Below are 56,005 nucleotides of genomic sequence, written 5' to 3' on the forward strand. Positions count from 1 at the left end.
CAGCGACCTTGAATGGCCTTCCTTGCACTCGGTATCAACCACAAGACTGCGTCAGTAGACGTCCGCGAGCGCGTGGCTTTTACTCCTGAACAGCTGGTGGAGGCCTTGCAGCAGCTCTGCCGACTGACCGACAGCCGCGAAGCCGCGATCCTCTCCACCTGCAATCGCAGTGAGCTTTATATAGAACAGGATCAGCTTTCTGCCGATATCGTGCTGCGCTGGCTGGCCGACTATCACCATTTAAGCCTCGATGAGCTGCGCGCGAGTGCTTATGTGCATGAAGATGATGCGGCAGTTCGTCACATGATGCGCGTCGCCTCCGGGCTCGACTCGCTGGTGCTGGGCGAGCCGCAGATTCTCGGTCAGATGAAATCGGCCTACGCCGTGGCCCGCGAGGCCGGCACCATCGGCCCGTTGTTGGGGCGACTGTTTCAGGCGACCTTCAATGCCGCCAAACAGGTGCGCACTGACACCGCTATCGGTGAAAACCCGGTATCAGTGGCGTTTGCTGCCGTCAGCCTGGCCAAACAGATTTTCAGTGATTTGCAACGCAGCCAGGCTCTGCTGATCGGCGCCGGCGAGACCATTACGTTGGTCGCCCGCCATTTGCACGAGCTGGGGGTCAAGCGCATCGTCGTCGCCAACCGCACGCTGGAACGCGCCAGTCTGCTGGCCGAACAGTTCGGCGCTCACGCGGTGCTGCTCTCGGATATACCGGCAGAACTGGTGCGCAGCGATATCGTCATCAGTTCGACCGCCAGTCAGTTGCCGATTCTCGGCAAGGGCGCGGTCGAGAGTGCGCTGAAGCTGCGCAAGCACAAGCCGATCTTCATGGTCGACATCGCCGTTCCCAGGGATATCGAGCCGGAAGTCGGCGAGTTGGACGACGTTTACCTTTATAGCGTCGACGATCTCCACGAAGTGGTCGCCGAAAACCTCAAAAGTCGACAGGGTGCAGCGCAGGCCGCTGAAGAAATGGTCTCGGTCGGCGCCGACGATTTCATGGTGCGCCTGCGTGAGCTGGCGGCGGTCGATGTGCTCAAGGCCTATCGTCAACAGAGCGAACGCCTGCGGGACGAGGAGCTGCAAAAAGCCCTGCGCCTGCTGGCCAACGGCGGCAACGCCGAGGACGTGCTCGGGCAACTGGCCCGTGGCCTGACCAATAAACTGTTGCATGCGCCCAGCGTGCAATTGAAAAAGCTTTCTGCCGAAGGCCGCCTCGATGCGCTGGCCATGGCCCAGGAACTCTTTGCCCTTGAGGGCTCACCGGATAGCTTTTCGGATAAAAAACCGCAATGAAAGCGTCACTGCTCAACAAGCTGGATGTCCTCCAGGACCGTTTCGAGGAACTGACCGCGCTGCTCGGCGACGGTGAAGTCATTGCCGATCAGACCAGGTTCCGTGCTTATTCCAAGGAATACGCCGAACTCGAACCGGTCGTGCACGCCTATAAAAAGCTGCTCGGCGTACAAAGCGATCTTGAAGGCGCCCAGGCGCTGCTCAAGGACAACGACCCGGACATGCGTGAAATGGCCGTGGAAGAAGTTCGCGAAGCCAAGGAGTTGCTGATCACTCTGGAAGACGATCTGCAGCGCATGTTGCTGCCCAAGGATCCGAATGACGGGCGCAACGTCTATCTCGAAATCCGTGCCGGCACCGGTGGCGACGAGGCGGCGATTTTTTCCGGCGACCTGTTCCGCATGTACTCGCGTTACGCCGAACGTCGTGGCTGGCGTGTGGAGATTCTTTCGGCAAACGAAGGCGAACACGGTGGCTATAAAGAAGTCATCGCGCGCATTGAAGGCGACAACGTTTACGGCAAGCTGAAATTCGAATCAGGCGCGCACCGCGTACAACGCGTACCCGCCACCGAATCCCAGGGCCGCATCCACACGTCGGCCTGCACCGTGGCGGTGTTGCCCGAGCCGGACGAGCGCGAAGCCATCGAGATCAACCCAGCGGATTTGCGCGTCGACACTTACCGCTCTTCCGGGGCCGGTGGCCAGCACGTCAACACCACCGACTCGGCGATCCGCATCACGCACATACCGACCGGCACCGTGGTTGAGTGTCAGGAAGAACGTTCCCAGCACAAGAACCGTGCCCGGGCGATGGCGTGGCTGGCGGCTAAACTCAACGATCAGCAAACCGCAGCGGCGGCCAACGCGATCGCCAGCGAGCGTAAATTGCTGGTCGGCTCGGGCGACCGTTCCGAACGCATTCGCACCTACAACTATGCCCAGGGCCGGGTCACCGACCATCGCGTCAACCTGACCCTGTACTCGCTGGATGAAATCCTCGCCGGTGGCGTTGAAGCGGTGATCGAGCCGTTGTTGGCCGAATACCAGGCTGACCAACTCGCCGCGATAGGTGAATAAATGACCATCATTGCCAGCCTGTTGCGCGCCGCCGAACTGCCGGACTCGCCCACCGCGCGTCTGGACGCCGAATTGCTCCTTGCCGCCGCATTGGGCAAGTCGCGCAGTTTTCTGCATACGTGGCCCGAGCGCATCGTGCCGAGTGAAGCGGCGCTGACCTTTGCCGAGTACCTGCAACGCCGCCGTGGCGGTGAGCCGGTGGCCTACATTCTCGGTCAGCAGGGTTTCTGGAAACTCGATCTGGAAGTCGCACCGCACACACTGATCCCGCGCCCGGACACGGAACTGTTGGTGGAAGCAGCGCTGGAATTGCTCCCCGCGACCCCGGCGAAAGTGCTCGACCTTGGCACCGGTAGCGGTGCGATTGCGTTGGCCTTGGCCAGCGAACGTCCGGCGTGGAAAGTCACGGCGGTGGATCGCGTGCTTGAAGCCGTGGCATTGGCCGAACGCAATCGCCAGCGACTGCATCTGAACAACGCCACGGTGCTGAGCAGCCATTGGTTCAGCGCGCTTGAAGGTCAGCGTTTCCAGTTGATCATCAGCAATCCGCCGTACATTGCCGCCACCGACCCGCATCTGGTCGAGGGCGATGTGCGCTTCGAACCGGCCAGCGCGCTGGTTGCTGGTGAGGACGGGCTCGACGATCTGCGCTTGATCGTCGATCAGGCCCCGGCTCATCTGGAGGCCGCTGGCTGGCTGATGCTCGAGCACGGCTATGATCAAGCCGAAGCCGTACGCGATCTGCTGCTGACGCGCGGTTTCGAAGAAGTCCACAGCCGCACCGATCTGGGCGGTCATCAACGCATCAGTCTGGGGCGCCTGCCGTGCTGAATGATCAGGAATTGCTGCGCTACAGCCGGCAGATTCTGCTGCAACACATCGACATCGACGGGCAGCTGAAGCTCAAGGCCAGTCGTGTACTGATCGTTGGCCTCGGCGGACTCGGTGCGCCGGTTGCGCTGTACCTCGCAGCGGCGGGTGTCGGTGAGTTGCACTTGGCGGATTTCGACACGGTCGATCTGACCAACCTGCAACGCCAGATCATTCACGACACCGACAGCGTCGGCATGAGCAAGGTCGACTCGGCGCTCAAGCGTTTGACGGCGATCAATCCAGAAATCCAACTGATCGCCCACCGTCAGGCACTGGACGAGGATTCCCTTGCTGCTGCCGTGGCTGCGGTGGATCTGGTGCTCGACTGTTCCGATAATTTCTCCACCCGCGAAGCCGTCAACGCTGCGTGCGTAGCTGCGTGCAAACCGTTGGTCAGCGGCGCGGCGATTCGACTCGAAGGGCAGTTGTCGGTGTTCGACCCGCGTCGAGCCGAGAGCCCTTGCTACCACTGTTTATACGGGCACGGCAGCGAAGCCGAACTGACCTGCAGCGAAGCGGGTGTGGTCGGGCCGCTGGTCGGTCTGGTCGGCAGCCTTCAGGCACTGGAGGCCTTGAAGGTGCTGGTCGGTTTCGGCGAACCGCTGGTGGGCCGTTTGCTGTTGATCGATGCCCTCGGCTCGCGTTTCCGTGAGTTGCGCGTCAAGCGTGATCCAGGTTGCAGCATCTGTGGCTCGCGCCATGCGTGAAGCGCCGATCGGCGTGTTCGACTCCGGTGTCGGCGGCCTGTCGGTGCTGGCGGAAATCCAGCGTTTGCTGCCCAATGAAACATTGCTCTATGTCGCCGATTGCGGGCACATTCCCTACGGCGAGAAAACTCCGGAATTCATTCGCCAGCGCTGCAGCGTGATGGCCGGTTTTTTCCGTGAGCAGGGTGCCAAGGCGTTGGTGCTGGCCTGCAATACGGCCACGGTTGCCGGGGTCGCCGATTTACGACGGGATTTCCCCGACTGGCCGATTGTCGGCATGGAGCCTGCGGTCAAACCAGCGGCGGCCGCGACCCGCAGCGGTGTGGTCGGCGTGCTCGCCACCACCGGCACGTTGCAGAGCGCCAAATTCGCCGCACTGCTTGATCGTTTTGCCACTGACGTGCGTGTGATTACTCAGCCATGTCCCGGTCTGGTCGAGCTGATTGAGAGCGGCGATCTGCACAGCGCGCAGTTGCGTCAGTTGCTGCAAGGTTATGTCGAGCCACTGTTGGCCAGCGGCTGTGACACGATCATTCTGGGCTGCACCCACTATCCCTTTCTCAAGCCGATGCTCAAATCGATGATCCCTGCGGACATCAGTCTGATCGATACCGGTGCTGCTGTAGCGCGGCAACTTCAGCGGCTTTTGGCGGAGCGCGATTTGCTCGCTGCCGGCCCGAACCAGCCGGTCAGATTCTGGACCAGCGCCGATCCTGAGTACTTTAAAAACATCCTGCCACTGCTCGGACAAAACGCTGGCGAAGTGCAAAACTTCGACTTGTAAAAAAATTGTGAAATAACTAAAAAATCAGCTGAACTTCTAAGCAGGCGCCAGCTTCTATAGCGAAGAGTTATCGAGAAAACCAAACGATCGTTCCGGAAAAGGAAGTTTCAACGTGAAGCGACTATTCTGCTTGGCCGCGATTGCGGCCGCACTGATGGGGCAAAGTATTACTGCGCAGGCGGCAGGTGTGGAGTTCGCGGTGGGGGCCACCAGCGACTCGACCATGACGTACCGCCTGGGCATGAATTTCGACTGGGACAAGAGCTGGCTGCAAAGTGACGTCGGTCGCCTGACCGGTTACTGGAGCGGGGCTTACACTTACTGGGAAGGTGACAAGACTTCCAGTAACAACAGCCTGTCGTTCTCGCCGGTATTTGTTTACGAGTTCGCCGGTCAGTCGGTCAAACCGTATGTGGAGGCGGGGATTGGCGTCGCGGCGTTCTCCAATACCAAATACGAATCCAACAATCTCGGCGGCTCTTTCCAGTTTGAAGACCGCTTCGGTTTTGGTCTGCGTTTCAATGGCGGGCATGAAGTCGGAATTCGTGCGACGCACTATTCCAACGCCGGCCTGGCCAGTGACAACGACGGGGTAGAAAGTTACTCGCTGCATTACACAATGCCGTTGTAACGGATACACGCCTCACCCCTGTGGGAGCGAGCTTGCTCGCGAAAGCTATTTCATATTCAACGATGATGTTGAATGAAAGACCGCCTTCGCGAGCAAGCTCGCTCCCACAGTTGTTTTCAGTGAACTCAAAAATCAGCGGTAGGCGGTCGTGATGCCTTTGCGCTCTTCAATGCACTCGGGCGCGCCCATCTCGAACTCGCGGCAAATCAGCGGCCGTCTCTCATAGATCGTGCACATCATGCTGTCGCGATCCAGCGCCGCGCACCAGCCGTCGTCCAGACGCAGCATCACTTCGCCGCCCCATTCATCGGTATCGATAAAACGATCAGGCACGCCGGTGTCGGTGATCAGCATCACTTCAAGCTGACAGCAGCACGCCGCGCAAGTGGAGCAGGTGACCGCCGGTTCAGTGATTTGATGGTGGGGAATGGTCTTCATGGCCGGCAGTGTAAGGCAGTGGTCGACATGCGTGTGAAAGGTCTGACGGACGCTCAGTGGCTTAATCGCCGGGCCATCACATGCAACAGCGGAAACAGCAGCGCCCAGAGCAGGCCGATGCCGATCAGGGTGGGCAACTCGCCGTAGGGGAATTGCACGCCTGCCAGCCGCCCGCCGGCGTAGTACGACAATGCGCCGCCGACGGCACCCAGGGAACTCGCCAGCCACCACGGCCGGGCGCTCCATGCCAGGCAGTGGCGCAAAGTGGTCGCGAGCAGCGCCCACAACAGCATCAGCCACAGTGGAATCAGCGGCGACAAATCCTGAAATTCGAACACGCCCAAAGCGCGCAAAACGCTGTCCACCGCCGTGCCGACAATCACCACGCTCAACATCAAACGGCCTTCAGCCGCCCAACTGCTGATCCAGCGCAGATGGATGACCAGCACCGCCAGCGCCACCAGCAGCCACAAACTGTTGCCGCCGAGTACGCAGATCAGCCAGCCGATCTGGAACAACACCGCATTGGCCACACGCTCAAGCATCGAAGCGCCCGAGCAGCGGCGCAGTCATTGCAGCCGGTTTGGCCAGCAGCAATTGCGCGGTGCCGATGGTGCGTTCGAGGAATCCACCTTCGCAGTAACACAGGTAAAACTCCCACAGACGCAGGAAATAATCGTCGTAACCCAACTCGCTCAAACGGCCATGGGCGTGGCGGAAGTTCTCGTGCCACAGGCGTAGGGTTTTTGCATAATGCAGGCCGAAATCTTCCATGTGCAGCAGGTTCATGTCGGTGTCGCGGCTGACCACTTCGAGCATTTTCTGCACGCTGGGCAGGGCGCCGCCGGGGAAGATGTAACGCTGGATAAAGTCGACGCCGCGCTTGGCCTGTTCGTAGCGCTGTTCGCGGATGGTGATTGCCTGGATCAGCATCAGGCCGTTGCTCTTGAGCAAGTGCGCGCACTGTTTGAAGTAGGTCGGCAGGAAGCGGTGACCGACCGCCTCGATCATTTCGATCGACACCAGTTTGTCGTATTCGCCGGTGAGGTCGCGGTAGTCCTTGAGCAGCAGCGTGACCTGATCCTGCAAACCCAGTTGTTCGATGCGTTGCGCGGTAAACGCGTACTGCTCTTTCGAGAGGGTCGTGGTGGTGACGCGGCAACCGTAGTTCTGCGCCGCGTAGAGCGCCATGCTGCCCCAACCGGTGCCGATTTCCAGCAAATGGTCGCTGGGTTGGAGCGCGAGCTTCTGACAGATCCGCTCGAGTTTGTTCAGCTGCGCCTGTTCGAGGCTGTCTTCTGGCGTAAGGAACTGCGCCGCCGAATACATCATGGTCGGATCAAGAAACTGCTCGAACAGGTCGTTACCGAGGTCGTAGTGCGCGGCGATGTTTTTCTGCGAACCCTTGCGCGTATTGCGATTCAGCCAATGCAGGCCTTGCACCAACGGCCGGCCGAGGCGCGCCAGGCCGCCCTCCATGGCATCGAGCACGTCGAGATTGCTGACGAACACGCGCACCACCGCTGTCAGATCCGGCGAACTCCAATAGCCGTGGATAAACGCTTCGCCGGCACCAATCGAACCGTTGCCCGCGACCATGCCCCAGACGGCCGGATCCGTCACATGGATTTCCCCGAGCAACGCACTGCCGGGCGTACCGAACATCAGCCGTTCGCCATCCTCGACCACTAGCAGTTGCCCGTTTTTCAACTGAGCCAATTGGCGCAGCACGCCACGGCGCAGTAGCGATCCGGTCAAACTGTTGGCGCTGAACCGACTGATCGACAGACTAGAGGATTTCATGGCGGTGCTCCTTGGGAGGCACAGTGGCGGTTTGAAAGCTGCCGTCGGCAGTCTGATGAGCAAAGATCGGTGCGCGTTTGAGCAGCAGTCGCAGCGCTTGCCAGTAAATCGCCAAGGCGGTTTTCGCGGTCATCCACGGAAAGCGCCGCAAGTAACGGTGCAAGCTGTGGCGATCAAGATTTTCGCGTTGCAGATTGAGCGTGGCGTCGAACAGTTTGTGCTCGCCCTGCCAGTCGGCCATGTGCACGCCGAGGGTTTGCGCGGCGGGGCTGAAGCTCATGCGGTATTCGAGGTCGCGCGGCAAAAACGGCGAAACGTGAAAGGCCTTGGCCACGGCGAAGTGCTGGTGAAAGTCCCGCAGGTCGACGGGCGTGCGCGCTGGAAGCACATAGTGATAACGCTCGCGCCACGGCGTGTTGGTGACTTCGCAGACAATCGCCGCCAGTTGCCCGTCGGCTTCATGGCAATAAAAGAAACTCACCGGGTTGAACGACAGCCCCCAACTGCGTGCCTGGGTCAGCAGGCAGATCGAGCCTTGCGGTTCGTGGCCGATGGCGATGCCGACCTGCTGGCGTACGGCGTCGATCAGGCGTATGCCACGGCCGGTAAAGGTCTTCAGGTAGTCAGTCTCGCGAAATGAAAACGGCGCAAAACGGCTACGTCCGGCCAGCGGCGACAGTGCAAGCACCGCGTCCTGTTCGCTGAGATCGAGGTAGAGCAAACCGATCCGGTAGCGGAATTCATGGCGGCGCGGCGAGAAACGCCGATGGCCGATCCAGCCGCTGTAGAGGGCGCTGTTCATAAGGTTTCCCCGAATGCGGCGGCCACGCGCAAGGCGCTGACCACACCGTCTTCATGAAAACCGTTGGCCCAATAGGCGCCGCAATAATGCGTGTGTTGCGCGCCATCCAGTTCGCCCCAGCGATTCTGTGCCGCCACTGCCGCGAGGCTGAATTGCGGATGGGCGTAGGTGTAACGGGCAAGCACTTTGTCCGGGCTGATGCCGGCGCTCTGATTGAGGCTGACGCAGAACGTGGTGTCGCTCTGAATGCCCTGCAGAATGTTCATGTCGTAGGTGACGGCGGCGTGGGTATGGCCGGCGCCGCTGAGCCGATAATTCCAGCTCGCCCAGGCCAGTTTGCGTGTCGGCAGCAAACGCGTGTCGGTGTGCAACACCACTTCGTTGTCGGCGTAGGGCAGGGCACCGAGGATCGCGCGTTCGGCGTCGCTTGGCACCGCCAGCAGTTGCAACGCTTGATCGCTGTGGCAGGCGAACACCACCTGATCGAAGTGTTCGAGGCCTGCCGGGCTGTGGATAACTACGCCATGCACGTCACGATCAACCCGGGCTACCGGGCAATTGAGACGAATCCGCTCTTTGAACGCTGCCGTCAGCGGTGCGATATAGGCGCTCGAGCCGCCTTCGATAACTTGCCATTGAGGCCGATCACTGACCGACAACAAGCCGTGATTCTTGAAGAATCGCACAAAAAACTGCAGCGGAAAGTTGAGCATTTCTGCCATCGGCATCGACCAGATCGCCGAGCCCATCGGCACGATGTAATGCAGGATGAACCGTTCGCCGTAACCTCCGGCCTTGAGGTACTCGTCGAGGGTGGTGTCAGCAGCGATGCGCAGTTCGATGAGGTCGCGTTGGGCTTCTTTGTTGAAGCGCAGGATGTCGCGCAACATGCCCCAGAACCCCGGCGAAAACAGGTTGCTGCGCTGGGCGAAGAGGCTGTTGAGGTTGTTGCCGTTGTATTCCAGGCCGGTGTCCGGGTCGGTCACCGAGAAACTCATTTCCGTCGGTTTGAACGGCACGCCGAGCTGCCCGAGCAAGCGGATGAAGTTCGGGTAGGTCCAGTCGTTGAACACGATGAAACCGGTGTCCACCGAATATTGGCGGCCATCGACGGTCACCGGCACGGTGTGCGTGTGGCCACCGACCCAGTCGCCGGCCTCGAACACCGTGACTTCATGGCGGCGATTGAGCAGGTAGGCGCAGGTAAGCCCGGCGATGCCGCTGCCGACGATGGCGATTTTCATGTCGGATCCGTCAGCGGAGGTGACTTGCGCACCATGCGCTTGCCGATCGCCAGTTGGACGCGTGCCGGCAGTTTCGACAGTGGCCACAGCGCGGCCATGAACAGCGCCGGGAAGGCGATCTCCAGCGGCCGATCCTTGAGCTTGGCGAAGATGTGCCGTGCGGCTTTATCCACAGGCCAGCTCAAGGGCATGGGGAAGTCGTTTTTCGCGGTCAGCGGAGTTTCGACAAAACCGGGGCTGACCACGGTGACTTCAATGCCTTCGTCGGCCAGATCGATGCGCAACGATTCGAACAGGTAACGCAAACCGGCCTTCGAGGCGCCGTAGGCTTCGGCCCGTGGCAGTGGCAAGTAGGTCACCGAACTGGCCACGCCGATCAGGTGCGGCGCGATACCTTTGCGCAGCAGCGGCAGCGCGGCTTCGATGCAATAACTGCTGGCGAGCAGATTGGTGCGCACCACATGCTCGACGATCGAGGAGTCGAACTGTTTGGCATCGACGTATTCGCAAGTGCCGGCGTTGAGAATCACCGAGTCCAGCGAACCCCAGTCCACGGCGATCTGCTCACCGATTTCGCGAACCGTCTGGCTGTTGGTCAGGTCCCCCGGCACCACCAGTACCTGCCCCGGATAGCGTTGCGACAAGACCTTGAGCGGGGCGATCTGACGGGAACTGACCGCCAGGTGCGCACCGGTTTTCAGGATCTCTTCAGCCAGCGCGGCGCCGATGCCACTGCTGGCCCCGGTCAACCAATAACGCCGTGGAGGTGTACGACTCATCCCATTCTCCTTTTCAGCCAGGCAATGACCCGGCCCAATACTGGCAAGTGCTCATACAGCAGCGCCCCGGCATCAAAGTAATCCCGATGGCGATAAACCTTGTCGTGCCACAGCAGATGCGAGCAGCCGCTGACACGAATCACACGGCCACCCGCCAGGCGCGGATGGCGATAACTCATGACCCAACGCAGGTAGCCTTCGCAGTCGCCGATCTGGTCGAAACCATGAAAGTCGAAGCGCAGTTCGCTGACGTTGGCGTATAGCTCGCCGAAATAGTCGCGTAATTGCGCCAGTCCCTGAACCTCGTGCAGCGGGTCGGTGAAGTGAATGTCATCGCTGTACAGCTCGCCCAGGCTTTGCAGGTTGTCTTTGTTCAACGCTGAGAATTGCCGGGCGAAGCGGCGCAGGAATTCACTCATCGTCGCCTCCTGTAGACGTACGCGCAGGCAGGTTCTTGAAGGCTGCCAGTGCCCGTTGGCGTGAGTCGCTGAGGTTGACGATCGGCGACGGATAATCCACCGCACCGAACAAACCACCGAGGTTGGCCGGGTTGTGCAGTTCTTTTTTGTTGAGGTCGGCCAGTTCCGGCAACCAGTGCTTGATGAACAGGCCCTCGCTGTCGAATTTTTCCGACTGGCTCAGCGGATTGAAGATGCGGAAGTACGGCGCCGAATCGGTGCCCGTCGACGAACTCCACTGCCAGCCACCGTTGTTTGCTGCCAGATCGCCGTCGATCAGGTGACGCATGAAAAAGCGTTCGCCTTCGCGCCAGTCGATCAGCAGGTTTTTGGTCAGGAACATCGCCACGACCATGCGCAGGCGATTGTGCATCCAGCCGGTTTCGAGCAGTTGGCGCATCGCGGCGTCGATGATCGGCAGACCGGTACGCGCTTCTTGCCACGCGGCGAGATCGTCCGGCGCATCACGCCAGGCCAGCGCTTCGGTTTCCTGACGGAAGGCGCGGTGTCGCGAGACCCGTGGATAGCCGACCAGAATGTGCTTGTAGAACTCGCGCCACAGCAGCTCGTTGATCCAGGTGACCGCGCCGACCTTACCGCTCTCGAACTCGCCCTGATTGCTTTGCAGGGCGGCGTGCAGGCATTGCCGTGGCGAGATCACACCGGCGGCGAGATACGCCGAGAGCTGACTGGTGCCGGGCTTGGCCGGGAAGTCGCGTTCGCTTTGGTAGTAGTCGATTTGCGCGTCGGTGAAAGTGTCGAGACGGCGCCGGGCTTCCTGTTCGCCGGCCGGCCACAGATCGCGCAGGGTTTGGCTCGGTGTGGCGAAGCCTTTGACGGAGTCGGGAATCGGGTCGCTGTCTATCGCTAGTTTTGCCTGTTTGCCTGGGGCCTTGACCAGCGCCGGCATCGAGCGATGCAGGCGTTCGTAACAGACTTTGCGGAACTGGCTGAACACCTTGAAGTAACTCTCGGTCTTGGTCAGTACGCTGCCGGGTTTGAACAGCAACTGGTCGAGATAGCTGTGAAACGTGATGCCCTCGGCCTTCAGTGTCTCGGCCACCGCTGCATCACGACGGCTTTCATGGACGCCATACTCTTCATTGACGTGAACCGCCGCTATCTTCAGTTGCCGGCAGAGCTTGAGCAGTTCTGCCGGGGCTTGATCCCAATGGGTTGCAGTGCGAATCAGCAACGGGATATTCAGTTGGCCAAGGCTTGCGCTCAGCTCACGCAGGTTGCGCAACCAGAAGTCGACCTTGCACGCTGCATCGTCATGCTCAAGCCACTGCTGCGGGCTCAACAGGTACACGGCGACCGTCGGGCCGCGCGCTGCGGCAGCCGCGAGGGCAGTGTTGTCATGTTGGCGCAGGTCGCTGCGCAGCCAGATCAATTGCATGTCGGAACTCACGGCGTCCATTAAATCAGCCCACGCTTAACGAGTTCCTGGTGCGCAAGAAGCGCATCTTCCGCCAGGAACACATCAGCCATCTCGGAGATTTTTACGGACAACTCGGCGTGGTGGATGCATACCGTTGGTCCGACCAGCATTTTTGGGCAACTGACTCCGTTCAATAGTTTCGGCAACTGCGCAAGGTTCATGGCTTTGCTGGAATACAGCAGTACGCCACGGGCTTGCAGATGTTCGACCGCCAGCGCCAGTTCGGCGGCCGGCAGCGGCCAGTCAAACACTTGCACCGGACAATCGGCGCTGCTGATCAGCCACGCGCACAGCCACAGGTGAGGTTCCAGTGGCAGGTCGGAATGATTGATCAACAGCAGCGGGGCGCCATGCAACTGACGATTGTTATGGTAGATGCGTGTGCCGAATTTGCTGCGTAACCACGAATAAAAGAACACTCGTTCCATCTGCGCGCCGAACTGGCCCTGCCAACGCTGCTCCAGTTCCGCCAGCAGCGGCATCAGCAATTGCTCGCACAACGTGCGTGGCGGATAAAGCGCCATAGCCTGATTGACGCTGTCGTCGAGGCTGCGTTCGTTGAGTTGCGTGACGGCCGCCAGCAGTGTCTGGCGCAAGCGCTGCCAGTCGTTTTCCACCGTTTCGCTGAACGCCTGTGGCGTGTCGAGCAGCGGTTTGACCTGACTGACGGCAACACCACGGTTGAGCCAGGTGAGGATGGTCAGAATCTGTTGCACGTGTTCGGCCGAATACAGCCGGTGACCTTTGGGGGTGCGTTGCGGCACGACCAGCCCGTAGCGGCGTTCCCACGCACGCAGGGTGATCGCATTGACGCCGGTCTGCCGAGCGACTTCGCGAATCGGCAGCCAGCCCTCGTCGAGGGCTTTTTTAAAATCCGCGCCAAGGTCTTCCTGGGCGCTGGTATCCATTTTGTCGTTCATTAGATTGCGTTTCGCAGGCTGAGGTTTTCCGGGTGCGGTTGCAGGTAGACCTGTTGCGCGATGTACGAATCCGGATGGAGGCGAAAGTGATGCTTGAGCAGCGTCAACGGCACCACCAGCGGCACGATGCCTTGGCGGTACTGGCCGATGACGTGTTGCATTTCCTGTTTGTCTTCGGCGCTGATTACCTGTTTCAGATAACCGCTGATGTGCAGCAGCACGTTGCAGTGCGTGCCACGGGTGGCGCATTTCTTCAATGCCGCCATCAGTTCGCTGAAGTAGCGCGGGCCGAGTTCGGCGGGATCGGTGTGCGCCATGTTGCCGAGCAGTTTGCCCAGTGCTTTGTATTGCAGCGGGTTGTGCGCCATCAGCAAATATTTGTAGCGCGAATGGAATTCGGTGAGGGCGCGGCGGCTCAGGCCATTGGCGAGGACTTGTTGCCATTCGCTGTAGGCGAACACGCGGGTGATGAAGTTCTCGCGCAGCACCGGATCGTTGAGGCGCCCGGCTTCTTCCACGGGCAGATCCGGATGCCGTGCGCAGAACGCCTGGGCATAAATGCCGCGTCCGCCGCCATTCACCGGGGCACCGTTGGCGTGGTAGACCTTGACCCGTTCCAGGCCGCAGGACGGCGATTGCTGCATGAAGATGTAGCCGCAGATGTCATCGAGTTCGGCGGCCATTTTCTCGCCGTATTCGGCCAGTGGCTGGGTGACGTTGATCGCCCGGTTCACCGTGCCGACCGCTTGTGGATGCTCAGCGTCGCCGACGAGGCGGATGGGTTCGCGCGGGATGCCCAGGCCGATGGCCACTTCCGGGCATACGGGGACAAAATCGAAATGCTCGGTGAGGGTGCGGCTGCACAGGCGAGATTCCTTGTGTCCACCGTTGTAGCGCACCTCGGCGCCCAGCAGGCAGGCGCTGATGGCGATTTTTGGTTTGGCTGCGCAAGAGTCAGACATGGGCACCTCGAATCCATACCTGTACAGAGGTCGATCTCTGTACAACTTTGCTCAGCATAGATTCATGGGTGTACAAGTCAAATGATTTGTATAACTTTTTGGATTGAACGCCGTTCACTGTGGGAGCGAGCTTGCTCGCGAATACGCATTAACATTCAACAAATGCATTGATTGACACACCGCCTTCGCGAGCAAGCTCGCTCCCACAGGGGACGGTATTTACTTCCAGCCCTGCAGCCATTCGGCGTTGTTCTGTAGTGTCTGCCAATCGAGGCGCTCAGCACGCTTGGTCAACACCGCCTGCAACTCAACCGCCAGCACCGTGCCTTCCTCATCACGGAACAACTCGGTCACCAGAAAATGTTTTTCACGATTCTGCGGCTGTGCTGCTGTCCATTTCGACAGCAGCAATTTACGCGGATTGATGCGGTTCATTGCAGGTGTTCGTGCAAACGTCGCGCAGCTTCCTGGCCACTGAGCCAAGCGCCTTCGACGCGCCCGGACAGGCACCAGTCGCCGCAGGCGTAGAGGCCCAGATCGGCATCGGCCAGCGTCGCCCATTCGTGGCCTGTTGCGGGACGTGCGTAGAGCCAGCGGTGGGCGAGGCTGAAGGTTGGCGCGGGCATGGCGCTGTGCAGCAACTCGGCAAAGGCACCGTGCAGTTGCTCGATCACCGCTTCCTTGGACAAGTCGATGTGTTGCCGGCTCCACGCGCTGGTGGCATGCAGCACCCAGGTGTCGAGGGTGTTGTCGCGCCCCGGTTTACTGCGGTTGCGCGCCAGCCAGTCGAGCGGGCTGTCCTGCACGAAGCAACCTTCGATGGGCGTATCCAATGGTGTTTCGAAAGCGAGGGCGACGGCCCAGGTCGGGTCCATTTTCACCCCGGCGGCGGCCCCGGCAAGTTTCGGTGCGGCGGCCAGCAGGGCAGTCGCTTGCGGTGCTGGCGTGGCGATCACGACATGACTGAACGGCCCGTGCGTGAAACCTTCGGCGTCCTGCAAATGCCAATGTTCTTCACCGCGATAGACCTCGGTGATGCGGCAGGCAAAGTGCACTTCCAGGCCGTTGAGCAGGCCACGAGTGATGGCGCTCATGCGCGGCGTCCCGACCCAGCGGGTCTGCTCGTCCGGCGACAGATTCAGCTGCCCGCCCTGATAGGTGTAGAGCTGCGGCGTCCACTCGGCGACCCAGCCCAGGCTTTGCCAACGCTGCACTTCAGTGACGAAGCGGCGGTCGCGAGCAGTGAAATACTGCGCGCCCATGTCCAGCGAGCCAGCGTCGCTGCGCTTGCTCGACATGCGTCCGCCGCTGCCGCGACTTTTATCGAACAATTGCACGGTATGCCCTGTCTCTGTCAGAGCCTGGGCGGCGGAGAGCCCGGCGATGCCGGTGCCGATGATTGCGATAGGTACAGTCATAGGGGCCTCGTTTACCTTTCTGTACAGACTACGCCGTGGATGAAACCTGTACAATTTTGTTTTTTGGTATAACTTCTAGCGTTCTCGTTCTGACAGCTTGGCCTATGGTTAAACAATAGAGCCTGCCCGATAGAAAAGATCCCTGCTTATAAAAATAGACTAGTGATCCGGGTTAAACGCCACGCGAGGAAGATGTCATGCACATATTGCTGACCGGCGGTACTGGTTTGATAGGACGTCAGCTCTGCCGACACTGGTTGGGGCAGGGACATCGCTTGACGGTGTGGAGCCGCAAGCCGGAGACAGTCGCGAAGATTTGCGGTGCACAGGTGCGCGGCATCGCGCGCCTGGAAGATCTCGGCGAGGAACCTGTGGACGCGATCATCAATCTGGCCGGCGCGCCGATTGCCGATCGGCCATGGACCCATCGCCGCAAAGCGTTGCTGTGGAGCAGCCGTATCACGCTGACGGAGACGCTGTTGGCCTGGCTCGAAACCCGCGCGCAGAAACCGGCATTGCTGATTTCCGGATCGGCAATCGGCTGGTACGGCGATGGCGGTGAGCGCGAGTTGACCGAAGAATCGCCGCCGGTGATCGACGATTTCGCCAGCCAGTTGTGCATCGCCTGGGAGGAAACCGCACTGCGCGCCGAAGCGCAGGGCATCCGTGTGGTACTGGTGCGAACGGGTCTGGTGCTGTCGGCCGAGGGCGGCTTTTTGTCGCGGTTATTGCTGCCGTTCAAACTCGGGCTGGGCGGGCCTTTGGGCAATGGTCGGCAGTGGATGCCGTGGATTCATATCAACGATCAAATCGCCCTGATTGATTTTCTTCTGCACCGCGAGCAGGCCGCTGGTCCTTATAATGCCTGCGCGCCGCAACCGGTGCGCAATCGCGAATTTGCCAAAACGCTGGGCAGCGTGTTGCACCGCCCGGCGTTCATGCCGATGCCGACGCTGGCGCTGAAAGTCGGCCTCGGCGAAATGTCTTTGTTGTTGCTCGGCGGCCAGAAGGCTATGCCGGCACGCTTGCTGGAAGCGGGTTTCACTTTCCAGTTCACGGATTTACGCGCGGCCCTGGATGATCTCTCCAGCCGCCTCTGAAATAGGACGTTGCATGACCGATCACGCCTTGCTTCTGGTCAACCTGGGTTCCCCGGCCTCCACCTCGGTGGCCGATGTGCGCAGCTACCTCAATCAATTCCTGATGGACCCGTACGTGATCGACCTGCCATGGCCGGTGCGGCGTCTGTTGGTGTCGCTGATCCTGATCAAGCGCCCCGAGCAATCGGCCCACGCCTATGCCTCGATCTGGTGGCAGGAGGGTTCACCGCTGGTGGTGCTCAGCCGTCGCCTGCAACAGCAGATGACCGCGCAGTGGAGCCACGGCCCGGTCGAGTTGGCGATGCGCTACGGTGAGCCGTCGATTGAAACCTGTTTGCTGAAACTGGTCGCGGCGGGGCACAAGCGCATCACGCTGGCGCCGCTGTATCCACAGTTCGCCGACAGCACCACAACCACGGTGATCGAAGAAGCGAAACGGGTGATCCGGCAGAACAAGCTCGATGTGCAATTGTCGGTACTGCAACCCTTTTACGATCAGCCGGAATACCTCGATGCGTTGGTCGAAAGCGCCAGGCCGCATCTGCAACAGGATTACGATCACTTGCTGCTGAGCTTCCACGGTTTGCCTGAGCGGCACCTGACCAAACTCGATCCGACCGGCAATCATTGCTTCAAGAATGAAGACTGCTGCAAGAACGCTTCGCCTGCGGTATTGGCCACCTGTTATCGCGCGCAATGCCTGCGTACAGCGGCGTTGTTCGCGGAGCGCATGGGGTTGCCGGATGGCAAATGGTCGGTGTCGTTTCAGTCGCGGCTGGGCCGGGCCAAGTGGATCGAACCGTACACCGAAGCGCGCCTGGATGAGCTGGCGAAAAACGGCGTGAAGAAGATTCTGGTGATGTGCCCGGCGTTTGTCGCCGATTGCATCGAGACGCTGGAAGAGATTGGCGATCGCGGCAAGGAACAGTTCCGCGAAGCAGGGGGCGAGGAGTTGGTGCTGGTGCCGTGCCTGAATGACGACCGGCAATGGGCTAAGGCGTTGGCAACCCTCTGCGAACGAGCGCCGCTGGCCCTCTAAAAGCAAATCGCGAGCAGGCTCACTCCTACAGGTATTGCGTTGACCTTGTAGGAGTGAGCCTGCTCGCGATAGCTATCTGTCAGGCGATGAAGATCTAAATGTTCAGATCAGCGGCTCATCCGCCTTCTTGTTCTTCCAGCCGTCATTGCCCGGCAGAATCAGGTTCAGCGCAATCGCCACCACCGCGCACAGCGCGATGCCTTTGAGGCCAAAGTCGTCCGGACCTGTGCCGGTGCCGACCAGCACACCGCCAATCCCGAACACCAGCGTCACCGAGACGATCACCAGATTGCGCGCTTCGCCCAGATCGATCTTGTGACGGATCAGGGTGTTCATGCCCACCGCTGCGATCGAACCGAACAGCAAGCACAGAATCCCGCCCATCACCGGCACCGGAATGCTTTGCAGCAGCGCGCCGAATTTGCCGATGAACGCCAGGCTGATAGCGAAGATTGCCGCCCAGGTCATGATTTTCGGGTTGTAGTTCTTGGTCAGCATCACTGCGCCCGTCACTTCCGCGTAGGTGGTGTTTGGCGGACCACCGAACATGCCGGCAGCGGTGGTGGCAATGCCGTCACCGAGCAGGGTGCGATGCAGGCCTGGCTTCTTCAGATAGTCGCGACCGGTCACGCTGCCGACGGCAATCACGCCGCCGATGTGCTCAATGGCCGGGGCCAGCGCCACCGGAACGATGAACAGAATTGCCTGCCAGTTGAACTCCGGCGCGGTGAAGTGCGGGATCGCAAACCATGGCGCAGCGGCAATCTTCGCGGTATCGACCACACCGAAATAGAACGCCATAGCAAAACCGACCAGCACACCGGAGATGATCGGCACCAGGCGGAAGATGCCTTTGCCGAACACCGCCACGATCAACGTGGTCAGCAGCGCCGGCATCGAGATCAGCATCGCGGTCTGGTAATGGATCAGTTCAGAACCGTCACCAGCCTTGCCCATCGCCATGTTCGCGGCAATCGGCGCCATGGCCAGGCCGATGGAAATGATCACCGGGCCAATCACCACCGGTGGCAGCAGACGGTCGATGAAACCGGTGCCTTTGATCTTCACGGCAAGGCCGAGGAAGGTGTAGACGAAACCGGCCGCCATCACACCGCCCATGGTCGCGGCGAGGCCGAACTGGCCCTTGGCGAGAATGATCGGGGTGATGAAAGCGAAGCTCGACGCCAGAAACACCGGCACCTGACGCCCGGTGACGATCTGGAACAGAATCGTCCCCAGACCTGCGGTAAACAGTGCCACGTTCGGGTCCAGGCCCGTGATCAGCGGCATCAGCACCAGGGCGCCGAAAGCCACGAACAGCATCTGGGCGCCGGACAGCACCGTGCGCCAGAGCGGATCGTTGAACTCTTGCTGCATGCTCACGCGTCCTTCTGCTTGGTGCCGAAGATCTTGTCACCGGCGTCGCCAAGCCCTGGGATGATGTAACCGTGCTCGTTCAAGCGCTCATCGATGGACGCGGTGTAGATGGTCACGTCCGGGTGAGCCTTTTCTACGGCAGCAATGCCTTCCGGTGCGGCAACCAGCACCATCGCGCGGATGTCTTTGCAGCCGGCTTTCTTCAACAGATCAATGGTCGCAACCATGGAGCTGCCGGTGGCAAGCATCGGGTCGATGATCATCGCCAACCGTTCGTCGATTTCCGGAACCAGTTTTTCCAGATAGGTGTGCGCTTGCAGGGTTTCTTCGTTACGGGCAACGCCCACAGCGGAAACCTTGGCACCCGGGATCAGGCTCAGCACGCCTTCCAGCATGCCGATACCGGCGCGCAGGATCGGCACGACGGTGATCTTTTTGCCGGCGATTTTCTCGACCGACACGGTGCCGCACCAGCCTGCAATATCGTAGGACTCCAGCGGCAAATCTTTGGTAGCTTCATAGGTCAACAGGGCGCCGACTTCCTGAGCGAGCTCACGGAAATTCTTGGTGCTGATGTCAGCGCGGCGCATCAGGCCGAGTTTATGGCGGATCAGCGGATGGCGGATCTCGAGGATGGGCATGGAAAAACTCCGGCGGCGGGCAAAAAAACCGGCCTAGATTAATCTATCCGAGGGTGATGTCCTATAGGACATTCTGTACGTTAGTCCACAAATGCTTGATTCGACCTCGCGGGATGCGTACCTTTGCCCGCTTTTCCGAAATCGAACCCCCTGGAGAGCGCCATGTCCGCTGATCTCGAGCATATCCGTCAAATCATGCGAGAGGCTGACTGCCTGTACACCGAATCTGAAGTCGAGGCGGCCATCGCCCGCGTCGGTGCACAAATCAACGAGCAACTGGCTGACAGCAACCCGGTGGTGTTCTGCGTGATGAATGGCGGCCTGATCTTCTCCGGCAAGCTGCTGACGCATCTGCAATTCCCGCTGGAAGCGTCCTACCTGCACGCGACCCGTTATCGCAACGAAACCAGCGGTGGCGACCTGTTCTGGAAAGCCAAGCCGGAAGTCTCGTTCATCGACCGCGACGTGCTGATCATCGACGACATCCTCGACGAAGGTCACACCCTCGGCGCGATCATCGACTTCTGCAAACACGCCGGCGCGCGCAAAGTGCACACCGCCGTACTGATCGACAAAGATCACGACCGCAAGGCGCGTCCTGACCTGAAAGCCGATTTCGTCGGCCTGCCGTGCATCGACCGTTACATCTTCGGTTACGGCATGGACTACAAAGGTTACTGGCGCAACGCCAACGGGATCTTTGCCGTTAAAGGCATGTAAACAAGATCAAAAGATCGCAGCCTTCGGCAGTTCCTACATGGGATTGATGTAAACCCGTAGGAGCTGCGGAACGCTGCGATCTTTTGCTTTTAATCCCATGCTAGAGTGCTCGGCCCCGCCCTCCGGAGCCCGTCATGAGCCTCTCGATCCGCAGCCTCGCCGCGCTTTTCCTGATCTTCAGCCTGCCTCTTTCCGCCGCGCCGATGCACAGCCAGTTTCTGCCGCCGGACGATCTGACCGTGCGCGATGCCGAGCCCGAGCAGCAGCAACTTCTGCAGGTCACCGATTACTCGGTGGTCGTCGGCGCACAACGCCAGTCCAATCAGCAGCCGATTCCGGTCACCTCGCCATTGATGATCCGCCTCAAGGGCAAGTCCCTGAGCAAGGGCGCGACGATCACCCAGGTGCTGGTCAATTTCGACGGCGAAAGCAAAAGCCTGAAAAAGCCGGTTTATGACGACAAGAGCAAAACCCTCACACTGTTTTATCCACAGGCCCAATACCGTGTGATTATCGATCTGCTGCGCAATGACACCGTGTATGTGCAATTCCTCAGTTACGCCAACGGTCATATCTGGGCCGATTTGCACACCGGGGCGGTGCGATCGCGTTGAGCCGGGCGGCCGGGCAGGGGTAAACTGCCCGCCCCGTGTCATGTCTGCGAGCTGGAGTCGGCAATGCGTAAAGATAAGAAACAAGTGATTGGTGACGAGATCGGCGATGAGCAGATCAAGCTGTTCCTCGATTTTGAACCGGTCGACGCCACGTCGCCGTCGCTGCACAAACTGATCAAGGCTTACCGTGGCCTGCGCATCGATGACTTCGAACGCTTCTTGGGCTTCTTCGTTGCGGCTGGCTACGACGTCGATGGCAAGGACGAACAGGGCAAGACCTTCGTTGAGCTGATCGCCGATCAGCGCAACGCCCCGGAATACATCGAGCTGATCGAAAAGTCCCGCACCTGAGACTTTTCCCAAGCATAAAAAAACGCCCCGCACTCACTGAGTACGGGGCGTTTTTTATGCGGCAAGATCAAGCGTAGCTTGGGGTCTCGCTGCTTTCTTCAACCAGTTCCAGCGCGATGTTGTTCTGCGTGTTGATCTTGCGATACAGCGCAGCATCGGTTTCCAGCACCTTTTCACGGGCCGGGAAGATTTCCGCCAGTTTGCCGGACCACTCGCCTTTGGCCTTGGCCGGAAAGCACTTCTCGATCAGTTCGAGCATGATCGAAACGGTCACCGACGCACCCGGCGAAGCGCCGAGCAGGGCGGCGAGGGAACCGTCCTTGGCCGCAACCAGTTCGGTACCGAACTGCAGGATGCCGCCCTTTTTCGGGTCTTTCTTGATGATCTGCACCCGTTGGCCGGCCACTTCCAGGCGCCAGTCTTCGGCTTTCGCCTCCGGGTAGAAACGGCGCAGGGAATCCAGACGCTGTTCCATCGATTGCATCACTTCGCTGACCAGGTACTTGGTCAGGTCCATGTTGTTTTTCGCCACGGCCAGCATCGGCCCGATGTTGCCGGCGCGAACCGACAGCGGCAGGTCCATGAAGGAACCGTGCTTGAGGAACTTGGTGGTGAAACCGGCGTATGGCCCGAACAGCAGGGATTTCTTGCCGTCGACCACGCGGGTGTCCAGGTGCGGCACCGACATCGGTGGCGAACCCACAGCGGCCTGGCTGTACACCTTGGCCTGGTGCTGTTTGACCACTTCCGGGTTGTCGCAGCGCAGCCACTGGCCGCTGATCGGGAAGCCGCCGAAGCCTTTGCTTTCCTCGATGCCTGAAGCCTGCAGCAACGGCAGGGCAGCGCCACCGGCACCGAGGAAGACGAACTTGGCGTCGACTTCACGGCTGCTGCCGCTGTTGACGTCCTTGATGCTGACGGTCCAGCCACTGCCGTTACGCTTGAGGCCGGTCACGCGCTTGCAGTATTTGACTTGAGCATCGGGAGCGCTGGTCAGGTGCTTGAGCAACTGATTGGTCAGGGCGCCAAAGTTGACGTCAGTGCCGTTCATCACGCGGGTCGCGGCGAGGACTTCGTCCGGCGAGCGGCCCGGCATCATCAGCGGCATCCACTCGGCCATCTTGGCCTTGTCTTCGGTGTACTCCATGTCGGCGAACGCGTGATGCTTGTGCAGCACGTCGAAGCGCGACTTGAGGAAGGACACGCCTGAGTCGCCCTGGACGAAACTCAGGTGCGGCACCGGGCTGATGAAGGATTTGCACGAGCCGAAGGTGCCTTTTTTGGTCAGGTACGACCAGAACTGCTTCGACACCTCGAACTGGGTGTTGATGTGCACGGCTTTCTTGATGTCGACGGTGCCATCGGCGGCTTGCGGCGTGTAGTTCAGCTCGCACAGGCCAGCGTGACCGGTACCGGCGTTGTTCCACGGGTTGGAACTCTCCGCAGCACCGGAATCCATCAGCTCGACGACTTCCAGCTTGATCGCGGGGTCGAGCTCTTTGAGCAGTACGGCAAGGGTGGCACTCATGATGCCGGCCCCAACCAGTACTACGTCGACTGCTTCGTTATGCGCCATTTAACGCGTCTCCAAAATCTGCAGCACCAAATTGTCGGCATGGCTGCCAGGCGTTCCGGGACAGGTCAGTGATGTCCGGGCTATCCGTGGTCAGGTTCGCCATGTCCGAATCTTCGCAATTTTTCGCAACTTCGACGGATGTATGCGGCTTGGCTTTCAAGAGCTCCATGAACTCATTTCAGCACGCAGCTGGCAATTCGACTTATGGTCGAGACATCCGTTTTTGTGCAACCAAATCCGTAGCGGACAGGCTTCAGGCTCCGATATTCGAGGTATACCCGGTCCTGTGTCGTTGGGCTGTTTCAGACGCTAATGGTGCATGTTCAGACGCAAAACTTTTCATTTGCTCGCCACACTCTTGTGAAGTTGTGAAAACCCGTTTTTTTCACGCTCTTTTGAAGACGTGAACCTCAAAAAAGGGCTGTCCAGGCCTGGCACCTTGCCCGCAAAGGCAAAACAACGCGGTGGCCGAGCGTCATGACAGCTCTGCAGATTCGCGAAAAGCGGGGTTTTTGCCGGAAGAACAGGCAAGCGCGCCAACTTCACTCGATCTGTGTGGGCGGCTCTCTGTGGGCGATTTTGGGTGTCGATGCATGCGCATTGACGCTGTTGCGGGGCCCGATCAGGAGACGTCCTTATAATCGGGGGGAGATTGTATCGAAGAAATGCGGGCAGTTGCTCGTGTTTAATGACTTTTATTAGGCATCCGGTCAGATGCTCAACATCGCTTGCGCCCGTGCACGGGGCTGCGACGCTATGACGCGGGCGCTGGCGGGCAGTGGCTGGTGCAACCAGTTGAGGCGGATTTCTTCGATTTCCACCCAACCGTCACCCATTGGCTGCAGGCTGCACTGCTTGAAAGCCTGGCAATGGCCGTTGCGATCGAGCAGGGCGAAGCTGCGGTGCAACGGGCGTGGCGCGAACAACGAGATCAGATAACGCATGGTTGAGTACCTTGTGGGGGACTGATTGCAAGGTTGCCAATGCGCCGTGACGTGAAGGTGTATGGCGGGTGAATAATCTGTGACAGGAACCGCTTTCCCACAGGTTTGTCAGACATTTCAGTATTCACTGTCGGGCGCTGGTTACCCGCAGTGGCCCACCGCTATACTGCCGGCCTGTTTGTGCCTGATTCTGGAGAGAAGAGCATGTTGCAACGCCTGTTGTTCGGTTTGATCACTGTGGCCGGTTTGACCCTGGCCGGCTGCGCCCACAGCCCGCAACAACTGAACCCGGAGCCGAAGCTGACCACCCAGCTGCCAGCGGTCGGTCGTGGCCAGCCTGTTGTTGTGCGTGTAGTAGACGGTCGTCCGTCGCCAACCTTGGGCACCCGTGGCGGCCTGTACCCGGAAACCAGTGCCATCACCGTGCAGCGCGAGCAGATCCTGCCGAAGCTGCAAGCCCAGGCTGAAGCTGCCGTGCGTTTGCTCGGTTTCACCCCGACCAACAACGCGCCGAACGCGCCGCAGTTGACCGTGACGTTGGCCGAACTGAAGTATCAGTCGCCGAAAGAAGGCATGTACGTGACCGAAGCGACCATCGGCGCGACCTTCCGCTCCGACGTGCAGAACGCCAACCGCCGTTACAGCGGCCGTTACGGCGCTTCGCTGGATCAGCGATTCGGTATGGCGCCGAACCAGGAAACCAACACCAAACTGGTCAGCGATGTGTTGAGCGATGCGCTGACGCGTCTGTTCAAGGATCCGACGGTGGGTCAGGTTCTGGCTGAGTAAGTTTTCGGCGGATATGAAAAAGCCCGGGGCCAGTGATGGTTTCGGGCTTTTTTGTGGGGCCTGAAATCTTACCCCCTCACCCCAGCCCTCTCCCCCAAGGGGCGAGGGGGAAAGGGAGCCGATCGGGGGCTTTTCAGAACCGGAGTTCAACTCGAGTTTTTCAGGTCGATGTATCTCGAATAAACACCTCGGTCAGTCCCCTCTCCCTCCGGGAGAGGGCTAGGGTGAGGGTGCTTTTGCTTTTTTCAGGCCGCCTGAGAATAGAAGTCGAGCACGCTAACGCCCGTCAGCAAGTCAGTCTCAGGCAAATCTGCATGCTGATGCCCGCCGAGTGCGCAATACACCAGCCAATGGCGGTCCTGAACATTGAAGGCAAGGCTGCCGACGAGGCTCTGTTGTTCGTCGTAGGGGGTGATGAGGTACAGACGATCCTGGTTTTCAGCGTGAAGCATGTCGCGTTCCATGTGCGTTTCGAGGCGCACATCTTGGTGCATCCACATGACGAAGCCGTGACACAGGACAGCCATCGGTCGATTGTCAGGTAATTTGTCGCAAAGCCTGGGGCAGGGCACTCGGGTTTCGGTAGAATCCGCGCCGCGGTCGTCGATCTGGCGCCTGCCATACCGGTTCAGATAGAGGTCTGTGATGTCGCTGCACTTGATGACGCTGTTTACCGCCCATCCCGCCAAGTTGATCAACTTGCTGGCGTTGTTGTTGGCGTTTCCGGGCAGTTGGCTGCTGCACGCCACCCGCCGCCGTGAACAGCGCGCGATGGCCAGCATTGCCGCCCAGCGTCAGGCGCAGCCGAATGCCGAGCCAATCCTGGATTGGGCGACCTTGCGCATGAACCGGTTTTTCTATCGTTTTGGTTTTGCTTGCCTCGGGCTGGCCCTGATCGTTTCCTGGATCAGCACGCGCTTCTAAATGCTTCAGGCATAAAAAAACGGCGCCCGGAGGCGCCGTTTTTGCGTCTGCTGGCAACCGTTTACAACGGTAGCCCAGCCTTGACCCGGTACTGATTACGCACCGGCGTCGCATATTGCAGCACCAGATACGGACGATGCTCTTGCGGGCAAGCGTCCAGTCGGCTCTGCCATTCTTCCTGCGCCTTGGCCAGTTCATCCGCCGGAAACACCTCGGCAGCTTTCGGCACGCTCAGTTGCGGATCGGCGTCAGCCCACTGCGCATAGGCCAGGTAATGCACCGGGAACAAGCGGTAACCGCCGAGAATCTGCTTGTCCATTTCGATCGCCAATTGCTTGGTGTCTTCGAACAGCTCGGTGATCGGCGCGGCAAAGTTCACGTGCACGCGGCCCTTGTAGCCGGTGATGCCTTTGGCAATGCTCACGTCATCCTCGCCCGGCGCCTTGGCGTAGGTGCCAGTGGTGGCGCGGATGTACAGCTCGCGGGCCTTGGCCTGGTCGCACGGGTCATATTCGTAGCTGATCGACACCGGGGTGACGTTCAGCGAGCGGATGACTTCGCCGAACGGTTCGTCCTTGCGGCTCATGTGGAACATCTTGAGGATCGCTGACTCGGTGCGGTCGTCGCCGTCCTTCGCCCGACCTTCGGCCTGAGCGATCCAGATCGACGCACAATCGTTACGGATCGAGTGGTTGATGTACGCCGACAACAGTTGATACGCGGCCATTTTCTCGCGACGGCCGGTGATCGAACGATGAACGATAAAGCTCTTGTTCAGGCGCATCAGGTCGCTGACAAACGGCTTCTGCAGCAGGTTGTCGCCAATCGCGATGCGCGGCGTTGGCAGGCCGGCGTGGTACACGGCGTAGTTGACGAAGGCCGGGTCCATGACGATATCGCGGTGGTTGGCGATGAACAGATAGGCACTGCCGGACTTGAATTGCTCGACACCGGTGTAGGTCACGCCGTCGGTGGCGCGCTCGATGGTGTGGTCGACGTAGGACTCGACCTTGTCCTGCAACGTCGCCACCGAGGTCACGTCGGCGAACTCACGACGCAGCCGATGGGCTATAAGTGGTTTGAGCATCCAGCCGAAGGCGCCGGCAAAACGCGGGAAGCGGAAGTGGGTGAGGATATCTAGAAACGCCTTGTCGCCGAGCAGTCTTGCCAGTACCACAGGTACTTCGCTGTCGTCGTAAGGTCGGATGGCATCGAATTCGCCCATCATGCTCTCTTGTTGGAAACGGCTAGGGTAAGTAAAGGTTTTGATCGAAAACCCGCGGGGCACGGTCTGAAAAAGTAGCCAGACAAAAATAGCCCTGCAAATAGACCGGCGATTATACGCACAAGTCACTTGGGAGACCGCGATGCTGGAAACCGCTGATTACGAATGTCCTTATTGTGGGGAAGTAGTAGAGACGACGCTGGACCTGTCCGGTGGAGATCAGACTTACATCGAGGACTGTCAGGTGTGTTGTCGGCCGATCACGTTTGTATTGCAGGTTCATGGAGAGGAATGGCATCTGGAAGTCTTCAGCGAAAACGAGTGAGGCGCGCCCATGCAGCGAATCTATGAGCCGGAAAACCTGATGGAAGGTGAAATGCTCAAGGGCATGCTCGCCAGCGAAGGCATCGAGGCGCACTTGATTGGTCGCGATTTGCTCGGTGGAACGGGCGAGCTGCCGATCTTCGGTCTGTTGGGCTTGTCTGTGGATAACGATCAGGCCGAATACGCCCGCGAGCTGATCACCGCGTACAATGCCGCGCTGCCGCTGCCCGGCGATGAGCCGGAGAGCTTCCCCGGGACGCTGGTCTGTTAGGCTGCGCTTCGTTTTACTTCAGAGTCGTGTTGCCCCATGTGTGGACGTTATGCCCTGTTTCGCTGGAACCGCGATTTCGCGGCCCTGCCAGGTTTTCCCGCCGATCAGCAGGCGCAGTGGAACATTTCCCCCAATGATTCGGTGTTGATGCTGCGCGCCGCTGAAGACGGCCAGCACACCCTGGCGCGCGCCCGTTGGGGGCTGACGCCGCCGTGGCTGACCGATCTGTCGAAAACCCCGGCGCATGCCCGTGCGGAAACCGTGGCCGAGCAGCCGATGTTTCGTGAGGCGCTGCGCCAGCGTCGCTGTCTGCTGCCGGCCAACGGCTTTTACGAATGGCGCGGGACGCAGCGCAAGCGTCCGTTCTGGCTGACGCCGGGGGAGGGCTCATCACTGTTTTTTGCGGCGATCTGGGAGGCTTATCCGGTGCAGGAGCAGGTGTGGTTGAGCACGGCAGTGATTACGCAGCCGGCTTCGAGTCAGCGCCGGCCGTTGATTCTCGATGAGGCCGGGCAGGTGGCGTGGCTCGATCCCGAGACGCCGCTACATGTGTTGCAGGGGTTGCTGGCCAGCGAACCGGCGGCCTTGCGCGAGCGGGTGCTGGCAAACCTGATCAATGATCCAAAGCTCAATGGGCCCGAGTGTCTGACTCCGGGTTGAAGGCATTTGATATTGCCTGTCTGATGTTCGACAAGCGGTAGCTGCGTTGTCCAGAAAAGCCAGCTACCTGTAATTTCTGACAGTAGACAATATGGGACTAACACGCGTATTCCTCCTGCGGTACTTGAAATTCTACGATTTCAGTAAGTATAAAAAGGAATGCTTTCCATGAGTGTTATCCGTCTACTTGCCAAGCTGTTCAGGAATTATCTGCTTGCAACGGTGTACGTGAGCCTTTGGTTTGATACAAGTTATGCGGGTAGCATGATTATATCCAGTACGGCCCGTAACGTATTGTCCTCGTCTGAGCTACCTCCATTGTTATCAGCTACCGCGACGGGATCAGAGCGATTCTTTGCTGTCGGTAAAATGAGAGGTACGGCCGGTTCCACGGGGTGGGAATGCACGGCAACACTTGTGGCGAGCAACGCGACGCCAAAATCTGATCAACCTGCTCTTATTATCACTGCTGATCACTGTGCTCGTGACGCCAGTATGATAGGTAGTAATGATGTCGTTATAGACATGCCGGTATCACCGAATTATTTTTTTATCCCCGCTTATTTTTATGACAATGTCCGTGATCATTATAGATATTCCATAAATCGTATTGTTTATTCGAGTATGAAAGGTGCGGATATCGGGTTGTTGCAGTTGGACGTTACCTATGGCGAACTTCGCTCGCGAGGCATTAAGCCTGCCGTTTTAAAAAACTTTGAAACCTCCGATGTTGACATTGACCTTGTACATATTCCTGAGGGTTTTTTTCCTGATCATTATCTACGGCATTCAATTTGTTCATCACAGCCGCCTGTGGCTGTTTTCGAAAGCGACTTTCCGATCAGGCCTGAGCTACCGTGGTTTTGGCCAAAGGCACGCGCCAATGACTGCATTGGCGTTTCTGGAGGCTCTTCGGGGTCACCTGTCTTTACCAAGGGTAGCAACCGTGTAATCGGTGTGCTGTCGACAACAACCGCTGCTGAGTATTCCGGTTGCGGGTATGCCCGCCCCTGTGAAATAACCGGGTCCGGATTGATCAGTCGACCTGAGGGTGTTTATACCAATGCGGTGGATGGCATTCTGGCGGCGCTTCGAGCTGATAATACCCTGGACTTGAGTAAACTTGATCCGGGTACCGGAGTTCGACTGCTGCGAACAGGATCGTGGTCGACGCGCTCCGAGGTTCTGGAAAGTGACGGTCAGTTACGACCGGCCAAATGGAATCTGAGGATTGAAGACAGCTATGAATTTGTTCGCTACAAAACGGGTGCTGCCAGTTCCATCCAGTGTGAACGGTCAGAAGGGTATGGCGAGGCAGTCAAGGTGGTCAATCAACCCCTGACAGGATTGGCTGTCGATAACAGTGAAGGCGTCCAGGCTATTTGCGTTATCGGTAAACGGTATGGCCAGCCAGACTGGCCATACCCGCATTATGCGACGGTTCAGTTGCGCCAAATAGATAATACGGCTCCGGTTCAGGTGCCGAAGATTTCTACATTCGATAGCGGGACTGAATGGCAGGTGGGGACATCCGTCCGGCTTAACGAAAATATCAAATCCTATTTTAAGTATGGTGTGCTCGATGCAACCGACTGCCACAGTCAGAGTGGTTACTCTCTGTTCAGTCAAGAGATGACCATAACCAAAACACATAACGTGCGTTATTGCACTTTTGCTACGGATGAAGCAGGCAATCCGTCACCGATTGTCAGTGCGGATCTTTTTATCAAGTAGGCGGGTGGTTGATGAGCGCAAGGACGGTTATATGGCCTGACTGAAAGTCACCTTGCGCTAATAGATCACTAAACCTTGAACTGATTGATCAACCGCCGCTGCTGTTCCGCCAGTTTGGTCAGGTCCGCACTCGCCGAACTCGATTCATCCGCACCGCCCGCCACCTCATTGGCCACTTGTCCGATGTTGATCACGTTGCGATTGATGTCATCGGCCACCGCGCTCTGCTCTTCGGCCGCACTGGCGATCTGCGTGTTCATGTCGTTGATCACCGACACCGCCTGCGTGATCGTCTCCAGCGCCTGGGCCGCTTTCGCCGCGTGCTGCACGCTTTCGTCTGTACGGTTCTGGCTGTCTTCCATGACCCGCACGACATCGCGAGTGCCCTGCTGCAGTTGCTGGATCATGGTCTGGATTTCTTCGGTGGCTTTCTGGGTTTTCTGCGCCAGATTGCGCACTTCGTCCGCCACCACGGCAAAACCACGACCCTGCTCGCCGGCACGCGCCGCTTCGATCGCCGCGTTCAGGGCCAGCAGATTGGTCTGCTCGGCGATGCTGCGAATCGCCGTGAGGATGGCGTTGATGTTTTCGCTGTCCTTGGCCAGGGTCTGCACCACATCTACAGCTTTGCCGATTTCCAGCGCCAACACGCCGATCGAATTGGACGTATCGCGGACAATCTGCATGCCCTGACTCGCTGCCTGATCGGCATGACTGGCCGCTTGTGCCGCCTGCGTCGCATTACGCGCGACGTCCTGCGCGGTGGCGGTCATTTCCTGCACCGCCGTGGCGACCTGATCGATCTCAGCCATTTGTTTCTGGATACCGATGTTGGTGCGAATGGCGATGTCGGCGGTGTGCTCCGAGGAATCGCTGACGCTCTGCACCGACGTCACCACCTGGGTGATCATCGCCTGCAACTTGGCGAGGAAGGTGTTGAAGCCCTTGGCGATCGAGCCGAGTTCATCGCTGCGATCACTGCTCAAACGTCGGGTCAGATCACCTTCGCCCTGAGCGATGTCATTGAGCATCGCGACCATTTGCTTCAGCGGTCGGGCGATGCCGTGGCCGACCAGCCAGATCACCAGCAGGCCGAGGCCGGCGATGAGCAGACCGACCATGGCCATGCCGAAGGTGTCGGATTTGCGTTGGACCTCCAGATCGCTCTGCAGCTTTTGCAGGTCGGCCATCACCGCGTTGAGCGGCAATTGCAGCATCAATGTCCAGCGTGCGTCGGTCTGGCCGATACCGAACGGCAGGTACAACTCGATGCGGCCCTTGTCCTTGTTGACCGAATAAGTCACTTCACCGCGTTTGAGATTGGCCAGGTTGGCGGTCTGCTCGGTGTCGAGGATGTCGCTGACTTTTTCACCGAATTTGCTCGGGTCTTTTGTGTACGCGACGATCCGTCCGTTGCCACCGATCAGGGCCATTTGCCCGGCGCCGCTGTACAACTTCTGGTTGGCACCGAGGAGCATTTCCTGAATGAAGTTCACCGACAGGTCGGCGCCGACGATGCCCTGGAAGGCGCCGTCGAGCAGGATCGGTTCAATAAAGGAGGCGAGCATGACGATCTTGTCGCCGACTTTGTACGGCGCCGGATCGATCACGCAGGATTTTTTGCTCTCTTTCGAGCACAGGTAGTACTCGCTGGCGCGCACGCCGGTGGACAGGGTTTTCTGGTCGTCGACGTCGACCAGTTTGTCCAGGCCTAGGGTGCCGTCATCGTTGCGGAACCACCACGGCAGGAAACGCCCGTTGGCCGCGTCGATACCGACCACGCTGGTGCCGACATAAGCCGCGTCATTGTGGTCGAGGGCGTTTCTCTCCCAGCCGATGTAGGTGCCGAGAATCTTCGGGTTTTTTTCGACGTTTTCCTTGATCAGGCTGATCAACTGCTCGCGGCTGACGCTCAGGCGCGGCTGGCCATCGACGCCCGGTGTGCCGAGCAGGGCGTTGACCCGTACCAGTCCGCCGGCAATCAGCAGTGGCGCTTCGAGCTCGCGCTGGATCTGGCTGACCTGGGTTTGCGCCAGCGAGGTCAGGCGCTGTTCGATGACTTGTTCGAACTGCGCCTGGGTGCGCTGTTGCACCATTTCTTGCGTGCGCGCACCGGAGAACAGCGCATACAGCACCAGCGCGGCCACCACGCTAAGTACGATGGCGCCGGCGAGGGCCGCAACGGAAAACTGGATCGACTTGAACTTCATGGGAGCTCCGCACGCAAGAGGACGTCTGCGCTGATGTATCGGCAGCCGGCATTGGGCCATGAGTGTGAGCAGGTGCAATTGCCAGCCGATGTCGCAAATGGATCAGTGCACGACGCTGTTGCAAGCGGCAGGGCAGGTGGTGTGAATTTTTTACGACAGTCAGGGTGGAAAGCGTCTGAAAGACCGTGTAACACGTCCGTTGTATCTGGCGCCGATACAATTACCCGCCTAGGATACGCGACAGGTTTTCAGGGAGCTTTTGAATGAACAAGACATTGGTTGTAAGTGCACTGAGCGCAGCGCTGTTGCTGGCCGGTTGTCAGTCGGTCAACACCACCAGCGGCGGTGCCGTGGGTGTGGAGCGCAAGCAGTACATGTTCAGCATGCTGTCCTCGCAAGAGGTCGACCAGATGTATGCCCAGTCGTATCAGAAGACTGTCGGTGAAGCCTCCAGCAAGGGTGTGCTGGACAAGACCAGTCCTGAGGCCAAACGGGTTCAGGCAATTGCCAATCGCTTGATCGCCCAGGCGCCGAACTTCCGTCCGGATGCGGCGCAATGGCAGTGGGAAGTCAATCTGATCAAGAGCGATGAGCTCAACGCCAACTGCGGGCCGGGCGGCAAGATCATTTTCTACACCGGGCTGATCGACAGCCTGAAACTCACCGACGATGAAATCGCTGCGGTCATGGGCCATGAAATCGCCCACGCCCTGCGCGAGCATGGTCGTGAAGCGATGTCCAAGGCCTACGGGATTGAAATGGCCAAACAAGGCGCAGGTGCGTTGCTCGGTCTGGGTCAGGACAGTCTGGCGCTGGCCGACACCGTGGCTAACTACGGGATGACCCTGCCGAACAGCCGTGCCAATGAAAACGAAGCCGATCTGATCGGTCTTGAGCTGGCCGCACGCGCCGGTTACAACCCGAACGCCGCGATCACCTTGTGGAACAAGATGAGCAAGGCGTCGGAAGGCGCGCCGCCGGAGTTCATGAGCACCCACCCGGCCTCGGCCAGCCGGATTGCTTCGCTGCAGGCGGCGATTCCGAAGGTGATGCCGCTGTACGAACAAGCGCCGAAATCCTGATGGTTTTGCAGCGAGGCTGATGGCCCATTCGCGAGCAGGCTCGCTCCCACTTTGAAATGCATTCCATTGTGGGAGCGAGCCTGTCTGCGGGCGGCGTTCCGACGAAGAACGCTGACGCGGTCTATCGACTTACGCCGTCACACCCAGCCACTACTCTGCATGGCTTTGTACACCGCGACGATTGCCAGAATCATGAATGCCGAAGCCGCGAGGCGACGGATCAGGGTCAACGGCAGCTTGTCTGCGGCGAAGTTACCCGCCAATACCACCGGCACGTTGGCAATCAACATCCCAGCGGTGGTACCGATAATCACCAGCCACAGATCCGGGTATTGTGCCGCGAGCATCACCGTAGCAACCTGAGTTTTGTCGCCCATTTCAGCCAGGAAGAACGCAATCAGCGTGGTCAGGAACGGCCCGAACTTGCGTGCGGTGCTGGTTTCATCGTCATCCATTTTGTCCGGCACCAGCGTCCACAGCGCTGTGGCCGTAAAGCTTGCGGCGAGAATCCAGTGCAGTGTCGCATTCGAGAAGAAACTGCCGAACCAGGCGCCGACCGCACCGGCTGCTGCGTGGTTGGCCAGGGTCGCGGCGACAATACCGGCAATGATCGGCCAGGGTTTGCGAAAGCGAGCGGCGAGAATCAGCGCGAGCAGTTGCGTCTTGTCGCCGATTTCGGCCAAGGCAACGATTGCGGTGGGAACGAGTAACGAGTCCAGCATCAGGATTTCCTAAGGGGCGGGTCGACACGGCTATGACACGTACAGCCTTCCCGCCCCGGGTAAGGTGTGCGTGTCATAGGTCTTGTCAAACCCTGCGATCCGTCTGTTGCGGACGCTTGGGTCGCATACGCCATGATCTGAGGATCAAGTATGTTGACGTATGCCGGACGAGCTTGGCGCTCGTGGGAGACTACTCCCCTAGGACGGAGCGGATTCTGCCTAGGCAAATCCGATTGAGCAAGAACAAATTTTCAGCCGCGCTTGGCCCGGTAGATGCGGAAACCATTGCCTTCAGCCTTGATTGCACAGACGCCCAGATGCTCTTCGATCAGCGGTTGATACTTGAGGAAACTGTTCGCGACCAGCCGCAGTTCGCCGCCGTTTTTCAGATGTTTGGCCGCTTTTCGTAGCAAGTTCTCGGTTGCGAAATAATCGGTGTGCACGCCGACATGGAACGGTGGATTGCTCAGAATCGCACTCAAACCCATCGGCGCGGCATCGATACCGTCACCGGTCAGCACTTCAGCTTCCAGACCGTTGGCCGCCAGCGTCAGACGGCTGCTGGCAGCAGCAAACGCATCCACATCCAGCAATGTGACCTGGTTGTGCGGATAGCGACGTTTGACCGCAGCGCCCAACACGCCTGCGCCGCAACCGAAGTCGAGCAGGTGGCCGCTCGGCAGTTTGTCCAGGTGCTCCAGCAGCAGGGCGCTGCCGCGATCCAGGCGACCGTGGCTGAATACGCCCGGCAGGCTGATGACTTTCAGCGGACCCTCGGCCAAAGGCAATTCATAGGTCTGCGCCAGACTTTCCAGGGATTTCGCTTCAGGGGCGTTGGCCACGGTGACTTGCCAGAGCTGGCAATGACGCGCGCTGTCGAGCTTGCGCGGTTTGCCGAACGGGTTGAGCTGCTTGGACGCGCCTTCGATGCCGCTGCGTTTTTCCCCGACCAGAAACACTTCGCGCCCGGCCAGACGTGAGGCCACGGCATTAAGAATGTAATCGGTCAGGTCTTTGGACTTGGGCAGAAACACCACGGCGCTGTCAAACTCGCGCTCGGGAATGTTCACGCCAAAATGGCTGCGCCCTTCGAAACGGGCGTCCAGTGCGGCTTGATCGCCGGCATGCCAGCACCAGCCGAATGCGTTGGGCAGGCGCCCGAGCAAATCATCGGCGGGCAAACCGGCCAACAACAACGAACCTTGAAACAACTCGGGCTGACGAAGCAGTACTTCACTGCGCGGATCCATAACTGCTCCTCAAAAAAAAGTGCCGCAGTTTATCAACTGACGACCCGCAGCGCCTTACCGCTGAAGAACGCCTGAGCGTTTTCGGTCAATTGGCCGACGATGCGCTGGCGTGCCTCGCGGCTGCCCCAGGCGTTGTGTGGCGTAACGATCAGGCGTGGAATGTCTGCCGCGAGCAACGGATTGCCCTGCGTCGGCGGCTCGACACTCAACACATCGGTGGCCGCGCCGCCAAGATGACCATTGCGCAGGGCGTCGGCCAGCGCCTGTTCATCGATCAGCCCGCCACGCGCGGTGTTGACCACGAACGTACCGGGCTTCATCGAGGCCAGTTCGCGGGCGCCGATGAAGTGGCGCGTGTGCTCGTTGAGCGGGCAATGCAGAGTGAGGGCATCGATTTGTGGCAGCAGTTGATCCAGCGGCAGACGATCCGGGCGAGCAGGGCGCCCGGGAATCTGCCCGAGCAACACGCGCATGCCGAAGGCTTCGGCCAGCCGCGCTACCGCGCCACCGAGTTCGCCATGCCCAAGCAGGCCGAGGGTTTTGCCTTCCAGCTCGACAATCGGATAGTCGAGCAAACAGAACTGTTTCGCCTGCTGCCAGCGACCTTCGCCGACGGCTTTCTGGTAATCGGCCAGGCGCGTGGCGAGGTTGAGCAGCAGCATGATCGTGTGCTGCGCCACTGACGGCGTGCCGTAACCCTGGCAGTTGCACACGGTGATGCCCTGAGCGCGGGCGGCGGCGAGGTCGACGTTGTTGGTGCCGGTGGCGGTGATCAGGATCAGTTTCAGATCGGGATTGGCGGCCATCGCGGCGGCGTCGATCAGGATCTTGTTGCTGATCGCCACGCTGGCGCCTTGCAGGCGTTCGGCAACTTGCTCGGGCGAGGTCTGGGCGAACAACTGCAAATCGCTGAAACAATCACGCAATGGACTGAGGTCCAGATCGCGAAGATCCAGCGAAGGGTGATCAAGGAATACCGCGCGGCGCGTGTTCGTCATCAACTGTACCTTTTGTGCTGTGAGCGTTGGGCGTAATCTGCCGAGCCTACCAGATGAAACAAATTGATACGCTTGGCCGAAAGGAGCCCTCATGTACTGGACCGAGTTCTTGACCGTTGCACTGATCCATCTGTTGGCCGTCGCCAGCCCCGGCCCGGACTTTGCCGTGGTGGTGCGCGAGAGCGTGACCCACGGTCGCCGCGCCGGCACCTGGACTGCACTGGGCGTGGGCACGGCGATTTTCCTCCACGTTGGTTATTCGCTGCTCGGTATCGGCTTGATCGTGTCGCAATCGATCGTGCTGTTCAACGCCTTGAAATGGGCCGCTGCGGCTTATCTGCTGTACATCGGTTTCAAAGCCTTGCGTGCGCAACCGGCGAAAACCGTGACCGATGATCTGCACAAAGAGGCCGGTGTGCGCACCGCTCGCGGCGCGTTCACCTCGGGCTTTGTGACCAACGGTCTGAATCCGAAAGCCACGCTGTTCTTCCTGTCGCTGTTCACGGTGGTGATCAACCCTCATACGCCACTGGCGATACAGGCCGGTTACGGGGTTTATCTGGCTGTCGCAACAGCCCTGTGGTTCTGCCTCGTCGCGATGCTGTTCAGCCAGCAACGCGTGCGTGCCGGCTTCGCCCGCATGGGCCACTGGTTCGATCGCACCATGGGCGCGGTGCTGATCGCGCTCGGCGTGAAAATCGCGTTTACCGAGATGCACTAAGAGCTGAAAAACGCGATCAAACTGTGGGAGCGAGCTTGCTCGCGAAGGCGTCGGATCAGTCGACATCACAGGTGACTGGAAGATTGCTTTCGCGAGCAAGCTCGCTCCCACAGGGGGGAATTCCTAAACGAGTGCGCTGAGCTTGCTCAGGGTATTCAGGTAGTCCCGAGGATTTTCCCCAAGCAAACGCCGAAACATCGCGCTGAACGCCCGCGCACTGCCGTAACCCAGATCCCGCGCCACGCGTTGCACGCTGTCCCCGGTGAGCAGGCGTGGCAGGGCTTCCATCAAGCGCAGTTGCTGGCGCCAGGCGTTGAAACTCATCTGCAATTGTTGCTGGAACAGCCGCGCCAATGTCCGAGAGCTGGCACCGACCTGCTGCGCCCAGTCTTCCAGGGTGTTCGGGTGATCCGGGGTGTGCAGCAGCGCCAGACAGATGTTCTGCAGGCGCCGGTCAGTGGGCATCGGGATATGCAGCGGCAGGTTTTCCAGGCTGGCCAGTTCTTCGAGCATCAATTGCTGAATCAACGGATTGTCGGCGTGCGGCGGGCCTTGCACCGCGCGCAGGATCAGCTCGCGCAACAACGGCGTCACCGCCAGCACGCAACACTGTTGCAGGCTGGCCGGTGACAGCTCGGGAGCGATGAACAACGAGCGCATTTGCACATCGCCACTCATGAAAATCTCGTGCGCCACCTCTGGCGGAATCCATACCGCGCGGCTCGGCGGAATAACCCACGCCCCGCGTTCGGTGACCACGCGCATGATCCCGCTGACGGCATACAACAACTGCGCCTCGCGATGCAGATGCAACGGTTGGTGCGCGCCGTCCAGATAATCCCGGGGATAGGCGCTCACCGGGCCGTGTTCGAAGTGGCTGATTAACATGTCGGATTCGATGACTTTTTTGGCAGGAATGCGCTTTTTCGCCAACTTAGCATAGGCGGCACACAACAACGTAAAGCGTGCCGCCATGAATCAATCGAGAAACGTCATCCGCTACATCAACGCCGCGCATGTGATCGATCACATGTTCATGCTGATTTTTCCCGCCGCCGTGCTCGGCATGACCCAAGCCTTCGGTCTCGATTACGCCACGCTGATCGGACTATCGCTGGGAGGCTTTATTGCTTTCGGCGCCTGTTCGCTGCCCGCCGGTTGGCTGGGCGATCACTGGAGTCGGCGGCAGATGATGCTGGTGTTTTTCTTCGGCATCGGTGCTTCGGCGATTTTCACCGGCCTGAGCAACAGCCCGACCATGCTGGTGATCGGCCTGACCCTGATCGGCATTTTTGCCGCGATCTATCACCCGGTCGGCACGGCAATGTTGGTTGCTTACGCGCAAAACCGTGGCCGCGAAATCGGCATCAACGGCATGTGGGGCAATCTTGGCGTGGCGTTTTCGGCGCTGATTACCGGGTTGCTGGTGGCGCAATTCGGCTGGCGCTCGGCGTTTCTGTTACCGGGTGCGGTGGCGATTGTGCTGGGTTTTGGCTTCGCCTTGCAGGTGCGCGAAGAACCGATTCCGAAGCGTGCGCACACGCCTCTCAAGGGAGCCGCCGGGCAGCGTATTTCGATGATTATGGTGTTCGGCGTGCTGGCGCTGGCCACGGCCACCGGCGGCGTGGTGTTCAACGCCACCACCATGACGTATCCGAAACTGTTTCAGGAGCGTTTGCATGAGCTGTTCGCCTCGCCGCAAACCCTCGGTGTGGTGGTCAGTCTGGCCTATGCCTTTGGCGCGGTCGCGCAGTTGAGTATTGGGCGGGTTTTGCACCGGTTCAGCCTGAAATGGCCGTTTGTAGTGCTCACGTTGTGCCAGGCACCGCTGCTGTTCGCGCTGGCTTATGCCGACGGCTGGGCGGTCATCGCCCTCGGTGCAGCGTTCATGTTCGTGGTGTTCGGGCAGGTAACAGTCAACGATGCGATGGTTGCCAACTTCGTCGCCCCGCAATGGCAATCGCGCGTCTTCGCCCTGCGTTACTGTTTATCGTTCGGTGCCAGTGCGACGGCGATTCCGCTGATTTCCTATGTCGAACCGCGCCAAGGTTTCGTAGGCCTGTATTTGATTCTCGCGGGCTTCGGCGCGTTGACCTTCCTCGCTGCGGTGGTTTTCCCACGCACGCCTTCTGAAGAGGCTGTAGGGCAAACTGCCTGATAGAAAGCGAATCCCGGCAAATGCTGGCGCAAAGCTAGCATTTGTACGACTTTGCAAATCATTCCTTTGGCTGATTTGGCTGGCGTATAAGGGTTCTAGAGTACCAATCTCTACGCCAACACCGTGCAGTCAGAAAAGGGATTCTTATGTTGCAGACTCGCGTCATTCCCCCGGCCGATGGGGCCTACCAGTATCCATTGCTGATCAAACGGCTGCTGATGTCCGGCGCCCGTTACGAGAAAACCCGCGAGATCATCTACCGTGACCAGTTGCGCTACAGCTACCCGACGCTGATCGAACGGGTGGCACGCCTGGCCAATGTGCTGACGGCGGCCGGTGTGAAGGCCGGTGACACGGTGGCGGTGATGGACTGGGACAGTCACCGTTATCTGGAATGCATGTTTGCGATTCCGATGATTGGCGCAGTGATTCACACGATCAACGTGCGTCTGTCGCCGGAGCAGATCCTCTACACCATGAACCACGCAGAGGACCGCTTTGTGCTGGTCAACAGCGAGTTTGTTGGCCTGTACCAAGCGATCGCACCGCACCTGACCACGGTCGAGAAAACCCTGCTGCTGACCGATCTGCCGGAGAAGACTGCCGACTTGCCGAATCTGCTCGGCGAGTACGAGCAACTGCTCGCCGCCGCCAGTGCGCAGTACGATTTCCAGGACTTCGACGAAAACTCCGTCGCCACTACGTTCTACACCACCGGCACTACCGGCAACCCGAAAGGCGTGTATTTCACCCATCGGCAACTGGTGCTGCACACCATGGGCGTGTCGACGATCATGGGCTCGATCGACAGCGTGCGCCTGCTTGGCACCAACGATGTGTACATGCCGATCACGCCGATGTTTCACGTTCACGCTTGGGGTCTACCGTACGTAGCGACGATGTTGGGTCTGAAACAGGTTTATCCGGGACGTTACGATCCGGAATTTCTCGTGGAGTTGTGGCGCAAGGAAAAGGTCACCTTCTCCCACTGCGTGCCAACCATTTTGCAGATGCTGCTTAACGCCAAAGGCGCACAAGGCACCGATTTCGGCGGCTGGAAAATCGTCATTGGCGGCAGCGCGCTCAATCGCACGCTCTACGAAACCGCCAAGGCGCGCGGCATTCAGCTGACCGCCGCGTACGGCATGTCGGAAACGGGTCCGTTGGTGTCCTGTGCGCACCTCAATGACGAGTTGATGGCGGGCACCGAAGACGAACGCACCACCTATCGGATCAAGGCCGGTGTGCCCGGGCCGCTGGTGGAAGCGGCGATTGTCGACGCCGAGGGTAACTTTCTCCCGGCCGACGGCGAAACCCAAGGCGAATTGGTGTTGCGTGCGCCATGGCTCACCGAGGGTTATTTCAATGAGCCGCAGAAGGGCGCCGAGCTCTGGGCCGGCGGCTGGCTGCACACTGGCGACGTCGCCACGCTCGACAGCATGGGCGTGATCGATATCCGCGACCGCATCAAGGACGTGATCAAGACCGGCGGCGAATGGATCTCTTCGCTGGACCTCGAAGACCTGATCAGCCGTCACGTCGCGGTACGCGAAGTAGCAGTGGTGGGCATCGCCGATCCGCAGTGGGGCGAGCGCCCGTTTGCCTTGCTGGTGATCCGCGAAGGGCACGTGATCGGGGCACGCGAACTCAAGGAACACCTCAAACCGTTCGTGGAATTGGGCCACCTGAGCAAGTGGGCGATTCCGAGTCAGATCGCCCTTGTTACCGAAATTCCCAAGACCAGTGTCGGCAAGCTCGACAAGAAGCGCATCCGCCTCGACATCACCGAATGGCAGGCCAATAACAGCACCTTCCTTTCGACACTTTAAGTGTCTGCTGGCGCGCCGAAACCGGCGCGCCAGACCCACCAAGCAAGCGCTTGGCTTGTGAAATCGAAAAATTAGGCCATCCTTGCCGTGCCGACATCTGTCGGACTGGCGAAAGGACTGTTCCAGAGTGGTTGGCAGCTGCAAATCACACTTTAGAGGGATCAAGCAGTACCACCTGCTGGCTATAGTCCGCTCAAGGATTTTTAAGAACGGGGCACACGCACAAAACGGGGCGATGCATCTTTGGAGTGATTTCGGGTTGTCTCTGGCACCCGGTCCTTCAGGCGTTTTTAAAAGTACTCACTGCCATAACAATAATGCACATGGAGTAGCGTCGATGACCTCAGTAAACCAGTTCTGGCGCCGGGCGAAACTGCCTCTGGCAGTCAGTCTTGCTTCTTCGCTCGCCGGGCCCGCATTCGGCGTCAGTTTCAACGTCGGTGAAATCGAAGGCCAGTTCGACTCGTCCCTGTCGATCGGTGCCAGTTGGTCTACCCAGAGCCCGAACAAGAACCTCATCGGCGTCAACAACGGCGGCCATGGTCTGTCGCAGACTTCTGACGATGGCCACGCCAACTTCAAGAGCGGCGAAACCTTTTCGAAGATCTTCAAGGGCATCCATGACCTTGAACTGAAATACGGCGACACCGGCGTGTTCGTCCGTGGCAAATACTGGTACGACTTCGAACTCAAGGATGAAAGCCGCGAGTTCAAGGACATCAGCGATTCGGGCCGCAAAGAGGGCGCCAAGTCGTCCGGCGGGCAGATCCTCGACGCCTTCGTCTACCACAACTACGCGATCGCCGATCAGCCGGGTTCCGTGCGTCTGGGCAAGCAGGTGGTGAGCTGGGGTGAAAGTACCTTCATCGGTGGTGGCATCAACTCGATCAACCCGATCGATGTGTCTGCATTCCGTCGTCCGGGCGCCGAGATCAAGGAAGGCCTGATCCCGGTCAACATGTTCTATGTGTCGCAGAGCCTGACCGAAAACCTCTCGGCCGAAGCGTTCTATCAGCTGGAATGGGACCAGACTGTCGTCGATAACTGCGGCACGTTCTTCTCGCAGCCGGACATCGTTGCCGACGGTTGCAACGACAACCTGCGCGTGCTGAACAAGCGTTCACAGATCCCGGCCATCGCCCTGGGGCCATTGGCCGCCAACGGCGTCAACGTCAACGAAGAAGGCGTTCTGGTGCGCCGTGGTCCGGACCGCGATGCCCGCGACAGCGGTCAGTGGGGCGCATCCTTCAAGTACATGTACGAGCCGCTCGACACCGAGTTCGGCGCCTACTTCATGAACTACCACAGCCGTGCGCCGATCTTCAGCGCCACCGGTGCACCGCAATCGGTCTACAACACCGCGCGCGCGCTGCCGGGGCCGTTTGCCGCACTCGCACCACTGCTGGTCGCGGGCAACTCGAATTACTTCATTGAGTACCCTGAAGACATTCGCCTCTACGGTCTGAGCTTCTCCACCACGCTGCCTACCGGTACCGCTTGGAGCGGTGAGATCAGCTACCGTCCGAACGCGCCGGTGCAACTGAACTCCACCGACATCCTGTTCGCCGGTGTGCGTCCGATCGGCGGCGCACTGACCAACGCTTCGATACTCAATGGTGTGCCCGGTCAGGATCTGCACGGTTACGAGCGCAAGGAAATCACCCAGATCCAGACCACGTTCACGCACTTCTTCGATCAGGTCATGGGCGCCAGCCGTCTGACCCTCGTCGGCGAAGTCGGCGCGACCTACGTCGGCGGGCTGGAAAGCCGTTCCGACAAGCGTTATGGCCGCGATCCGGTGTATGGCCCGGGCGAGTTGCCGGCCACTGGCGGTGTGAATACCTGCGCCAACATTCTCAACGCCAGCACCATCAACGGTGCAGGGCCGGGTTCGCCGCAGAACAACCGCAGCCGCAATTGCGACAACGACGGCTTCACCACATCAATGTCGTGGGGCTACCGCGGTCGTGCCATCTGGGAATACAACGACGTCTTCGCCGGTGTGAACCTCAAGCCGAACGTGGCCTGGTCCCACGACGTCAGCGGTTACTCGCCAGGCCCTGGCGGCAACTTCGAGGAAGGTCGCAAAGCGGTCAGCCTGGGTGTTGATGCCGAATACCAGAACACCTACACCGCGAGCCTGGCTTACACCAACTTCTTCGACGGCAAGTACACCACTGTGGATGACCGCGACTTCGTTGCGCTCAGCTTCGGCGTGAACTTCTAAGCACTGCATTTCAGGACGAACGAATTTATGAAAATAACAAAGAGTCTGTTCCACGCCGGTGTTCTGGGCCTGTCGCTGCTGGCGACCGGCGTCATGGCCGCGGTGCCTGCTGCCGAAGCCGACAAACTGGGCAAGAGCCTGACGCCGATGGGCGCCGAAATGGCCGGTAACGCCGACGGTTCGATCCCGGCGTGGAAGCCGTTGCCGAAGAATGCCGGCTCGGTCGACAGCAAGGGTTTCCTGTCCAATCCATACGCCAGTGAGCAACCGCTGTTCACCATCACCGCGAAAGACGTCGACAAGTACAAGGACAAACTGGCACCGGGTCAGTACGCGATGTTCAAGCGTTACCCGGAAACCTTCAAGATGCCGGTGTATCCGTCCCACCGCGGTGCAACCGTGCCGGATGACGTGTTCGCCGCGATCAAGAAAAACGCCACCACCACCAACCTGGTGTCTGGTGGCAACGGCCTGGAAAACTTCGATACCGCCGTACCGTTCCCGATTCCGAAAACCGGTGTGGAAGTCATCTGGAACCACATCACCCGCTATCGCGGCGGCAGCGTGACCCGTCTGGTCACTCAGGCGACGCCGCAACCGAACGGCTCGTACAGCCTGGTGTACTTCCAGGATCAGTTCGTGTTCCGCGACAAGATGAAGGATTACGACCCGAAAAACCCGGGCAACATCCTGTTCTACTTCAAGCAGAAAGTGACCGCGCCGGCGCGTCTGGCCGGCGGTGTGCTGCTGGTGCACGAAACCCTTGACCAGGTAAAAGAGCCACGTTCGGCGTGGGTCTACAACGCTGGCCAGCGTCGTGTGCGTCGTGCGCCACAAGTGTCCTATGACGGTCCGGGTACTGCCGCCGACGGTCTGCGTACCTCCGACAACCTCGACATGTTCAACGGTGCGCCGGATCGCTACGACTGGAAACTCGAAGGCAAGAAAGAGATGTACATCGCCTCCGACAGCTACAAGCTCGACGATCCGAAGCTGAAGTACTCCGACATCATCAAGGCCGGCCACATCAACCAGGACCTGGCGCGTTACGAGCTGCGTCGCGTCTGGCACGTGGTGGCGACCCTCAAGGAAGGTCAGCGTCACATCTACGCCAAGCGTGACTTCTACATCGACGAGGACACCTGGCAAGCGGCGGTGATCGACCACTACGACGGTCGTGGTCAACTGTGGCGCGTCGCCGAAGCGCATGCGGAGAACTACTACGACAAGCAGGTGCCGTGGTACGCCCTGGAAACCCTTTACGACCTGCAGTCCGGCCGTTATCTGGCACTGGGCATGAAGAACGAAGAGAAGAGTGCGTATGACTTCGGCTTCACTGCCACCACCAGCGACTTCACCCCGGCCGCTCTGCGTCAGGATGGTGTTCGCTAACCTGCGGTAACCCGAGGCGCATCCTCGTGAAAACGCCCCGACTGGTTCGGGGCGTTTTTTTGTTTTTACAGGGTTGGGTCTACAGCCGGATGTAGCCTTTTTGTAGCCATTTGTAGCAGCGACCTTCATAACCGGTTCGTTTAAGGCTAGTCTGCGGACATCTGCAACGCCGCCAACAGCAATTCGAACAAGAGCCGGCCATGACTGATCTGTCCCCACTTCCGGGTCCCGCAAGCGTTGCCGTCGCGGCACTGGACGGGCGTTTTTTTCGCCCGCCATTACCTGACGGCTACGTGTTGCGACCACGCCTTTGCGAGCGCCTGCAGGCCGGGCTCGGTGGGCGCCTGTTGCTGGTCAGTGCCCCCGCCGGGTTCGGCAAGAGTTCGCTGGCGGTGGAGTTCTGTCAGAGTCTGCCGGCGCACTGGCAAAGTCTCTGGCTGGGGCTGAGCCCTCGCGACAGCGACCCCGGGCGCTTTCTCGAACGTTTGCTCGAAGGCTTGCAGGACTACTTTCCGCAATTGGGCAGTCGCGCACTCGGCCTGCTGAAAATGCGCCAACGCCATCAGCCATTTGCCTTCGAAGAATGGCTCGATGGCTTGCTCGATGAGTTGGCACTGCAACTCGATCCCGCCGCGCCACTGCTGCTGGTGCTCGACGATTACCATCTTGCCCAAGGCCCGGTGCTCGATCGCTGCCTGCAGTTTTTCCTCAACCATTTGCCCGATGGCTTGCTGGTGATGGTCACCAGTCGCCAGCGCCCGGACTGGCATCTGGCGCGTTTGCGTCTGTCGCGGCAGTTGCTCGAATTGCACGAGCAGGATCTACGCCTGACCCACGACGAAGCTTTGACCTTGCTCGATCGCCACAGCAGTTCGCTGCGCGGTGAAGCGCTGGAAAACCTGATCCAGCGCAGCGAAGGCTGGGTCGCCGGTTTGCGGTTCTGGCTGCTCGCGGTGTCTGAGGCCGGCAGCGATGCGGCGCTGCCACAAGCGCTGAACGGCGGGGAAGGGCTGATCCGCGACTATCTGCTGGAAGAAGTCATCGATTGCCTGCCCGCCGAAGTGCAGGCCTTTCTCTACGACACCGCCCCCCAGGAGCGTTTTTGCAGCGAGCTGTGCGATGCCGTGCGCGAAGCCCATGACAGCGCGGAGATCCTGCGTTTTCTGCTGGCGCATCAGGTGTTTCTGGTGCCGCTGGACGAGCACGGTCACTGGTATCGTTATCACCATTTATTCTCTGATTTGTTGCGCAGTCGGCCGATTGCTCAGGCGATGGTGCCGACTGCAACGCTGCATCTGCGTGCCTGTCGCTGGTTCAACGCACAAGGGCTGCTGGATGAAGCCGTGGAGCAAGCGTTGCGCGCCGGGCACCTGGATGTCGCGGCAAATCTGGTACAGAACCTCTCGGAGGAGCAACTGCTGGCCGAGCAAAACGTCGGCATGCTGCTGCGCTGGAAAATGGATTTGCCAGACAGCCTGTTGATCAGCACCCCGCGCTTGATTGTGTTGTACAGCTGGGCGCTGGGGCTGGCCTGCCAGCTCGATGCTGCCGAAGAGTTGTCCAGCCATCTGAGTCGCTTCCTGCCGGCGCCTTCAGCCACCGCGCAGAAATCGATGCTGGCGCAATGGCTGGCGCTGAGCGGAATCATTGCCCGTGGCCGCGGCCATCGTGAGCTGACTCTCAAGTATTGCAGTGAAGCTTTGGAAAGCCTGCCGGCCAAACGTTATGGCCAGCGGCTGATGTGCTTATCGACCTTGTCCAATCTGGCCATTGCCGATGGCGATCTGTGGCGCGCCCGTGGGCTGAATCGCGAGTCCCTGGAGCTGGCGCAACGCGTCGGCAATCCCTTGTTCGAAGCGTTGGCGCATTACGACCGAGCCCGTGTCTTGCAGGCACGCGGTGAAATTCTGCGTGCACTCGATGAAGTCCATCAGGGGCTGGAACGCTTGCGTGGCTTGTCGCCACAGCGCTTGTACGCGGTGCGTGCACGGCTGACGCTGTACGAGGGTTTTCTTTTGGCCATGCGCCTGCAGCCGCAGGCCGCGCGCGCGCGGCTGTCGGCGGGAATCGGCGAGGCACGCGCCTGTCGCGATATCAGCGTGTTGATCGGTCACTGCGTGATCGCCCGCCTGGACGGCAGCACTGGCGAGTTCGCCAAGGCTTTTGCCGAGCTTGCCGAAGCCGAACGCCTGATGCACATCTGGGACGTGCCGCCGATCTACTACCTGGCCATGATCACCCTGGTCAAATGTGAGCTGTGGCTCGCACAGGGCCGTACCGACCTGGCCGAAGCCTGGCTCGCGCGCCTTGGTCAGACTTATACGGGCGAACGCGCTGCCGCGCCGCCCGAGTTTCATCCACAGCTGCCGCTGCATGTGGAACTGCAACAAGCACTGCTGGACATGATTCAGGGGCAACCGATGCTCGCCGAAGGGCGTTTGAATGTGTTGCATGAAAACGGCCAGCAAACCGGCCGGCAGTTGCTCAGCGTGATGGCATTGACGCAGAAAGTGGCATTGCTGCTGGTCGGGGCGCGGGAGTCGGAAGCGCGCAAGGCGCTGGTTCAGGCGTTAGAGGCAGCATCTGGAGGCGTTCTGCAACCGTTCGAAGCATTGATGAAGCACTCGGATTGGTTTCGCGGGCAATTGATGCTGACGCCCTTGAGTGCGGTCAGTCAGCAACTGCTGGCGCTTTTTCCACCGTCAGCGGCCCGCTCGACGGCGGATTGCGCCACGTCGGAACACCTCAGTAGTCGAGAACTGGCGGTCTTGCGCCTGATCGCGCAGGGCTGTTCGAATCAGGAGATCAGCGAGCAGTTGTTCATTTCTCTGCACACTGTGAAAACCCATGCCAGCCATATCAACAGCAAGCTGGGGGTCGAGCGGCGAACGCAGGCGGTGGCCCGGGCCAAGGGGCTGGGTATCCTCGGTTAGAGGCAATGAACGCCGAGTGTGAAAAAGCCCTGAACCAGTCAGGGCTTTTTTTGACGTGCGGCCTGCAAGGCAGGCCGCAAATGGCGGTAATGAAGGTCAGGCCACCAGATCGTTAGCGGTAAATGCGTTGACCCCCACCAGCTGGATTTCGAAGTCCGCCCCGACATTGCCACTGACATTGCCGGAAAGAATGTGGTCAACGAAGCGCACTTGGCCTGCGCCGGTAAAGTCAGCAGCACCGATGAAACTGAACCCGTTGACTCCGGCAGTCAGCAGGTTGGCGTCAAACTTCGACAGATCGATCTTGTCGCCTTGTGCGCTGCTGAAATCGGTGATGATGTCGCGCAGGTTTCCAATGCCCGACTCGCTCCAGTCATTGAAGGCAAAGGTATCGGCACCTGCTCCTCCAGTCAGATTATCGGTACCCATACCGCCAATCAGAGTGTCACTGCCCAAGCCACCCTCCAGCCGGTCGGCGCCGAGACCGCCGTCGAGAATGTTGTTGCCGTCGTTGCCGACCAGACGGTTGCTGACTTCGTTGCCGGTGGCGTTGATGTTGTCGCTGCCGGTCAGCAGCAGGTTCTCGACGTTGGCACCAAGGCTGTAGCTGACACTGGCGAAAACCCGGTCGAGTGCGGTCAGCGAAGCGTCGGTTTCGATCACCACATCGTTGACGTTATCGACGTAATAAGTGTCGATGCCCGCGCCGCCGATCATGGTGTCCGCGCCGAGGCCGCCATTGAGTGTGTTGTTTTGATCGTTGCCGGTCAGGGTGTTGTTCAGGCTGTTGCCAGTGCCATTGAGGGCGTTGCCGGTCAGAACGAGGTTTTCCAGGTTGGCGCCCAGCGTCCAGTCGACCGAAGAGCGAACAGTGTCGATTTCATTGATCAATGTACTGCTCTCGGTGATGGTGTCACCGACGTTGTCGACGATGTAGGTGTCATTGCCCAAGCCACCTTCCAGGCGGTCGGCGCCGAGGCCACCGTCGAGAATGTTGTTGCCGTCGTTGCCGACCAGACGATTGCTGACTTCGTTGCCGGTGGCGTTGATGTTGTCGCTGCCGATCAGCAGCAGGTTTTCGACATTCGCGGCGAGGCTGTAGCTGACGCTGGCGAAAACCCGGTCGAGTGCGGTCAGCGAAGCGTCGGTTTCGATCACCACGTCGTTGACGTTATCGACGTAATAGGTGTCGACGCCAGCGCCACCTTCCATGCGGTCGGCGCCGAGGCCACCGTCGAGCGTGTTGCTGCCATCGTTGCCGACCAGGCGGTTGCTGACTTCGTTGCCGGTGGCGTTGATGTTGTCGCTGCCGATCAGCAGCAGGTTCTCGACGTTGGCGCCGAGGGTGTAGCTGATGCTGGAAAACACCCGGTCGAGTGCGGTCAGCGAAGCATCGGTTTCGATGACCACGTCGTTGACGTTATCGACGTAATAAGTGTCGATGCCCGCGCCGCCGATCATGGTGTCCGCGCCGAGGCCGCCATTGAGTGTGTTGTTTTGATCGTTGCCGGTCAGGGTGTTGTTCAGGCTGTTGCCAGTGCCATTGAGGGCGTTGCCGGTCAGAACGAGGTTTTCCAGGTTGGCGCCCAGCGTCCAGTCGACCGAAGAGCGAACAGTGTCGATTTCATTGATCAATGTACTGCTCTCGGTGATGGTGTCACCGACGTTGTCGACGATGTAGGTGTCATTGCCCAAGCCACCTTCCAGGCGGTCGGCGCCGAGGCCACCGTCGAGAATGTTGTTGCCGTCGTTGCCGACCAGACGATTGCTGACTTCGTTGCCGGTGGCGTTGATGTTGTCGCTGCCGATCAGCAGCAGGTTTTCGACATTCGCGGCGAGGCTGTAGCTGACGCTGGCGAAAACCCGGTCGAGTGCGGTCAGCGAAGCGTCGGTTTCGATCACCACGTCGTTGACGTTATCGACGTAATAGGTGTCGACGCCAGCGCCACCTTCCATGCGGTCGGCGCCGAGGCCACCGTCGAGCGTGTTGCTGCCATCGTTGCCGACCAGGCGGTTGCTGACTTCGTTGCCGGTGGCGTTGATGTTGTCGCTGCCGATCAGCAGCAGGTTCTCGACGTTGGCGCCGAGGGTGTAGCTGATGCTGGAAAACACCCGGTCGAGTGCGGTCAGCGAAGCATCGGTTTCGATGACCACGTCGTTGACGTTATCGACGTAATAAGTGTCGATGCCCGCGCCGCCGATCATGGTGTCCGCGCCGAGGCCGCCATTGAGTGTGTTGTTTTGATCGTTGCCGGTCAGGGTGTTGTTCAGGCTGTTGCCAGTGCCATTGAGGGCGTTGCCGGTCAGAACGAGGTTTTCCAGGTTGGCGCCCAGCGTCCAGTCGACCGAAGAGCGAACAGTGTCGATTTCACTGATCAATGTACTGCTCTCGGTGATGGTGTCACCGACGTTGTCGACGATGTAGGTGTCATTGCCCAGGCCACCTTCCAGGCGGTCGGCGCCGAGGCCACCGTCGAGAATGTTGTTGCCGTCGTTGCCGACCAGACGATTGCTGACTTCGTTGCCCGTGGCGTTGATGTTGTCACTGCCGGTCAGCAGCAGGTTCTCGACGTTGGCGCCAAGGCTGTAGCTGACACTGGCGAAAACCCGGTCGAGTGCGGTCAGCGAAGCGTCGGTTTCGATCACCACATCGTTGACGTTATCGACGTAATAGGTGTCGACGCCCGCGCCGCCGATCATGGTGTCCGCGCCGAGACCGCCATCGAAAGTATTGTTTTGATCGTTGCCGGTCAGGGTGTTGTTCAGACTGTTGCCAGTGCCATTGAGGGCGTTGCCGGTCAGAACGAGGTTTTCCAGGTTGGCGCCCAGCGTCCAGTCGACCGAAGAGCGAACAGTGTCGATTTCACTGATCAATGTACTGCTCTCGGTGATGGTGTCACCGACGTTGTCGACGATGTAGGTGTCATTGCCCAGACCACCTTCCAGGCGGTCGGCGCCGAGGCCACCGTCGAGAATGTTGTTGCCGTCGTTGCCGACCAGACGATTGCTGACTTCGTTGCCGGTGGCGTTGATGTTGTCGCTGCCGATCAGCAGCAGGTTTTCGACATTCGCGGCGAGGCTGTAGCTGACGCTGGCGAAAACCCGGTCGAGTGCGGTCAGCGAAGCGTCGGTTTCGATCACCACGTCGTTGACGTTATCGACGTAATAGGTGTCGACGCCAGCGCCACCTTCCATGCGGTCGGCGCCGAGGCCACCGTCGAGCGTGTTGCTGCCATCGTTGCCGACCAGGCGGTTGCTGACTTCGTTGCCGGTGGCGTTGATGTTGTCGCTGCCGATCAGCAGCAGGTTCTCGACGTTGGCGCCGAGGGTGTAGCTGATGCTGGAAAACACCCGGTCGAATGCGGTCAGCGAAGCATCGGTTTCGATGACCACGTCGTTGACGTTATCGACGTAATAAGTGTCGATGCCCGCGCCGCCGATCATGGTGTCCGCGCCGAGGCCGCCATTGAGGGTGTTGTTCAGGTCGTTACCGGTGAGCGTGTCGTCAAAGGCTGAGCCGATAGCATTTTCGATCTGCGCACCGTAGGCAATCGCCAAACCATCATTGAGCAGGTTGGTGCCGTCGGTGAACGCTTTGCCTATTTGACTGAAGGCTCCTTCGTTGAGATTCAGGCTGACGGCCGCTAACTGGTTACTGGCATCAATCGTATCGTTGCCGCCGGCGTCCCAGATGGTCTCGAAAACCGATTGATTGGCGCCCCATTTGTATACGTTGTCACCGTTCTGCCAAAGCATGTTGGCACCGTATAGCTTCTGGATTGCCAGGATATCCAGCAACATGGGCGTGGTTGGCTGGAACGAGTAGGCATTGTTGTAACTCATGACCGTGAAGTGCGAGTCGTCCAGCAACGGCGAAATCACGTTGCTGTTGGATGCACTGGCTTCGAAAGGATGCTTGAGGCCCAGCGCATGACCGATCTCATGCACGAACGTCATGTAGTCGTAAGTGCCTTTGCCCGGGTCCGGATTGTTTGTCGATGGCCCGATCCATACGTCGCCTGCCAATGGCGTTCTATCTGGAAAGTACGCCCACGCAGCGGTCTTCGGATCCATGCCCGCGTATCCACCGAATCGCAGATCGCCAGCGCTGTTGATGTTGTCACTGACCAGTGTGAACTTGATGTTCGCCACCGAACTCCACGTGCTGAGGGCGCTGGTTATAGCCGTCTGTTGCGCGGTGGTCAGGTTGAAACTGTTCAGGAATTCGTTGTCAGGGCTGTAATCCTTGGCGAAGTACGATTGGCCGGGTGTTACAAAACTGTAGGTCAGCCGTGTCGAAAAAAAATCTTCACCGCCAAAGTCGGGGCTCAGCCACTGCGTGCCATAGATCAGGCTATCAGTCTGAGCATTGCCGGTTAAAAACGACGATTGGGTGAGTGCATAGCCAAGTGGAGACGACATTCGAATATCCTGAGAGGGTTTGCGACCGTCCTGATGTGGTCGCTACTGGCGATAATTTTGTATCAGATCCTGCGTCAATTGATATCACTGAGCCATTACTTTTTTTCAGCTCAACGTCAGAAAACTGACTCAGTGATATATCGGAAAGGTTGGCAATATCTGCAGGAAAACCTGTTGTTATCCTTGCGCGGGTCAACGCGCATCAATATTCGACGAGACATCCCATGATCACCCTCATCCGTGAAACCTTCCCTGTCGGCCCGCTCCAGTGCAATTGCACCATCATCGGCGATCCGGTCACAAAGAAAGCTATCGTTGTCGACCCCGGAGGCAATCCGGACATGATCATGGCGCGGCTCGATGCGCATGGTCTGAAAGTCGTCAGCATCATTCACACCCACGCACACCTTGATCACTTTCTCGCGTCGGGGCAGATGAAAGAAAAAACCGGGGCGACCCTGCATTTGCACAAAGAAGACCAGTTCCTCTGGGACAACCTCGAAATGCAATGCCAGATGTTCGGTGTGCCATACACCCCGGTGCCATCGCCAGATCGATGGTTGAGCGATGACGAAGAGTTGGCCTGTGGTTGTGGTGTGGCGCTGCATACGCCGGGACATACACCCGGTTCCATGAGCTTTTGGTTTTCCGAGGCTAAGCTGTTGATAGCCGGCGACACGCTGTTTCGTCGCGGCGTAGGGCGCACGGATTTGTGGGGCGGCGATCAGGCGACCATCGTGCGTTCGATCAAGCAGCGGCTATATACGCTGGACGAGGATGCGACCGTGGTGACCGGTCACGGGCCGGATACGCGTCTGGGTGATGAAATGCGCGAAAACCCGTTCGTCAGGGCCTAAATATTTTGTCACGAGTGTCCGGCGGAATTTTTGTGCATTGTCATGATCAAACGCCCGCGCAGGTCCATTAGCCAATTGGGCCGCTGCACCACAGAATGCGAAAACCAGGAGCTCTCCATGTTCACCACGCGTCGTTTGATTATTGTCGCTACTGCCGTGGCCGTGCTGTCCGGCTGCGCCTCGCCTAACCCGTATGACAATCAAGGCCAGGCCGACGGTGGCTCGCAAGGCATGAGCAAAACCGCCAAGTACGGCGGCCTGGGTGCTCTGGCCGGTGCGCTTGCCGGCGCCGCTATCGACCACAACAATCGCGGCAAAGGTGCCTTGATCGGTGCCGCCGTGGTGGGCGCTTCCGCTGCCGGTTACGGCTACTACGCCGATCAGCAGGAAAAGAAACTGCGCGCGAGCATGGCCAATACCGGTGTTGAAGTGCAGCGTCAGGGCGATCAAATCAAACTGATCATGCCGGGCAACATCACTTTCGCCACCGATTCGGCGAATATCGCTTCCAGCTTCTACCAACCGTTGAACAACCTCGCGGGCTCGTTGAAAGAGTTCAGCCAGAACCAGATCGAAATTGTCGGCTACACCGACAGCACCGGCAGCCGCCAGCACAACATGGACCTGTCCCAGCGTCGTGCGCAGAGCGTGGCGACCTACCTGACTTCGCAAGGTGTCAGCGGTGCCAACCTGTCGGCCCGTGGCGCCGGTCCCGATAACCCGATTGCCAGCAACGGTGACGTCAATGGCCGGGCGCAGAACCGCCGCGTTGAAGTCAACCTGAAGGCGATTCCGGGCCAGCAGTATGGTGGTCAGCAGCAACAGCAGCCGGGCACGGTTCAGCAGTATCCGTAAGCGAATGCCTGAATGAAGAAATGCCCGGTCCTGTGATCGGGTATTTTTTTGTCCGGCCTGTGCCGGCCCCTTCGCGAGCAAGCTCGCTCCCACATTTGAAATGCATTCCCCTGTGGGAGCGAGCCTGCTCGCGAAGGGGCCGCTACAAACACTGAAGATTACAGACACAAAAAAGCCCCCGGACACATCACTGTCCGGGGGCTTTTTGTTTGTCAGCGAAGACTGATTACTTCTTCAACCCGTAATGCTCATCGAGCATGCCCGGCGAATTCGGTGTCTTCGGTGCGTAGTCGCGCGGCGGCTCCTGATCGCGCGGTGGCGTCAGGCGTTCACGTGGCGCGACTGCCGCGTCAGCGTGCAGGGCAGCGATCAGGCGCTGGCGGGTCTGCTCGTCCAGGGCCAGACGATTGGCGCCCTCGGCGAGATGATCCTGCACTTCCTGATAGCTCTGGGTCAGCTTCTTGACCAGCATCGCGGTGCTGTTGAAGTGGGTGACCACCTCGTTTTGATAACTGTCGAAACGCTCCTGGATATCATCCAGTTGACGCTGCGTACGGCTCGGCGCGGCGTTCGGCGCAACGCGCGCGATCAGGAATCCAATGGCGACACCCACAACCAGGGCAAGAGTCGGTAACAACCAAACTAAGAGCGAGTGTTCCACGAGTCCTTCCTCTATAAACGGCTTTGCTTTACGTTAACGGCTCGAACCTGCGCTGTATACCGCGATTCACTCGCAATAGATTGGCACAGACAATTTGCTAGACGAGTCGACCCGATTCGAGGTCACGGAGTTCCTTCCTTGCTGATGCGTGAAACCCCTGTAGTGATTGACGGCCCGGTGGGTCAACTTGAGTCTCTGTACCTGGATAACGAGCAGCCAATCGGCATCGCGCTGATCTGCCATCCGAACCCGGTGCAGGGCGGCACCATGCTCAACAAGGTCGTCTCGACCCTGCAGCGCACTGCGCGCGACGCAGGTCTGATTACCTTGCGCTTCAACTATCGCGGCGTTGGTGCCAGCGAAGGTTCCCACGACATGGGCACCGGCGAGGTCGACGATGCTCAGGCTGCCGCTGCATGGCTTCGCGAGAAACATCCGGATCTGCCGCTGACCCTGTTCGGTTTCTCCTTTGGTGGATTTGTTGCAGCAAGTCTCGGCGGCCGTCTCGAAGCCCAGGGCGTACAGCTCAAGCACCTGTTCATGGTTGCGCCGGCGGTGATGCGTCTGGGCGAGCAGGATCAACTGCCGCAGCAGGGTGAACTCACGGTGATCCAGCCGGAAACCGACGAGGTCATCGATCCGCAGCTGGTTTACGACTGGTCGGAAAAACTCCAGCGCCCCCATGAGCTGCTGAAAGTGGCAGAATGCGGACACTTTTTTCATGGCAAGCTGACCGATCTCAAGGATCTGATCCTGCCGCGTCTCTCGAATTGATTGCAGTCTGACAAGCGATTACCCATGACGAACCGTACCCGAATCCTCACCGGCATCACCACCACCGGCACGCCGCACCTGGGCAACTACGCCGGCGCCATCCGCCCGGCGATCCTCGCCAGCCGCGACAGCAATGCCGACTCGTTCTACTTCCTGGCCGACTACCACGCCCTGATCAAATGCGATGACCCGCTGCGCATCCAGCGTTCGCGTCTGGAAATCGCCGCGACCTGGCTGGCCGGTGGCCTCGATGTCGACCGCGTGACTTTCTACCGCCAGTCCGACATCCCGGAAATCCCTGAACTGACCTGGCTGCTGACCTGCGTTGCCGCCAAGGGCCTGCTCAACCGTGCGCACGCCTACAAGGCGTCGGTCGACAAGAACGTCGAAACCGGTGAAGACCCGGATGCTGGCATCACCATGGGCCTCTACAGCTACCCGGTGCTGATGGCCGCAGACATCCTGATGTTCAACGCGCACAAAGTGCCGGTCGGTCGTGACCAGATCCAGCACGTGGAAATGGCCCGCGATATCGGCCAGCGTTTCAACCACCTGTTCGGTCAGGGCAAAGAATTCTTCACCATGCCCGAAGCGCTGATCGAAGAAAGCGTGGCGACGTTGCCAGGCCTCGACGGGCGCAAGATGTCGAAGAGCTACGACAACACCATCCCGTTGTTCTCCAGCGCCAAAGAGATGAAGGACGCGATCTCGCGGATCGTCACCGACTCCAAGGCGCCAGGCGAAGCCAAGGATCCGGACAACTCGCACTTGTTCACGCTGTTTCAGGCCTTCGCCACGCCGGCGCAGGCGGACGAGTTCCGCAGCGAACTGCTCGGTGGTCTGGGTTGGGGCGAGGCGAAGAACCGTCTGTTCCAGTTGCTCGATAACGATCTCGGCGAAGCGCGCGAGAAGTATCACCAGTTGATCGAGCGCCCGGCAGACCTGGAAGACATCTTGCAGATCGGTGCGAAGAAGGCCCGTGCTGTG

At 59.4% G+C, this 56,005-nt stretch carries 52 protein-coding genes, 2 pseudogenes and 1 riboswitch (1 of these 55 cut by a window edge); of the genes and pseudogenes, 28 read left to right on the top strand and 26 right to left on the bottom strand.

What is annotated here, in order from left to right; all coding sequences use genetic code 11:
• The first annotated feature begins 12 nt into the window (after positions 1-12).
• The 6 genes from hemA to HUW52_RS06505 all read left to right on the top strand — a co-directional run bounded on the left by hemA (position 13) and on the right by HUW52_RS06505 (position 5,373).
• Complete coding sequence (gene hemA, locus HUW52_RS06480) at positions 13-1,299, top strand: glutamyl-tRNA reductase (RefSeq protein ID WP_007951716.1); 1,287 nt, start codon at positions 13-15, stop codon at positions 1,297-1,299.
• Positions 1,296-2,378, top strand: a complete 1,083-nt coding sequence (gene prfA / locus HUW52_RS06485) for a peptide chain release factor 1 (RefSeq protein ID WP_016987217.1) — start codon at positions 1,296-1,298, stop codon at positions 2,376-2,378. The genes hemA and prfA overlap by 4 nt, the downstream gene beginning before the upstream one ends.
• Positions 2,379-3,209, top strand: coding sequence for a peptide chain release factor N(5)-glutamine methyltransferase (prmC, locus tag HUW52_RS06490; RefSeq protein WP_016987216.1), 831 nt, complete (start codon positions 2,379-2,381; stop codon positions 3,207-3,209).
• Complete coding sequence (locus HUW52_RS06495; RefSeq protein WP_175553221.1) at positions 3,203-3,958, top strand: molybdopterin-synthase adenylyltransferase MoeB; 756 nt, start codon at positions 3,203-3,205, stop codon at positions 3,956-3,958. Before prmC ends, HUW52_RS06495 begins: the two co-directional genes overlap by 7 nt.
• Positions 3,951-4,742, top strand: a complete 792-nt coding sequence (murI, locus tag HUW52_RS06500) for a glutamate racemase (protein WP_175553222.1) — start codon at positions 3,951-3,953, stop codon at positions 4,740-4,742. Before HUW52_RS06495 ends, murI begins: the two co-directional genes overlap by 8 nt.
• A 112-nt stretch (positions 4,743-4,854) precedes the next feature.
• A complete protein-coding gene (locus HUW52_RS06505) occupies positions 4,855-5,373 on the top strand; it encodes an acyloxyacyl hydrolase (protein WP_095114379.1) in 519 nt (172 codons plus the stop codon).
• Positions 5,374-5,505: 132 nt separating this feature from the next.
• Here HUW52_RS06505 and HUW52_RS06510 read toward each other — a convergent pair whose 3' ends face one another.
• The 12 genes from HUW52_RS06510 to HUW52_RS06565 form a co-directional block, all read right to left on the bottom strand.
• Complete coding sequence (locus HUW52_RS06510; RefSeq protein ID WP_175553223.1) at positions 5,506-5,811, bottom strand: YkgJ family cysteine cluster protein; 306 nt, start codon at positions 5,809-5,811, stop codon at positions 5,506-5,508.
• A 53-nt stretch (positions 5,812-5,864) separates the two neighbouring features.
• Positions 5,865-6,356, bottom strand: coding sequence for a DUF2878 domain-containing protein (locus HUW52_RS06515; RefSeq protein WP_016987211.1), 492 nt, complete (start codon positions 6,354-6,356; stop codon positions 5,865-5,867).
• Complete coding sequence (locus tag HUW52_RS06520) at positions 6,349-7,614, bottom strand: cyclopropane-fatty-acyl-phospholipid synthase family protein (RefSeq protein WP_016987210.1); 1,266 nt, start codon at positions 7,612-7,614, stop codon at positions 6,349-6,351. The genes HUW52_RS06515 and HUW52_RS06520 overlap by 8 nt, the downstream gene beginning before the upstream one ends.
• The gene (locus HUW52_RS06525; RefSeq protein ID WP_175553224.1) at positions 7,601-8,416 is read right to left on the bottom strand and encodes a DUF1365 domain-containing protein; all 816 of its coding nucleotides are present in this window, start codon (positions 8,414-8,416) and stop codon (positions 7,601-7,603) included. The genes HUW52_RS06520 and HUW52_RS06525 overlap by 14 nt, the downstream gene beginning before the upstream one ends.
• On the bottom strand, positions 8,413-9,660 hold the full coding sequence (locus tag HUW52_RS06530; RefSeq protein WP_016987208.1) for an NAD(P)/FAD-dependent oxidoreductase: 1,248 nt from the start codon (positions 9,658-9,660) through the stop codon (positions 8,413-8,415). The genes HUW52_RS06525 and HUW52_RS06530 overlap by 4 nt, the downstream gene beginning before the upstream one ends.
• Positions 9,657-10,439, bottom strand: coding sequence for an SDR family oxidoreductase (locus HUW52_RS06535; protein ID WP_016987207.1), 783 nt, complete (start codon positions 10,437-10,439; stop codon positions 9,657-9,659). Before HUW52_RS06535 ends, HUW52_RS06530 begins: the two co-directional genes overlap by 4 nt.
• Positions 10,436-10,858, bottom strand: a complete 423-nt coding sequence (locus tag HUW52_RS06540) for a nuclear transport factor 2 family protein (protein ID WP_016987206.1) — start codon at positions 10,856-10,858, stop codon at positions 10,436-10,438. Before HUW52_RS06540 ends, HUW52_RS06535 begins: the two co-directional genes overlap by 4 nt.
• On the bottom strand, positions 10,851-12,296 hold the full coding sequence (gene phrB / locus HUW52_RS06545; protein ID WP_175553225.1) for a deoxyribodipyrimidine photo-lyase: 1,446 nt from the start codon (positions 12,294-12,296) through the stop codon (positions 10,851-10,853). The genes HUW52_RS06540 and phrB overlap by 8 nt, the downstream gene beginning before the upstream one ends.
• A gap of 20 nt (positions 12,297-12,316) precedes the next feature.
• Positions 12,317-13,258, bottom strand: coding sequence for a MerR family transcriptional regulator (locus HUW52_RS06550; RefSeq protein WP_016987204.1), 942 nt, complete (start codon positions 13,256-13,258; stop codon positions 12,317-12,319).
• A complete protein-coding gene (locus tag HUW52_RS06555; RefSeq protein WP_016987203.1) occupies positions 13,258-14,220 on the bottom strand; it encodes a DUF523 and DUF1722 domain-containing protein in 963 nt (320 codons plus the stop codon). The genes HUW52_RS06550 and HUW52_RS06555 overlap by 1 nt, the downstream gene beginning before the upstream one ends.
• Positions 14,221-14,439: 219 nt before the next feature.
• A complete protein-coding gene (locus tag HUW52_RS06560; protein ID WP_016987202.1) occupies positions 14,440-14,655 on the bottom strand; it encodes a TIGR02450 family Trp-rich protein in 216 nt (71 codons plus the stop codon).
• Positions 14,652-15,638, bottom strand: a complete 987-nt coding sequence (locus HUW52_RS06565; RefSeq protein ID WP_175553226.1) for an NAD(P)/FAD-dependent oxidoreductase — start codon at positions 15,636-15,638, stop codon at positions 14,652-14,654. Before HUW52_RS06565 ends, HUW52_RS06560 begins: the two co-directional genes overlap by 4 nt.
• A 197-nt stretch (positions 15,639-15,835) precedes the next feature.
• Between HUW52_RS06565 and HUW52_RS06570 the strand changes: the two genes are divergently transcribed.
• Both HUW52_RS06570 and hemH read left to right on the top strand, forming a co-directional pair.
• Positions 15,836-16,738, top strand: a complete 903-nt coding sequence (locus HUW52_RS06570) for a TIGR01777 family oxidoreductase (protein ID WP_175553227.1) — start codon at positions 15,836-15,838, stop codon at positions 16,736-16,738.
• A 13-nt stretch (positions 16,739-16,751) separates the two neighbouring features.
• Entirely contained in the window at positions 16,752-17,777 is a 1,026-nt protein-coding gene (hemH, locus tag HUW52_RS06575; protein WP_016987199.1) for a ferrochelatase, read from the top strand.
• 102 nt (positions 17,778-17,879) lie between these two features.
• Here hemH and HUW52_RS06580 read toward each other — a convergent pair whose 3' ends face one another.
• Both HUW52_RS06580 and upp read right to left on the bottom strand, forming a co-directional pair.
• Positions 17,880-19,154, bottom strand: a complete 1,275-nt coding sequence (locus tag HUW52_RS06580) for a uracil-xanthine permease family protein (RefSeq protein ID WP_016987198.1) — start codon at positions 19,152-19,154, stop codon at positions 17,880-17,882.
• Between the two features lie 2 nt (positions 19,155-19,156).
• Positions 19,157-19,795 carry a uracil phosphoribosyltransferase gene (gene upp / locus HUW52_RS06585; RefSeq protein ID WP_007912842.1) on the bottom strand — a complete coding sequence of 213 codons (639 nt, stop codon included), beginning with the start codon at positions 19,793-19,795 and terminating at the stop codon, positions 19,157-19,159.
• Between the two features lie 162 nt (positions 19,796-19,957).
• Here upp and HUW52_RS06590 point away from each other — a divergent pair, with 162 nt between their 5' ends.
• The 3 genes from HUW52_RS06590 to HUW52_RS06600 all read left to right on the top strand — a co-directional run bounded on the left by HUW52_RS06590 (position 19,958) and on the right by HUW52_RS06600 (position 21,480).
• A complete protein-coding gene (locus HUW52_RS06590) occupies positions 19,958-20,515 on the top strand; it encodes a hypoxanthine-guanine phosphoribosyltransferase (RefSeq protein WP_016987197.1) in 558 nt (185 codons plus the stop codon).
• Between the two features lie 134 nt (positions 20,516-20,649).
• Positions 20,650-21,129 carry a hypothetical protein gene (locus tag HUW52_RS06595; protein WP_175553228.1) on the top strand — a complete coding sequence of 160 codons (480 nt, stop codon included), beginning with the start codon at positions 20,650-20,652 and terminating at the stop codon, positions 21,127-21,129.
• A 63-nt stretch (positions 21,130-21,192) separates the two neighbouring features.
• On the top strand, positions 21,193-21,480 hold the full coding sequence (locus tag HUW52_RS06600) for a PA4642 family protein (protein WP_093441345.1): 288 nt from the start codon (positions 21,193-21,195) through the stop codon (positions 21,478-21,480).
• A gap of 67 nt (positions 21,481-21,547) precedes the next feature.
• On the opposite strand, the gene mqo is transcribed toward HUW52_RS06600, so the two are convergent.
• Both mqo and HUW52_RS06610 read right to left on the bottom strand, forming a co-directional pair.
• Entirely contained in the window at positions 21,548-23,056 is a 1,509-nt protein-coding gene (mqo, locus tag HUW52_RS06605; protein WP_016987194.1) for a malate dehydrogenase (quinone), read from the bottom strand.
• Between the two features lie 710 nt (positions 23,057-23,766).
• On the bottom strand, positions 23,767-24,000 hold the full coding sequence (locus HUW52_RS06610) for a hypothetical protein (protein WP_016987192.1): 234 nt from the start codon (positions 23,998-24,000) through the stop codon (positions 23,767-23,769).
• Positions 24,001-24,204: 204 nt separating this feature from the next.
• Between HUW52_RS06610 and HUW52_RS06615 the strand changes: the two genes are divergently transcribed.
• Positions 24,205-24,789 carry a YajG family lipoprotein gene (locus HUW52_RS06615; RefSeq protein WP_008086137.1) on the top strand — a complete coding sequence of 195 codons (585 nt, stop codon included), beginning with the start codon at positions 24,205-24,207 and terminating at the stop codon, positions 24,787-24,789.
• A gap of 245 nt (positions 24,790-25,034) precedes the next feature.
• Here HUW52_RS06615 and HUW52_RS06620 read toward each other — a convergent pair whose 3' ends face one another.
• Entirely contained in the window at positions 25,035-25,241 is a 207-nt protein-coding gene (locus HUW52_RS06620; RefSeq protein ID WP_008083982.1) for a hypothetical protein, read from the bottom strand.
• Positions 25,242-25,434: 193 nt separating this feature from the next.
• On the opposite strand from HUW52_RS06620, the gene HUW52_RS06625 reads away from it, so the two are divergent.
• Positions 25,435-25,713: a hypothetical protein gene (locus HUW52_RS06625; RefSeq protein WP_016985168.1), complete on the top strand. Its 279-nt coding sequence runs from the start codon at positions 25,435-25,437 to the stop codon at positions 25,711-25,713.
• Positions 25,714-25,774: 61 nt separating this feature from the next.
• On the opposite strand, the gene HUW52_RS06630 is transcribed toward HUW52_RS06625, so the two are convergent.
• Positions 25,775-26,938 carry a 1-acyl-sn-glycerol-3-phosphate acyltransferase gene (locus HUW52_RS06630; RefSeq protein ID WP_026000615.1) on the bottom strand — a complete coding sequence of 388 codons (1,164 nt, stop codon included), beginning with the start codon at positions 26,936-26,938 and terminating at the stop codon, positions 25,775-25,777.
• Positions 26,939-27,080: 142 nt separating this feature from the next.
• Between HUW52_RS06630 and HUW52_RS06635 the strand changes: the two genes are divergently transcribed.
• From HUW52_RS06635 to HUW52_RS06650, 4 genes are all read left to right on the top strand, one after another.
• On the top strand, positions 27,081-27,263 hold the full coding sequence (locus HUW52_RS06635) for a CPXCG motif-containing cysteine-rich protein (protein ID WP_016985166.1): 183 nt from the start codon (positions 27,081-27,083) through the stop codon (positions 27,261-27,263).
• A gap of 9 nt (positions 27,264-27,272) precedes the next feature.
• On the top strand, positions 27,273-27,533 hold the full coding sequence (locus HUW52_RS06640) for a putative signal transducing protein (protein WP_007912819.1): 261 nt from the start codon (positions 27,273-27,275) through the stop codon (positions 27,531-27,533).
• A gap of 36 nt (positions 27,534-27,569) precedes the next feature.
• Entirely contained in the window at positions 27,570-28,193 is a 624-nt protein-coding gene (locus HUW52_RS06645) for an SOS response-associated peptidase (RefSeq protein ID WP_175553229.1), read from the top strand.
• 168 nt (positions 28,194-28,361) lie between these two features.
• Positions 28,362-29,927 (top strand): hypothetical protein, encoded by a 1,566-nt coding sequence (locus tag HUW52_RS06650; RefSeq protein ID WP_175553230.1) that lies wholly within the window; start codon positions 28,362-28,364, stop codon positions 29,925-29,927.
• Between the two features lie 68 nt (positions 29,928-29,995).
• On the opposite strand, the pseudogene HUW52_RS30680 reads toward HUW52_RS06650, so the two are convergent.
• Positions 29,996-30,505, bottom strand: a pseudogene (locus HUW52_RS30680) (methyl-accepting chemotaxis protein); the annotation flags it as partial.
• A 345-nt stretch (positions 30,506-30,850) separates the two neighbouring features.
• Positions 30,851-32,197: pseudogene (locus HUW52_RS30685) on the bottom strand (HAMP domain-containing protein); the annotation flags it as partial.
• Between the two features lie 203 nt (positions 32,198-32,400).
• On the opposite strand from HUW52_RS30685, the gene HUW52_RS06660 reads away from it, so the two are divergent.
• Positions 32,401-33,219 carry a M48 family metallopeptidase gene (locus tag HUW52_RS06660; protein WP_175553232.1) on the top strand — a complete coding sequence of 273 codons (819 nt, stop codon included), beginning with the start codon at positions 32,401-32,403 and terminating at the stop codon, positions 33,217-33,219.
• 137 nt (positions 33,220-33,356) lie between these two features.
• On the opposite strand, the gene HUW52_RS06665 is transcribed toward HUW52_RS06660, so the two are convergent.
• The 3 genes from HUW52_RS06665 to HUW52_RS06675 form a co-directional block, all read right to left on the bottom strand.
• Positions 33,357-33,941 carry a TMEM165/GDT1 family protein gene (locus HUW52_RS06665; RefSeq protein ID WP_007912813.1) on the bottom strand — a complete coding sequence of 195 codons (585 nt, stop codon included), beginning with the start codon at positions 33,939-33,941 and terminating at the stop codon, positions 33,357-33,359.
• Positions 33,942-34,029: 88 nt separating this feature from the next.
• A riboswitch (yybP-ykoY riboswitch) is annotated at positions 34,030-34,152 on the bottom strand.
• Positions 34,153-34,192: 40 nt separating this feature from the next.
• Complete coding sequence (locus tag HUW52_RS06670; RefSeq protein WP_016985162.1) at positions 34,193-35,191, bottom strand: class I SAM-dependent methyltransferase; 999 nt, start codon at positions 35,189-35,191, stop codon at positions 34,193-34,195.
• A gap of 32 nt (positions 35,192-35,223) precedes the next feature.
• Complete coding sequence (locus HUW52_RS06675; RefSeq protein WP_175553233.1) at positions 35,224-36,189, bottom strand: 2-hydroxyacid dehydrogenase; 966 nt, start codon at positions 36,187-36,189, stop codon at positions 35,224-35,226.
• 91 nt (positions 36,190-36,280) lie between these two features.
• Here HUW52_RS06675 and HUW52_RS06680 point away from each other — a divergent pair, with 91 nt between their 5' ends.
• Entirely contained in the window at positions 36,281-36,910 is a 630-nt protein-coding gene (locus HUW52_RS06680; protein ID WP_158955574.1) for a LysE family translocator, read from the top strand.
• 123 nt (positions 36,911-37,033) lie between these two features.
• Here HUW52_RS06680 and HUW52_RS06685 read toward each other — a convergent pair whose 3' ends face one another.
• Positions 37,034-37,798: a helix-turn-helix domain-containing protein gene (locus tag HUW52_RS06685; RefSeq protein WP_175553234.1), complete on the bottom strand. Its 765-nt coding sequence runs from the start codon at positions 37,796-37,798 to the stop codon at positions 37,034-37,036.
• 85 nt (positions 37,799-37,883) lie between these two features.
• Here HUW52_RS06685 and HUW52_RS06690 point away from each other — a divergent pair, with 85 nt between their 5' ends.
• The 5 genes from HUW52_RS06690 to HUW52_RS06710 all read left to right on the top strand — a co-directional run bounded on the left by HUW52_RS06690 (position 37,884) and on the right by HUW52_RS06710 (position 47,449).
• Positions 37,884-39,068 carry an MFS transporter gene (locus HUW52_RS06690; protein WP_016985159.1) on the top strand — a complete coding sequence of 395 codons (1,185 nt, stop codon included), beginning with the start codon at positions 37,884-37,886 and terminating at the stop codon, positions 39,066-39,068.
• A 146-nt stretch (positions 39,069-39,214) separates the two neighbouring features.
• Positions 39,215-40,897 carry a fatty acid--CoA ligase gene (locus HUW52_RS06695; protein WP_175553235.1) on the top strand — a complete coding sequence of 561 codons (1,683 nt, stop codon included), beginning with the start codon at positions 39,215-39,217 and terminating at the stop codon, positions 40,895-40,897.
• Between the two features lie 337 nt (positions 40,898-41,234).
• Positions 41,235-43,124: a DUF1302 domain-containing protein gene (locus HUW52_RS06700; RefSeq protein ID WP_016985157.1), complete on the top strand. Its 1,890-nt coding sequence runs from the start codon at positions 41,235-41,237 to the stop codon at positions 43,122-43,124.
• 27 nt (positions 43,125-43,151) lie between these two features.
• Positions 43,152-44,516, top strand: coding sequence for a DUF1329 domain-containing protein (locus tag HUW52_RS06705; protein WP_016985156.1), 1,365 nt, complete (start codon positions 43,152-43,154; stop codon positions 44,514-44,516).
• A gap of 200 nt (positions 44,517-44,716) precedes the next feature.
• The gene (locus tag HUW52_RS06710; RefSeq protein WP_175553236.1) at positions 44,717-47,449 is read left to right on the top strand and encodes a LuxR C-terminal-related transcriptional regulator; all 2,733 of its coding nucleotides are present in this window, start codon (positions 44,717-44,719) and stop codon (positions 47,447-47,449) included.
• 96 nt (positions 47,450-47,545) lie between these two features.
• Here the strand turns inward: HUW52_RS06710 and HUW52_RS06715 are convergent, their stop codons facing one another.
• On the bottom strand, positions 47,546-51,871 hold the full coding sequence (locus HUW52_RS06715; protein ID WP_175553237.1) for a M10 family metallopeptidase C-terminal domain-containing protein: 4,326 nt from the start codon (positions 51,869-51,871) through the stop codon (positions 47,546-47,548).
• 224 nt (positions 51,872-52,095) lie between these two features.
• On the opposite strand from HUW52_RS06715, the gene HUW52_RS06720 reads away from it, so the two are divergent.
• Together HUW52_RS06720 and HUW52_RS06725 are read left to right on the top strand one after the other, a co-directional pair.
• Positions 52,096-52,728, top strand: coding sequence for an MBL fold metallo-hydrolase (locus HUW52_RS06720; protein WP_016985154.1), 633 nt, complete (start codon positions 52,096-52,098; stop codon positions 52,726-52,728).
• A 117-nt stretch (positions 52,729-52,845) separates the two neighbouring features.
• Positions 52,846-53,583, top strand: coding sequence for an OmpA family lipoprotein (locus tag HUW52_RS06725; protein WP_016985153.1), 738 nt, complete (start codon positions 52,846-52,848; stop codon positions 53,581-53,583).
• A gap of 226 nt (positions 53,584-53,809) precedes the next feature.
• Here HUW52_RS06725 and HUW52_RS06730 read toward each other — a convergent pair whose 3' ends face one another.
• Positions 53,810-54,244, bottom strand: a complete 435-nt coding sequence (locus tag HUW52_RS06730; protein WP_007917055.1) for a YhcB family protein — start codon at positions 54,242-54,244, stop codon at positions 53,810-53,812.
• Between the two features lie 144 nt (positions 54,245-54,388).
• Here HUW52_RS06730 and HUW52_RS06735 point away from each other — a divergent pair, with 144 nt between their 5' ends.
• Together HUW52_RS06735 and HUW52_RS06740 are read left to right on the top strand one after the other, a co-directional pair.
• Entirely contained in the window at positions 54,389-55,018 is a 630-nt protein-coding gene (locus HUW52_RS06735; protein ID WP_038361122.1) for an alpha/beta hydrolase, read from the top strand.
• A gap of 24 nt (positions 55,019-55,042) precedes the next feature.
• Positions 55,043-56,005, top strand: the 5' portion of a protein-coding gene (locus HUW52_RS06740) for a tryptophan--tRNA ligase (protein ID WP_175553238.1). It continues 393 nt past the right edge of the window; only the first 963 of its 1,356 coding nucleotides appear in the window; the start codon lies at positions 55,043-55,045; the stop codon falls past the right edge of the window.

This window comes from Pseudomonas sp. 43A (assembly GCF_013363935.1).
Taxonomy (GTDB): domain Bacteria; phylum Pseudomonadota; class Gammaproteobacteria; order Pseudomonadales; family Pseudomonadaceae; genus Aquipseudomonas; species Aquipseudomonas crudilactis.

What these genes read in the sequence shown, in the direction of transcription:
- hemA (WP_007951716.1), top strand. Translation starts at nt 13, where the DNA reads ATGGCCTTCCTTGCACTCGGTATCAACCACAAGACTGCGTCAGTAGAC.
- prfA (WP_016987217.1), top strand. Translation starts at nt 1,296, where the DNA reads ATGAAAGCGTCACTGCTCAACAAGCTGGATGTCCTCCAGGACCGTTTC.
- prmC (WP_016987216.1), top strand. Translation starts at nt 2,379, where the DNA reads ATGACCATCATTGCCAGCCTGTTGCGCGCCGCCGAACTGCCGGACTCG.
- murI (WP_175553222.1), top strand. Translation starts at nt 3,951, where the DNA reads ATGCGTGAAGCGCCGATCGGCGTGTTCGACTCCGGTGTCGGCGGCCTG.
- HUW52_RS06510 (WP_175553223.1), bottom strand. Translation starts at nt 5,811, where the DNA reads ATGAAGACCATTCCCCACCATCAAATCACTGAACCGGCGGTCACCTGC.
- HUW52_RS06515 (WP_016987211.1), bottom strand. Translation starts at nt 6,356, where the DNA reads ATGCTTGAGCGTGTGGCCAATGCGGTGTTGTTCCAGATCGGCTGGCTG.
- HUW52_RS06520 (WP_016987210.1), bottom strand. Translation starts at nt 7,614, where the DNA reads ATGAAATCCTCTAGTCTGTCGATCAGTCGGTTCAGCGCCAACAGTTTG.
- HUW52_RS06525 (WP_175553224.1), bottom strand. Translation starts at nt 8,416, where the DNA reads ATGAACAGCGCCCTCTACAGCGGCTGGATCGGCCATCGGCGTTTCTCG.
- HUW52_RS06530 (WP_016987208.1), bottom strand. Translation starts at nt 9,660, where the DNA reads ATGAAAATCGCCATCGTCGGCAGCGGCATCGCCGGGCTTACCTGCGCC.
- HUW52_RS06535 (WP_016987207.1), bottom strand. Translation starts at nt 10,439, where the DNA reads ATGAGTCGTACACCTCCACGGCGTTATTGGTTGACCGGGGCCAGCAGT.
- HUW52_RS06540 (WP_016987206.1), bottom strand. Translation starts at nt 10,858, where the DNA reads ATGAGTGAATTCCTGCGCCGCTTCGCCCGGCAATTCTCAGCGTTGAAC.
- phrB (WP_175553225.1), bottom strand. Translation starts at nt 12,296, where the DNA reads ATGCAATTGATCTGGCTGCGCAGCGACCTGCGCCAACATGACAACACT.
- HUW52_RS06550 (WP_016987204.1), bottom strand. Translation starts at nt 13,258, where the DNA reads ATGAACGACAAAATGGATACCAGCGCCCAGGAAGACCTTGGCGCGGAT.
- HUW52_RS06555 (WP_016987203.1), bottom strand. Translation starts at nt 14,220, where the DNA reads ATGTCTGACTCTTGCGCAGCCAAACCAAAAATCGCCATCAGCGCCTGC.
- HUW52_RS06560 (WP_016987202.1), bottom strand. Translation starts at nt 14,655, where the DNA reads ATGAACCGCATCAATCCGCGTAAATTGCTGCTGTCGAAATGGACAGCA.
- HUW52_RS06565 (WP_175553226.1), bottom strand. Translation starts at nt 15,638, where the DNA reads ATGACTGTACCTATCGCAATCATCGGCACCGGCATCGCCGGGCTCTCC.
- HUW52_RS06570 (WP_175553227.1), top strand. Translation starts at nt 15,836, where the DNA reads ATGCACATATTGCTGACCGGCGGTACTGGTTTGATAGGACGTCAGCTC.
- hemH (WP_016987199.1), top strand. Translation starts at nt 16,752, where the DNA reads ATGACCGATCACGCCTTGCTTCTGGTCAACCTGGGTTCCCCGGCCTCC.
- HUW52_RS06580 (WP_016987198.1), bottom strand. Translation starts at nt 19,154, where the DNA reads ATGCAGCAAGAGTTCAACGATCCGCTCTGGCGCACGGTGCTGTCCGGC.
- upp (WP_007912842.1), bottom strand. Translation starts at nt 19,795, where the DNA reads ATGCCCATCCTCGAGATCCGCCATCCGCTGATCCGCCATAAACTCGGC.
- HUW52_RS06590 (WP_016987197.1), top strand. Translation starts at nt 19,958, where the DNA reads ATGTCCGCTGATCTCGAGCATATCCGTCAAATCATGCGAGAGGCTGAC.
- HUW52_RS06595 (WP_175553228.1), top strand. Translation starts at nt 20,650, where the DNA reads ATGAGCCTCTCGATCCGCAGCCTCGCCGCGCTTTTCCTGATCTTCAGC.
- HUW52_RS06600 (WP_093441345.1), top strand. Translation starts at nt 21,193, where the DNA reads ATGCGTAAAGATAAGAAACAAGTGATTGGTGACGAGATCGGCGATGAG.
- mqo (WP_016987194.1), bottom strand. Translation starts at nt 23,056, where the DNA reads ATGGCGCATAACGAAGCAGTCGACGTAGTACTGGTTGGGGCCGGCATC.
- HUW52_RS06610 (WP_016987192.1), bottom strand. Translation starts at nt 24,000, where the DNA reads ATGCGTTATCTGATCTCGTTGTTCGCGCCACGCCCGTTGCACCGCAGC.
- HUW52_RS06615 (WP_008086137.1), top strand. Translation starts at nt 24,205, where the DNA reads ATGTTGCAACGCCTGTTGTTCGGTTTGATCACTGTGGCCGGTTTGACC.
- HUW52_RS06620 (WP_008083982.1), bottom strand. Translation starts at nt 25,241, where the DNA reads ATGCTTCACGCTGAAAACCAGGATCGTCTGTACCTCATCACCCCCTAC.
- HUW52_RS06625 (WP_016985168.1), top strand. Translation starts at nt 25,435, where the DNA reads ATGTCGCTGCACTTGATGACGCTGTTTACCGCCCATCCCGCCAAGTTG.
- HUW52_RS06630 (WP_026000615.1), bottom strand. Translation starts at nt 26,938, where the DNA reads ATGGGCGAATTCGATGCCATCCGACCTTACGACGACAGCGAAGTACCT.
- HUW52_RS06635 (WP_016985166.1), top strand. Translation starts at nt 27,081, where the DNA reads ATGCTGGAAACCGCTGATTACGAATGTCCTTATTGTGGGGAAGTAGTA.
- HUW52_RS06640 (WP_007912819.1), top strand. Translation starts at nt 27,273, where the DNA reads ATGCAGCGAATCTATGAGCCGGAAAACCTGATGGAAGGTGAAATGCTC.
- HUW52_RS06645 (WP_175553229.1), top strand. Translation starts at nt 27,570, where the DNA reads ATGTGTGGACGTTATGCCCTGTTTCGCTGGAACCGCGATTTCGCGGCC.
- HUW52_RS06650 (WP_175553230.1), top strand. Translation starts at nt 28,362, where the DNA reads ATGAGTGTTATCCGTCTACTTGCCAAGCTGTTCAGGAATTATCTGCTT.
- HUW52_RS06660 (WP_175553232.1), top strand. Translation starts at nt 32,401, where the DNA reads ATGAACAAGACATTGGTTGTAAGTGCACTGAGCGCAGCGCTGTTGCTG.
- HUW52_RS06665 (WP_007912813.1), bottom strand. Translation starts at nt 33,941, where the DNA reads ATGCTGGACTCGTTACTCGTTCCCACCGCAATCGTTGCCTTGGCCGAA.
- HUW52_RS06670 (WP_016985162.1), bottom strand. Translation starts at nt 35,191, where the DNA reads ATGGATCCGCGCAGTGAAGTACTGCTTCGTCAGCCCGAGTTGTTTCAA.
- HUW52_RS06675 (WP_175553233.1), bottom strand. Translation starts at nt 36,189, where the DNA reads ATGACGAACACGCGCCGCGCGGTATTCCTTGATCACCCTTCGCTGGAT.
- HUW52_RS06680 (WP_158955574.1), top strand. Translation starts at nt 36,281, where the DNA reads ATGTACTGGACCGAGTTCTTGACCGTTGCACTGATCCATCTGTTGGCC.
- HUW52_RS06685 (WP_175553234.1), bottom strand. Translation starts at nt 37,798, where the DNA reads ATGTTAATCAGCCACTTCGAACACGGCCCGGTGAGCGCCTATCCCCGG.
- HUW52_RS06690 (WP_016985159.1), top strand. Translation starts at nt 37,884, where the DNA reads ATGAATCAATCGAGAAACGTCATCCGCTACATCAACGCCGCGCATGTG.
- HUW52_RS06695 (WP_175553235.1), top strand. Translation starts at nt 39,215, where the DNA reads ATGTTGCAGACTCGCGTCATTCCCCCGGCCGATGGGGCCTACCAGTAT.
- HUW52_RS06700 (WP_016985157.1), top strand. Translation starts at nt 41,235, where the DNA reads ATGACCTCAGTAAACCAGTTCTGGCGCCGGGCGAAACTGCCTCTGGCA.
- HUW52_RS06705 (WP_016985156.1), top strand. Translation starts at nt 43,152, where the DNA reads ATGAAAATAACAAAGAGTCTGTTCCACGCCGGTGTTCTGGGCCTGTCG.
- HUW52_RS06710 (WP_175553236.1), top strand. Translation starts at nt 44,717, where the DNA reads ATGACTGATCTGTCCCCACTTCCGGGTCCCGCAAGCGTTGCCGTCGCG.
- HUW52_RS06715 (WP_175553237.1), bottom strand. Translation starts at nt 51,871, where the DNA reads ATGTCGTCTCCACTTGGCTATGCACTCACCCAATCGTCGTTTTTAACC.
- HUW52_RS06720 (WP_016985154.1), top strand. Translation starts at nt 52,096, where the DNA reads ATGATCACCCTCATCCGTGAAACCTTCCCTGTCGGCCCGCTCCAGTGC.
- HUW52_RS06725 (WP_016985153.1), top strand. Translation starts at nt 52,846, where the DNA reads ATGTTCACCACGCGTCGTTTGATTATTGTCGCTACTGCCGTGGCCGTG.
- HUW52_RS06735 (WP_038361122.1), top strand. Translation starts at nt 54,389, where the DNA reads ATGCGTGAAACCCCTGTAGTGATTGACGGCCCGGTGGGTCAACTTGAG.